Annotated in this window: 45 protein-coding genes and 1 pseudogene (1 of these 46 running past the window's edge); 26 read left to right on the forward strand and 20 right to left on the reverse strand. The window is 66.8% G+C overall.

Features of this window, described 5'->3' with window-relative positions:
* Position 1: 1 nt before the first annotated feature.
* Complete coding sequence (locus RM25_RS04390; protein ID WP_013161187.1) at positions 2–2,893, forward strand: vitamin B12-dependent ribonucleotide reductase; 2,892 nt, start codon at positions 2–4, stop codon at positions 2,891–2,893.
* A gap of 108 nt (positions 2,894–3,001) precedes the next feature.
* On the opposite strand, the gene RM25_RS04395 is transcribed toward RM25_RS04390, so the two are convergent.
* Entirely contained in the window at positions 3,002–3,925 is a 924-nt protein-coding gene (locus tag RM25_RS04395; RefSeq protein ID WP_044636103.1) for a patatin-like phospholipase family protein, read from the reverse strand.
* 209 nt (positions 3,926–4,134) lie between these two features.
* On the opposite strand from RM25_RS04395, the gene glpA reads away from it, so the two are divergent.
* Genes glpA through RM25_RS04410 form a run of 3 tightly spaced genes read left to right on the forward strand, consistent with a single transcriptional unit; the run spans position 4,135 to position 8,458 of the window.
* The gene (gene glpA, locus RM25_RS04400; protein ID WP_044636104.1) at positions 4,135–5,763 is read left to right on the forward strand and encodes an anaerobic glycerol-3-phosphate dehydrogenase subunit GlpA; all 1,629 of its coding nucleotides are present in this window, start codon (positions 4,135–4,137) and stop codon (positions 5,761–5,763) included.
* Positions 5,760–7,070, forward strand: a complete 1,311-nt coding sequence (gene glpB / locus RM25_RS04405) for a glycerol-3-phosphate dehydrogenase subunit GlpB (RefSeq protein WP_013161184.1) — start codon at positions 5,760–5,762, stop codon at positions 7,068–7,070. Before glpA ends, glpB begins: the two co-directional genes overlap by 4 nt.
* Positions 7,067–8,458, forward strand: coding sequence for an anaerobic glycerol-3-phosphate dehydrogenase subunit C (locus tag RM25_RS04410; RefSeq protein WP_013161183.1), 1,392 nt, complete (start codon positions 7,067–7,069; stop codon positions 8,456–8,458). The genes glpB and RM25_RS04410 overlap by 4 nt, the downstream gene beginning before the upstream one ends.
* Before the next feature lie 81 nt (positions 8,459–8,539).
* Here RM25_RS04410 and RM25_RS04415 read toward each other — a convergent pair whose 3' ends face one another.
* Positions 8,540–9,493: a sugar-binding transcriptional regulator gene (locus RM25_RS04415; RefSeq protein WP_044636105.1), complete on the reverse strand. Its 954-nt coding sequence runs from the start codon at positions 9,491–9,493 to the stop codon at positions 8,540–8,542.
* 202 nt (positions 9,494–9,695) lie between these two features.
* Here RM25_RS04415 and RM25_RS04420 point away from each other — a divergent pair, with 202 nt between their 5' ends.
* The 4 genes from RM25_RS04420 to RM25_RS04435 all read left to right on the forward strand — a co-directional run bounded on the left by RM25_RS04420 (position 9,696) and on the right by RM25_RS04435 (position 18,410).
* Positions 9,696–10,631 (forward strand): AEC family transporter, encoded by a 936-nt coding sequence (locus RM25_RS04420; RefSeq protein ID WP_044636106.1) that lies wholly within the window; start codon positions 9,696–9,698, stop codon positions 10,629–10,631.
* A gap of 59 nt (positions 10,632–10,690) precedes the next feature.
* A complete protein-coding gene (locus RM25_RS04425; protein ID WP_044636107.1) occupies positions 10,691–13,321 on the forward strand; it encodes a phosphoketolase family protein in 2,631 nt (876 codons plus the stop codon).
* Between the two features lie 137 nt (positions 13,322–13,458).
* Complete coding sequence (gene hrpA, locus RM25_RS04430) at positions 13,459–17,427, forward strand: ATP-dependent RNA helicase HrpA (RefSeq protein ID WP_044636108.1); 3,969 nt, start codon at positions 13,459–13,461, stop codon at positions 17,425–17,427.
* 107 nt (positions 17,428–17,534) lie between these two features.
* Positions 17,535–18,410: an acyl-CoA thioesterase gene (locus tag RM25_RS04435; protein WP_044636109.1), complete on the forward strand. Its 876-nt coding sequence runs from the start codon at positions 17,535–17,537 to the stop codon at positions 18,408–18,410.
* 14 nt (positions 18,411–18,424) lie between these two features.
* Here RM25_RS04435 and RM25_RS04440 read toward each other — a convergent pair whose 3' ends face one another.
* Positions 18,425–19,765, reverse strand: a complete 1,341-nt coding sequence (locus RM25_RS04440) for an ABC transporter substrate-binding protein (protein WP_044636690.1) — start codon at positions 19,763–19,765, stop codon at positions 18,425–18,427.
* Between the two features lie 296 nt (positions 19,766–20,061).
* On the opposite strand from RM25_RS04440, the gene RM25_RS12955 reads away from it, so the two are divergent.
* Both RM25_RS12955 and RM25_RS12960 read left to right on the forward strand, forming a co-directional pair.
* Positions 20,062–20,412, forward strand: a complete 351-nt coding sequence (locus tag RM25_RS12955; RefSeq protein WP_196488115.1) for a LacI family DNA-binding transcriptional regulator — start codon at positions 20,062–20,064, stop codon at positions 20,410–20,412.
* Positions 20,409–21,050, forward strand: a complete 642-nt coding sequence (locus tag RM25_RS12960) for a substrate-binding domain-containing protein (protein WP_218915921.1) — start codon at positions 20,409–20,411, stop codon at positions 21,048–21,050. Before RM25_RS12955 ends, RM25_RS12960 begins: the two co-directional genes overlap by 4 nt.
* Before the next feature lie 102 nt (positions 21,051–21,152).
* On the opposite strand, the gene RM25_RS04450 is transcribed toward RM25_RS12960, so the two are convergent.
* The gene (locus RM25_RS04450; protein WP_013161174.1) at positions 21,153–22,082 is read right to left on the reverse strand and encodes a sigma-70 family RNA polymerase sigma factor; all 930 of its coding nucleotides are present in this window, start codon (positions 22,080–22,082) and stop codon (positions 21,153–21,155) included.
* Positions 22,083–22,440: 358 nt separating this feature from the next.
* Between RM25_RS04450 and RM25_RS04455 the strand changes: the two genes are divergently transcribed.
* On the forward strand, positions 22,441–23,970 hold the full coding sequence (locus tag RM25_RS04455; RefSeq protein WP_013161173.1) for an RNA polymerase sigma factor: 1,530 nt from the start codon (positions 22,441–22,443) through the stop codon (positions 23,968–23,970).
* Between the two features lie 87 nt (positions 23,971–24,057).
* On the opposite strand, the gene RM25_RS04460 is transcribed toward RM25_RS04455, so the two are convergent.
* Both RM25_RS04460 and RM25_RS04465 read right to left on the reverse strand, forming a co-directional pair.
* On the reverse strand, positions 24,058–25,023 hold the full coding sequence (locus RM25_RS04460; RefSeq protein WP_044636110.1) for an L-lactate dehydrogenase: 966 nt from the start codon (positions 25,021–25,023) through the stop codon (positions 24,058–24,060).
* A 145-nt stretch (positions 25,024–25,168) separates the two neighbouring features.
* Positions 25,169–25,360, reverse strand: a complete 192-nt coding sequence (locus RM25_RS04465; protein ID WP_171035493.1) for a DUF7455 domain-containing protein — start codon at positions 25,358–25,360, stop codon at positions 25,169–25,171.
* A 162-nt stretch (positions 25,361–25,522) separates the two neighbouring features.
* Between RM25_RS04465 and RM25_RS04470 the strand changes: the two genes are divergently transcribed.
* The gene (locus tag RM25_RS04470; RefSeq protein ID WP_044636111.1) at positions 25,523–27,628 is read left to right on the forward strand and encodes a DNA gyrase/topoisomerase IV subunit B; all 2,106 of its coding nucleotides are present in this window, start codon (positions 25,523–25,525) and stop codon (positions 27,626–27,628) included.
* A 24-nt stretch (positions 27,629–27,652) separates the two neighbouring features.
* Here the strand turns inward: RM25_RS04470 and RM25_RS04475 are convergent, their stop codons facing one another.
* From RM25_RS04475 to RM25_RS04485, 3 genes are all read right to left on the reverse strand, one after another.
* Positions 27,653–28,570 (reverse strand): 2-dehydropantoate 2-reductase, encoded by a 918-nt coding sequence (locus RM25_RS04475; RefSeq protein WP_044636112.1) that lies wholly within the window; start codon positions 28,568–28,570, stop codon positions 27,653–27,655.
* A 104-nt stretch (positions 28,571–28,674) separates the two neighbouring features.
* The gene (locus tag RM25_RS04480; protein WP_044636113.1) at positions 28,675–31,137 is read right to left on the reverse strand and encodes a DNA gyrase/topoisomerase IV subunit A; all 2,463 of its coding nucleotides are present in this window, start codon (positions 31,135–31,137) and stop codon (positions 28,675–28,677) included.
* A 125-nt stretch (positions 31,138–31,262) separates the two neighbouring features.
* Complete coding sequence (locus RM25_RS04485; RefSeq protein ID WP_044636114.1) at positions 31,263–32,348, reverse strand: App1 family protein phosphatidate phosphatase; 1,086 nt, start codon at positions 32,346–32,348, stop codon at positions 31,263–31,265.
* Positions 32,349–32,403: 55 nt separating this feature from the next.
* On the opposite strand from RM25_RS04485, the gene RM25_RS04490 reads away from it, so the two are divergent.
* Together RM25_RS04490 and RM25_RS04495 are read left to right on the forward strand one after the other, a co-directional pair.
* Positions 32,404–32,997 (forward strand): DUF5998 family protein, encoded by a 594-nt coding sequence (locus RM25_RS04490; protein WP_052809109.1) that lies wholly within the window; start codon positions 32,404–32,406, stop codon positions 32,995–32,997.
* A 3-nt stretch (positions 32,998–33,000) separates the two neighbouring features.
* Positions 33,001–34,152: an alkaline phosphatase family protein gene (locus RM25_RS04495; RefSeq protein WP_044636115.1), complete on the forward strand. Its 1,152-nt coding sequence runs from the start codon at positions 33,001–33,003 to the stop codon at positions 34,150–34,152.
* Between the two features lie 102 nt (positions 34,153–34,254).
* On the opposite strand, the gene sepH is transcribed toward RM25_RS04495, so the two are convergent.
* A complete protein-coding gene (sepH, locus tag RM25_RS04500) occupies positions 34,255–35,643 on the reverse strand; it encodes a septation protein SepH (protein ID WP_331716582.1) in 1,389 nt (462 codons plus the stop codon).
* Positions 35,644–35,858: 215 nt separating this feature from the next.
* On the opposite strand from sepH, the gene RM25_RS04505 reads away from it, so the two are divergent.
* Positions 35,859–36,155 (forward strand): DUF4193 domain-containing protein, encoded by a 297-nt coding sequence (locus tag RM25_RS04505; RefSeq protein WP_036941438.1) that lies wholly within the window; start codon positions 35,859–35,861, stop codon positions 36,153–36,155.
* Between the two features lie 111 nt (positions 36,156–36,266).
* Here the strand turns inward: RM25_RS04505 and RM25_RS12710 are convergent, their stop codons facing one another.
* Positions 36,267–36,533, reverse strand: a complete 267-nt coding sequence (locus RM25_RS12710; RefSeq protein ID WP_048734889.1) for a DUF4235 domain-containing protein — start codon at positions 36,531–36,533, stop codon at positions 36,267–36,269.
* Between the two features lie 343 nt (positions 36,534–36,876).
* Between RM25_RS12710 and RM25_RS04515 the strand changes: the two genes are divergently transcribed.
* Together RM25_RS04515 and RM25_RS04520 are read left to right on the forward strand one after the other, a co-directional pair.
* Positions 36,877–37,698, forward strand: coding sequence for a DUF3710 domain-containing protein (locus RM25_RS04515; RefSeq protein WP_013161161.1), 822 nt, complete (start codon positions 36,877–36,879; stop codon positions 37,696–37,698).
* Positions 37,695–38,075, forward strand: coding sequence for an OB-fold nucleic acid binding domain-containing protein (locus RM25_RS04520; RefSeq protein WP_080774482.1), 381 nt, complete (start codon positions 37,695–37,697; stop codon positions 38,073–38,075). The genes RM25_RS04515 and RM25_RS04520 overlap by 4 nt, the downstream gene beginning before the upstream one ends.
* A 6-nt stretch (positions 38,076–38,081) precedes the next feature.
* Here the strand turns inward: RM25_RS04520 and RM25_RS04525 are convergent, their stop codons facing one another.
* Positions 38,082–38,750 carry a potassium channel family protein gene (locus tag RM25_RS04525; protein WP_013161159.1) on the reverse strand — a complete coding sequence of 223 codons (669 nt, stop codon included), beginning with the start codon at positions 38,748–38,750 and terminating at the stop codon, positions 38,082–38,084.
* 13 nt (positions 38,751–38,763) lie between these two features.
* The gene (locus tag RM25_RS04530; RefSeq protein ID WP_049770852.1) at positions 38,764–39,411 is read right to left on the reverse strand and encodes a potassium channel family protein; all 648 of its coding nucleotides are present in this window, start codon (positions 39,409–39,411) and stop codon (positions 38,764–38,766) included.
* Positions 39,412–39,598: 187 nt separating this feature from the next.
* On the opposite strand from RM25_RS04530, the gene RM25_RS04535 reads away from it, so the two are divergent.
* Genes RM25_RS04535 through RM25_RS04545 form a run of 3 tightly spaced genes read left to right on the forward strand, consistent with a single transcriptional unit; the run spans position 39,599 to position 43,025 of the window.
* Complete coding sequence (locus RM25_RS04535; protein ID WP_044636694.1) at positions 39,599–41,593, forward strand: APC family permease; 1,995 nt, start codon at positions 39,599–39,601, stop codon at positions 41,591–41,593.
* On the forward strand, positions 41,590–42,768 hold the full coding sequence (locus RM25_RS04540) for a class I SAM-dependent RNA methyltransferase (protein ID WP_044636117.1): 1,179 nt from the start codon (positions 41,590–41,592) through the stop codon (positions 42,766–42,768). The genes RM25_RS04535 and RM25_RS04540 overlap by 4 nt, the downstream gene beginning before the upstream one ends.
* The gene (locus RM25_RS04545; RefSeq protein ID WP_013161155.1) at positions 42,765–43,025 is read left to right on the forward strand and encodes a DUF6767 domain-containing protein; all 261 of its coding nucleotides are present in this window, start codon (positions 42,765–42,767) and stop codon (positions 43,023–43,025) included. Before RM25_RS04540 ends, RM25_RS04545 begins: the two co-directional genes overlap by 4 nt.
* A gap of 34 nt (positions 43,026–43,059) precedes the next feature.
* Here the strand turns inward: RM25_RS04545 and RM25_RS04550 are convergent, their stop codons facing one another.
* The 3 genes and pseudogenes from RM25_RS04550 to RM25_RS04560 all read right to left on the reverse strand — a co-directional run bounded on the left by RM25_RS04550 (position 43,060) and on the right by RM25_RS04560 (position 45,740).
* Positions 43,060–44,133, reverse strand: coding sequence for a glutathione S-transferase C-terminal domain-containing protein (locus RM25_RS04550; protein ID WP_052809110.1), 1,074 nt, complete (start codon positions 44,131–44,133; stop codon positions 43,060–43,062).
* Positions 44,130–44,708 (reverse strand): GNAT family N-acetyltransferase, encoded by a 579-nt coding sequence (locus RM25_RS11825; RefSeq protein WP_052809111.1) that lies wholly within the window; start codon positions 44,706–44,708, stop codon positions 44,130–44,132. Before RM25_RS11825 ends, RM25_RS04550 begins: the two co-directional genes overlap by 4 nt.
* Before the next feature lie 57 nt (positions 44,709–44,765).
* Positions 44,766–45,740 (reverse strand): annotated as a pseudogene (locus RM25_RS04560) (PLP-dependent cysteine synthase family protein).
* Positions 45,741–46,231: 491 nt separating this feature from the next.
* Here RM25_RS04560 and RM25_RS04565 point away from each other — a divergent pair.
* The 6 genes from RM25_RS04565 (at position 46,232) to dxs (ending at position 54,884) form a co-directional block, all read left to right on the forward strand.
* Positions 46,232–47,347, forward strand: a complete 1,116-nt coding sequence (locus RM25_RS04565; protein WP_080774483.1) for a glutathione S-transferase family protein — start codon at positions 46,232–46,234, stop codon at positions 47,345–47,347.
* 20 nt (positions 47,348–47,367) lie between these two features.
* Positions 47,368–48,798, forward strand: coding sequence for an MFS transporter (locus tag RM25_RS04570; RefSeq protein ID WP_080774484.1), 1,431 nt, complete (start codon positions 47,368–47,370; stop codon positions 48,796–48,798).
* 253 nt (positions 48,799–49,051) lie between these two features.
* Positions 49,052–51,724 carry an aconitate hydratase AcnA gene (gene acnA, locus RM25_RS04575; protein WP_013161149.1) on the forward strand — a complete coding sequence of 891 codons (2,673 nt, stop codon included), beginning with the start codon at positions 49,052–49,054 and terminating at the stop codon, positions 51,722–51,724.
* A 111-nt stretch (positions 51,725–51,835) separates the two neighbouring features.
* Entirely contained in the window at positions 51,836–52,138 is a 303-nt protein-coding gene (locus RM25_RS04580; RefSeq protein WP_013161148.1) for a DUF2316 family protein, read from the forward strand.
* Positions 52,139–52,305: 167 nt separating this feature from the next.
* Positions 52,306–52,818, forward strand: coding sequence for a hypothetical protein (locus tag RM25_RS04585; protein WP_157764604.1), 513 nt, complete (start codon positions 52,306–52,308; stop codon positions 52,816–52,818).
* An 86-nt stretch (positions 52,819–52,904) separates the two neighbouring features.
* Positions 52,905–54,884 carry a 1-deoxy-D-xylulose-5-phosphate synthase gene (dxs, locus tag RM25_RS04590; RefSeq protein ID WP_013161146.1) on the forward strand — a complete coding sequence of 660 codons (1,980 nt, stop codon included), beginning with the start codon at positions 52,905–52,907 and terminating at the stop codon, positions 54,882–54,884.
* 51 nt (positions 54,885–54,935) lie between these two features.
* Here the strand turns inward: dxs and RM25_RS04595 are convergent, their stop codons facing one another.
* From RM25_RS04595 to msrB, 4 genes are all read right to left on the reverse strand, one after another.
* The gene (locus tag RM25_RS04595) at positions 54,936–56,273 is read right to left on the reverse strand and encodes an HRDC domain-containing protein (protein ID WP_013161145.1); all 1,338 of its coding nucleotides are present in this window, start codon (positions 56,271–56,273) and stop codon (positions 54,936–54,938) included.
* On the reverse strand, positions 56,270–56,869 hold the full coding sequence (locus RM25_RS04600) for a DUF3000 domain-containing protein (protein WP_044636118.1): 600 nt from the start codon (positions 56,867–56,869) through the stop codon (positions 56,270–56,272). Before RM25_RS04600 ends, RM25_RS04595 begins: the two co-directional genes overlap by 4 nt.
* A gap of 85 nt (positions 56,870–56,954) precedes the next feature.
* Positions 56,955–57,479, reverse strand: a complete 525-nt coding sequence (locus RM25_RS04605; RefSeq protein ID WP_013161143.1) for a YbaK/EbsC family protein — start codon at positions 57,477–57,479, stop codon at positions 56,955–56,957.
* 23 nt (positions 57,480–57,502) lie between these two features.
* A protein-coding gene (gene msrB, locus RM25_RS04610) for a peptide-methionine (R)-S-oxide reductase MsrB (RefSeq protein ID WP_013161142.1) crosses the window boundary here: on the reverse strand, positions 57,503–57,671 show its final stretch. It continues 284 nt past the right edge of the window; the window shows 169 of its 453 coding nt (coding positions 285–453); the start codon falls outside the window, past its right edge; its stop codon occupies positions 57,503–57,505.

A 57,671-nucleotide genomic window follows, 5' to 3' on the forward strand; every position in this document is an offset into this window, starting at 1 on the left:
GATGACACAGACCACGAGCACGGCCGGGCAGACCGGGCAGAAGCCGGGAGGCCTGCGCGTCTCCCGCGTTTTCAGCCGGCCCGATGTGCATCCCTATGACGAGGTCACCTGGGAGCGTCGAGATGTGGTGCAGACCAACTGGAAGACCGGTGAGGTCGTCTTCGAGCAGAAGGACGTCGAGTTTCCTGATTTCTGGAGCGTCAACGCCTCCACGATCGTCACGACGAAGTACTTCCGCGGTGCCCTGGGAACCGATCAGCGCGAGTCGAGCCTCAAGCAGCTGATCGACCGCGTGGTCAAGAAGTATTCGGCCACGGGCCTGGCGGAGGGCTATTTCGCCTCCCCGGAGGACGCCGAGGTGTTCGAGCAGGAGCTGACCTGGATGCTCGTGCACCAGTACTTCAGCTTCAACTCGCCGGTGTGGTTCAACGTGGGCACCGCGAGCCCGCAACAGGTCAGTGCCTGCTTCATCCTGTCGGTTGATGACTCCATGGAGTCGATCCTCAACTGGTACAAGGAGGAGGGCATGATCTTCAAGGGGGGATCGGGCGCCGGCCTCAACCTCTCCCGGATCCGTTCCTCCAAGGAGTTGCTGCGCTCCAGCGGCGGCACCGCGTCCGGACCGGTCAGCTTCATGCGGGGCGCCGACGCCTCCGCCGGGACGATCAAGTCCGGTGGGGCCACCCGTCGTGCCGCCAAGATGGTCGTCCTCGACGTGGATCACCCCGACATCGAGGAATTCGTGGAGACGAAGGCGCGCGAGGAGGACAAGATCCGCGCCCTGCGCGATGCCGGCTTCGACATGGACCTGGGCGGACGCGACATCACCTCGGTGCAGTACCAGAACGCCAACAACTCGGTGCGTGTCTCCGACGAGTTCATGCAGGCGGTGCAGGACGGCACCCCGTTCGGCCTCAAGGCCCGCACCACCGGTGAGGTGATCGAGGAGGTCGACGCGAAGGACCTGTGGGGGAAGATCGCCAAGGCCGCCTGGGAGTGCGCCGATCCCGGCATGCAGTATGACGGCACGATCAACTCGTGGCACACTACGCCGGAGTCGGGACGCATCAATGCCTCGAACCCCTGCAGTGAGTACATGAGCCTGGACAACAGCTCCTGCAACCTGGCCAGCCTCAACCTGCTGAAGTTCCTGCGTGACGATGACAGCTTCGACACCGAGTTGTTCACCAAGGCGGTCGAACTCATCATCACGGCCATGGACATCTCGATCTGCTTCGCGGATTTCCCGACCGAGGCCATCGGGGACACCACGCGTGACTACCGCCAGCTCGGCATCGGCTATGCGAACCTCGGTGCGCTGCTGATGGCGCTCGGGAAGGGCTATGACTCCGAGGGCGGTCGTGCCCTGGCGGCGGCCATCACCTCGTTGATGACCGGTACCGCCTACCGTCGCAGCGCAGAAATGGCCGGCGTCGTGGGGCCCTACAAGGGCTACGCGCGCAACGCCGAGAGCCACCAGCGGGTCATCCGCAAGCACGGCGCAGCCAACGAGGCGCTCGACAATGTGGCCGCGATCGACACCGAGGTGCGCCGGGCTGCCCAGCATGAGTGGGACAAGGCCGACGTCATGGGGCAGGCCAATGGCTTCCGCAATGCGCAGGCCTCGGTGCTGGCCCCCACCGGCACCATCGGTTTCATGATGGATTGCGACACCACGGGTATCGAGCCGGACTTCTCGCTGGTCAAGTTCAAGAAGCTCGTCGGTGGTGGGTCCATGCAGATGGTGAACCACACCGTGGAGCGGGCCCTGACGAATCTGGGCTATGACGCCACCACCCGTCAGTCGATCGTCGACTACGTGGCTGAGAAGGGCAATGTCGTGGGTGCCCCCGGCCTGCGGGAGGCCGACTACGAGGTCTTCGACACCGCCATGGGCGTGCGGGCCATTGCCCCGATGGGCCATGTGCGCATGATGGCTGCGGTGCAGCCCTTCCTGTCGGGCGCCATCTCCAAGACCGTGAACCTTCCGGAGAGCGCCACCGTCGAGGAAATCGCCGACGTCTACATGCAGGGTTGGAAGCTCGGCCTCAAGGCCCTGGCCGTCTACCGCGACAACTGCAAGGTCGGCCAGCCCCTGAGCAGTGGCAATCAGGGCAAGGACGACAACAAGTCGACGACCGATCAGGCCAAGCCCGAGGTGCGCGTCGAATATCGCCCGCGTCGTCGCCGCCTGCCCAAGAGCCGCGCCGGTCGCACGACGAGCTTCTCCGTGGCCGGTGCCGAGGGCTATATGACCACCGGCGCCTACTCCGAGGGCCAACTCGGTGAGATCTTCCTCAAGCTCGGCAAGCAGGGCTCCACGTTGTCGGGTGTGATGGATGCCTTCTCGATCGCCGTGTCCATCGGCCTGCAATACGGTGTGCCGTTGGAGAGCTTCGTGCAGAAGTTCACCAACCTGAAGTTCGAGCCTGCCGGCATGACCGACGACCCCGACATCCGCATCGCCCAGTCGATCCTCGACTATGTCTTCCGCCGCCTGGCGCTGGACTACCTCGACTTCGACGAGCGCGGCGAGCTGGGCATCTACACCGCCGACGAGCGTGCCCACTACGTGGAGACGGGTTCCTATCTGTCGGAGGAGGACGAGGCATCATTGCCCGAGAGCGAACAGCTGAAGAACGACGCCGGGGATGACCTGAAGGTCGACCAGGCCGGCGCGCACCAGCCGAGCCTGATCGATGCGGCAGATGTGCGCCCGGTGGAGGTCGAATCCTCTGACGGCCATGCACCGCACACCACCACCGAGATGATGGAGGACATCATCGGGCAGGCCTTCGATGCACCGCTGTGCATGACCTGCGGTTCCAAGATGCGTCCGAGCGGATCCTGCTACGTCTGCGAGAGCTGCGGCTCGACCAGCGGCTGCAGCTGATCCGCCGGCAGCGCCGGTTGCCGACCGGGTAGCCCAGTGCACGACATGGCAGGGCCCCGACCACTTCACGTGGTCGGGGCCCTGCCATGTCCCTGCGGGGGTCGGTGCTCAGCGGTCCGCCTCGGCCAGTGGCGCAGGCTCCACGCCGAGGAATTCTGCGATGTCCGGCAGCTCGTGGGCCGCCTGGCGCAATCCGGCGCGGTAGGACTCCCTGAGGCGGCCGACGTCACGCTCCACATTGCTCACCGGCATCGTCTGCGGCACGAACAGGTACGCATGGCCATCTGCTTGCAGGTCAAACAGTTCCTCGCGTGTGGCGTTGTACCCCAGATGCCGGTGGACCAGCGCATCGATGACGGCAGGATGACGGTGGAACATGGCCCGGTAGATCGCCAGCTGGGCCCGGTCCGGGGGAGTCTTGACGTAGTCGCGTTCCCGGGTCAGCACCACCAGGAATTTGTCGAAGCCGGCGTCCTGCGCCCGGTCCAGCGCGATCCCACCGTTCGGCCCCAACGCCCCGTCCACATAGTCGGTACCCCCGATCGTCACCGGCGGCATGAGGCCCGGCATCGTCGAGGAGACCCGGACCCGACGCATCAGATCGGGCATGGTGGGCATGTCCGCCTTGGTGAACCAGACCTGCTCGCCGGTGTCCATCCGTACGGCAGCGACATTGGCCCGGGCCGGATTGTCCACGAAGGTGGCCCAGTCGAAGGGAAGCGCCTGATCGGGGCCGCCGGTCTGCTCATAGATGTACTTCGCATCGAACCAGCCGCGGCCATGCACCAGACTGCCCAGGCCCCCGAACCGCCGATCTCCCACGAAATCGACGAAGGAGCGCCGCGCGCGCAGGGGATCGCGCGAGATGTAGTTCGCCGTATTCGACGCGCCCGCCGAGATCCCCGCCACCCAGTCGATGTGGATGCCTGCCTCCAGCAGTGCGACGGCCACGGCTGCGGTGTAACTGGCGCGCATGCCACCCCCTTCGAAGATCAGGGCGGTATGCAGGACATTGCTGTGGAGGTGGGGCATGCACCAAGTCTCGCCCACGGGCCCTCCCCGGGTGCAAACGCGCTCGGATGGTGTTCGGTGGGACCATCGCATTCGACTGCGGGTATTGGTCCAACCAATCCACCACATAGTGCACATCCGGGCAGCTGCATGGCCCTGTGCGTGCGATCCCCATAGTGTGGCAACACGGGCCATTGCGTCGGTGCGATGGCCAATGCAGGGAGGTTGTCATGGCGGACATGTCTGTGGACGTCGTCGTAATCGGCGGCGGTGCCACGGGGACTGGGGTGGCACGCGATGTCGCGATGCGAGGGTTCAGCGTGGTGCTTGTCGACCGCGCCGACCTGGCGCAGGGCACGACGGGGCGTTACCACGGCCTACTTCACTCGGGCGGGCGATATGTGATCTCCGATCCCGAATCAGCGCGCGAGTGCGCTGAGGAGAATGCGATCATCACGCGGATCCACGCCAATGCGGTGGAGCAGACCGGCGGCCTGTTCGTGGTGACCCCCGAGGACTCCGAGGAATACTCCGATGGGTTCATGGCGGGGGCCGAGAAGGCCGACATGCCCGCCGAGGAGATCAGCGTGGCCCAGGCACTGGCGCGTGAGCCCCGCCTGAACAAGGGCATCAAGCGGGCCTTCGCCGTGTGCGACGGCACCGTCGACGGTTGGGCCATGGTGTGGGGCGCCGCAGAGTCCGCCAAGGAACACGGCGCCACGATCCTCACCTACCACCAGGTGGACAAGATCCATCGCGTCGGTGACCAGATCACCGGTGTGGAATGCGTCGACCGCAAGGCGGGCGGGCGCTTGTCGATCGACTGCCGCTTCGTGATCAACGCCGGGGGCCCTTGGGCGGGTCACATCGCCGAGATGGCCGGCTGCCACGACGTGGAGGTCGTGCCCGGTCGCGGCATCATGATCGCCATGAACCATCGCCTGGTGAACACGGTGGTCAACCGCTGCATCAAGCCCGCCGATGGCGACATCATCGTTCCGGTGCACACCGTGGCCATCGTCGGGACCACCGACGTGAAGGCCGACGATCCCGATCGACTTCCCATCCCGCGCAACGAGGTCCAGCAGATGTTGGACTCCGGCGAGGCGCTGGTCCCCGGATTCCGCCAGGCCCGGGCGGTGCATGCCTGGGCCGGCGCACGCCCGCTGGTCAAGGACAACCGGGTTTCCGCCGGCGACACCCGCCACATGAGCCGCGGCATGGCCGTGTTGGACCATCAGGAACGCGATGGGGTCAATGGCCTGCTCACCATCAGCGGCGGCAAGCTCACGACCTACCGCCTGATGGCCAAGCGCATCGTCGACATCATGTGCGAGGAGCTCGGGGAGGACCGCCGCTGCACCACCGACCAGGAGGTCGTGCCGACGGCCCGCCACCAGCACACCTACCGGGTGACCCACCGACTGGAGGAGCGTGACCACGGCTTCCAGAAGGACCAGATCATCTGCGAGTGCGAGCTGATGAGCCGCGAGATGTTCGTGGACCTGGCAGAAGAGAACCCGCACGCCACGCTGGACGACCTGCGTCGCCGGCTGCGGTTGGGCATGGGTCCCTGTCAGGGCGGCTTCTGTTCCTCGCGGGCCGCCGGACTGTTGTGCTCCTCCGGCATCCAGGATTCCGCCGAGGCCACCGAGGAACTGCGCGAATTCCTCAAGCACCGCTGGATCGGCCTGTGGCCCATCGTGGCCGGCGCCCAGGTGCGCCAGACAGCGCTCGATGAGTGGATTGCCCGCGGCACCCTCGACATCGACCACGCCCCGGGTACGCAGAATCCGCCGGAACGCTATCCGGTGGGCGCAGGGGCCAACGGCACTGAGAACGCGGAGGTTGCACGATGAGGGACGTCGTAGTCATCGGGGCAGGCCTGTCGGGCCTGCTGGCCGCGATCCGGCTGCGCCGGGCCGGCCTGGCCGTCACCATGGTTCACAAGGGCAGGGGCGGCCTCCAACTGGGCCAGGGCACCATCGACCTGTTGGGATACCGACCCGACCGGGTCGCCCGTCCGCTCGACGAGTTGGACGACTTCCTGGCCGTCCAGCATCGCGACAATGACATCACCCATCCCTACGCGCACATCGGCGTCGATGCCATCCGCGAGGGTGCGGAGTACCTGGCCGAACTACTCGGCGAGGGATTCCTGATGGGCGATCCTGCGGTCAACGTGGCACTGCCGACGGCCATCGGGGCCCTGCGTCCCACGGCGCTGTACCAGCCGTCGATGGCAGAGGGCGTCATCAGCCTCGATCCCGCCACGCCCGGTGCGCTGCATGATGGTTCGAAGCTGGTCGTGGTCGGCATCCGGGAGTTCAAGGACTTCACCCCCGAACTGATCGCCGGCAACCTGGAACGCACCGAGCTCCCCGCAGGGGGCCATCTGCAGGCCCGCGCAGCGTGGGTGAGCTTCCCGGCCCGCAAGGGCGAGGTCGACTCGACCGGGCTCAACATCGCCCGCGCGCTGGACGACCCCAACCGTCGCGGTGCACTGGTGCGCCAGCTCAAGAAGCTCGTGGAGCACGGCGAGACCATCGCCCTGCCCGCCGTGCTCGGCGACGAGGACCCGGGCGCGTTCGCCGACATCCGCCGACAGGTGGGCAGCCCCCTCTTCGAGATCCCGGTGCCCCCGCCCAGCGTGCCGGGGATGCGCCTCAATGATGAACTGATCCGCCATGCGAAGCGTGAGCGGGTGGAGATCATCCTGGGCAGCAAGGTCACGGGGGCCGACGCCACCGACGGCCACCTTGATGCGGCCGTGGTGGGTACCTCGGGCCATGACACGCACCTGAAGGCCAGGACCTTCCTCCTGGCGGCCGGAGGCTTCGAGTCGGGGACCCTGGAACTGGATTCCTACCAGAAGCTGTCGGAAACGATCCTCGGACTTCCGCTGGCGGTGCCGGCCGGAGAACTGATCAATGACACCTGGGCCGGCCAGCAGCCGCTGTTCCGTGCAGGTGTCGCCACCAACGACGACATGGTCGTGGTCGATCCGGCAACGGGTCAGCCCGTCCATGACAATCTCTGGGCCGCTGGCGGCGTGCTGGCCGGTGCCCAACGGTGGGACGAGAAGACCGGTGACGGCATTGCCGTGGCCAGCGCAGTACGCGCCGCTGATGCGATCATCAGCAATCTTGCGGGAGGACAGCGATGACCGAGCTGAAGAACACCGAAGCATCCGTCGAGGCCGACGAGGAGTCGCGCGTGCAGGACCGACCCGGGAGCCTCGGCCCGGGGGCCACGGTCTGGGAGCACCTGGCCCAGGTCAGTCCCCGGATCAAGAACAATCCGAACACCTATGAGGCGCAGCAGCTCAATCGGGCCTCGCTGGACCAGTGCGTCAAGTGCACGATCTGTGAGACGCAGTGTCCGGTGGCCAAGGCCACCCCGCTGTTCAGCGGACCCAAGTTCGTCGGCCCGCAGGCGGAGCGGTTCCGCAATGGCGAGTCGGTGGATCACACGCTCGACTACTGCTCCAGCTGCGGCATCTGCACGCTGGACTGCCCCCAGGGCGTGCGCATCGCCGAACTCAACTCGATGGCGCGCGCCGTGATGAAGCAGGGCCACATGCCCCTGCGCGACCGCATCATCACCCAGACCGAGCTCGAGGGCAAGCTGCTCACCCCGTTCGCCCCCGTGGCCAACTGGGCACTCAAGCAGAAGCCGATCCGGGTGGCCGTCGAGAAGGTCGTCGGCGTGCACCGCAATGCCCCCATGCCCGTGGCCCAGAGCCAGAGCGTCCAGGGCTGGCTGAAGAAGCGCAAGGGACCCGCGGCCCGCCGGCCCGGACAGCCCGACCGCGGTCCGGTGGTCTTCTTCACCGGATGCGCCGGCAGCTACTTCGAGGTGGAGACCTCCAAGAAGACGATCGAGGTGCTCGAGCACCTGGGCTTCGAGGTCCTGGTACCCAAGCAGGGCTGCTGCGGATTGGCCGAACAGTCGAACGGCCTGTTCAACGGCGCCCGCGCCCATGTGCGCAAGCTGTGCGCCCAGCTCAACGCCGCCGGCAAGGACCTCACGATCATCTCCAGCTCGGGTTCCTGCGCGGGAATGATCAAGCACGAGGCCCACGAGATCATGGGCGTCGATGACCCCGAGGTGATGAGCGTCGGCACGAGGATGCGTGAGACGAGCGAGTTCCTGCTGGAGATGTACGACGAGGGTCAGCTGCCCACCGATTTCGTGCGGATCGACATGAAGCTTCCCTACCATGCGCCGTGCCAGGTGAAGAGCCAGGGCATGGGCATGCCGGCGATCCGGCTGATGGAGCTGGTGCCCGGCATCGAGGTCGTCGAGTCCGGGGAGAACTGCTGCGGCATCGCCGGCACCTACGGCTTGAAGAAGGAGAAGTACGACGTGGCCCAGGAAGTGGGCAAGAACCTCTTCCGGAAGGTGAAGGAGACCAACGACAAGTTGGCGGTCTGCGACACCGAGACCTGCCGCTGGCAGATCCGCAACTCAACCGGCGTGCCCACCGTGCATCCCATCCACGTGATCCACGCCGCCTATGGACTGTCGAGCATCCACAGCCCCCAGGTCTGAGTTCAACCTGTTGGACATGGGAAGGGTCCGGCCCCCGCAAGGGGAGCCGGACCCTTCCCATCTGTCGATGCGGCAGACCGGTTACTGCGACAGGTCCAGGGCGACCCGGGCCGTCTTCTCGTCCACCACCAGGTCGGTCATCACCTGGGCGCGCAGCGCGGCCACCAGGGCACGGGCCTTGCCGACCCCGGCAACCACGCCCAGGCGGCGGGGGATCCTTCGTAGCTGTAGGGGAGTGGGACCCGAGGCCCGCGTGTTCAACGCGATATCGGCCCAGCTCCCGTCCTGGCGCAGCAGGACCGTGCAGACATCTCCCACGACGTGATCGCGGCTGAGTTCCGCGCGGGCCTCATCATCCAGGTACCCGGAGGAATACACATGGCTGGGCAGTCCGCCGGCCACCGATCCGACACCGAAGACCGCCAGGCCGCACTGCAATTGCATCTCGCGCACCCGGGCGATCGAGCGTTCGCGCCACAGGGCCTCGCGCGTCTCCGCATAATCGAAGAAGGCCGGCACCGGGAACAACAGCGATTCGGCGTCATAGGCCTGGGCGAAACGGGACATGATGTTCGACACATAGTCGATGCCGGTGGTGCGGTCATTGGCGGCTCCGTTGAGCTGCACCAGGGTGACGCCGTTGACCGGCTTCGACTGCAGGTGGGCGGTCACCGCGGCAATCGTGGTGCCCCAGGCGATACCGAGCATGGTGCCGTCCTGGACGGCCTCGCCCAGGACGCTCGCCGCGACCCTGGCCACCCGGTCGAGGCGACCGACATCCGACACCGCATCCTTCATCGTCACCACGTGGGCATTGACGCCGAAACGACGTTGCAGCATGTCCTCCAGTGCCGAATGCGCGCCACGTGGATGGGTCAGGGTGATGCGAACCACACCGGTATCGCGGGCCAGCTTTATGTGCCGGGAAACCGTGGAGCGTGAGACACCGAGCTGGTGGGCGATCGCATCCATGGACTCCCCCTGCACGTAATACAACAATGCCGTGCGATACAGATCGTCCTCGCGTTCAGCCATCGTCCCCACTTTCATTCGTCGTGACCCGGTGAGTCATTCTCGGTGACCCGGTGAGTCATTCTCGCAAGTCTAGCCCCGACGCCCCACGGGCCGACCGGCGGGCGGAGCACCGCGCCGCGGGCCCCACGGCCCGCTTTCACCGGCCGGGTGCACCGGGCGACACCCCGACATTGCGGTCGGCGCCCCGCGTACGCTCTTGCCCGTGATCGATGTGCTGAGCGGTTTCGCCACCATCTGGGTGGTGATCGGTATCGGCGCATTCCTGGGACACCTCGGAATCCTGGGCGACCAGGCAGCCACGATCCTGAGCCGGCTGTCCTTCTTCGTCGGCCTGCCCCCGCTCATGTTCCGGGCCCTGTCACATGCCGACCTGGGCCGTATCTTCAACCTGAACGTGGTGGTGTCGGTGTTGGCGATCATCGTCGCCGCCGGCCTCTACCTGTTGGTCGGCGTCCTGCGCTGGCACGCCGGCCTGTCGCATCGGGTGATCGGCGTCTTCTGCTCCTGCTACGTCAATGCCAATAACATGGGCCTGCCGATCGCCGCCTATGTGATGAAGGACACCAGCTGGGTTGCCCCCATCCTGCTGATCCAGTCCGCGCTGCTGCAGCCCATCGGCCTGACCCTGTTGGACGTGGTGCACTCCCATTCCCGGGGCGTGCACAGTTCCTGGCTCCACAATGTGACGATCCCGGTCCGCAACCCCATGACCATCGGGGTGCTGGCGGGGCTGGTGGCGAACCTCATCGGGTGGCAACCGCCTGCCCTGGTGGGAAACACCCTCGATCTGCTGGCGGGTATCGCCGTCCCCTGCATGTTGATCGCCTTCGGGATCTCCCTGCTGAAGGGGCCCCTGCCGGGGCGCGTCGACACCGCGGAAACGGTGTTCCTGTCGGTGATCAAGACCCTGGTCCAACCCGTGGTCGCCCTGGCCCTCGCACGCCTGTTCGGCCTCGACTTGGTGGCGACCCTGGCGGTGGTGGTGATGGCGGGATTGCCCACCGCCCAGAATGTCTTCGTCTTTGCGTCCCGCTATGACACCAATGTGCGTCTGGCACGCGATGTGATCTTCATCACCACTTTCGCCTCGATACCGGTGATCATGGCGCTCACCGCGGCTGTGCACATGCTGGCCTGAGCCCATCAATTCCCACCCCGGCGTCGTGAAATGGGCCCCGCGGCGGTTAGCGTGGTGACATGAGTTCTGTTCCGAGCCTGAGTATCGACGAGATGCACCAGGTGGATGCCTGGTGGCGCGCGTGCAACTATCTGGTCGCCGGCCAGATCTACTTGCAGGAAAACCCGCTGCTGAAGCGTCCACTGACCCCCGAGGACATCAAGCCACGGCTGCTGGGGCACTGGGGCACCAGCGCTGGCCTGGGCTTCATCTATGCCCACCTCAACCGACTGATCCGCCATACGGGTCAGGACATGATCTATATCGCCGGCCCTGGGCACGGCGGACCGGCACTCGTTGCGGCCGGCTACCTGGAGGGCACCTACACCGAGATCTATCCGCGGGTCACCCGCGATGAGGAGGGTATGCGGCGGCTGTTCCGGCAGTTCTCCACGCCGGGCGGGATCCCCTCCCACGCCTCGGTCACCACCCCGGGGTCGATCCACGAGGGCGGCGAACTCGGCTACGCCCTGTCACACGGCTTCGGTGCTGTCTTCGACAACCCCGACCTCATCGCGGCCACCGTCGTGGGCGACGGGGAGGCCGAGACGGGCCCGGCGGAGGGCGGCTGGAAGGGCATCAGCTTCCTCAACCCGGTCACCGACGGGGCTGTGCTGCCGATCCTCCACCTCAATGGCGCCAAGATCTCCGGACCCACCGTGCAGGCCCGCAAGGAGCCGGTGGAGCTGCAGGAGCTCTACGAGGGCCACGGCTACGAGGTGGTGTGGGTGGAGGGCAGCGACCTGCCCTGGATGCACGCTCGCTTTGCCGACGCCCTGACCTATTGCTACGACCGGATCAAGGAGATCCAGGCCGAGGCACGCGGCGGGAGCTGGGACGGCGAAATGCCGGCATGGCCGATGATCATCCTGCGCAGCCCCAAGGGCTGGACCGGACCCCGGATCGTCGACGGCAACCAGGTGGAGGGCACCTGGCGTGCCCACCAGGTACCGCTCGCGGGCGTCAAGACCAACGCGGCCCATCGTGAGCAGCTCGAGGACTGGATGCGGTCCTACCGCATCGACGAGTTGTTCGGTCCCGATGGCACCCCGACCGAGCTCGTGCGCGCCAACAACCCCGAGGGCACCAAGCGCATGAGCGCCTCTCCCTATGCGAATGGGGGAGTGCTCTCCCAGGAGCTCGACCTGCCCGATTTCCACGACTACGCCGTGGACGTCACGCCGGGAACACGCGCGACTGAGCGGCTCGAATCGACCCGCAAGCTCGGCGAGTACATGCGCGACATCTACACGAAGAATCCGACGAACTTCCGGCTCTTCTGCCCCGACGAGACCAACTCCAACCGACTCGGCGCGGTCTTCGAGGTCAGCGACCGCACCTTCATGGAGCCCACCGACATGCTCGACGTCAAGCTGTCGAACACCGGACGCGTCATGGAGGTGCTCTCAGAGCACAACTGCCATGGTTGGCTCGACGGGTACACCCTCACCGGGCGCCACGGCATGTTCGCCACCTACGAGGCCTTCGCGATGGTCTCGGCGTCCATGACGATGCAGCAGGCCAAGTGGCTGGAGGGGGCCTACAACCTGGAATGGCGGGCCAAGGTGCCCAGCACCAACATCCTGCTGAGCTCGACCTGCTGGCGCAATGACCACAATGGGTTCAGCCACCAGAGTCCCGAGTTGCTGTCGCTGGTGCTGAACATGCGCGGCACGGTCAGCCGCATCTACCTGCCACCGGACGCCAACTGCCTGCTCGACATTGCCGACCACTGCTTCAAGTCGCGCAGCTATGTGAACCTGATCGTGCAGGACAAGCAGCCCCAACCCCAGTGGCTGTCAATGCCCGAGGCCGTCGAGCACTGCACCCGTGGATACGGCATCTGGGACTGGGCGGGCACCGACGGGCTGGGCGACACCAAGCCTGACATCGTGATCGCCTGTGCCGGCGACGTGGTGACCATGGAGGCCATCGCGGCCGCTGAGATCCTCAAGGTGGCCCTGCCCGAACTCAAGGTGCGGGTGGTGAACGTGGTGGACCTCATGAGCCTCTACCGGCCCAAGGACCATCCGCACGGCATGAGCGTGAAGGACTTCTCCGACACCTTCACCGACGACGTGGACGTGATCTTCGCCTTCCACGGCTATCCCGGAGCGATCCACCAGCTCGTGCACGGACGCCCCGATGCCGACCGCTTCCGGGCACGCGGCTTCCGCGAGCAGGGCACCACCACGACCCCCTTCGACATGGTGGTGCGCAACAAGGTGGACCGCTATCACCTGGTGATGGATGCGATCAACAACGCCCATTACCGTCCCGAGGGCAGCCACGAGCTGTACCAGTGGTGCGAATCCCAGCTGGTGCGCCACAGCGAGTACATCGTGGAGAACCTGCAGGACATGCCGGAGATCCGTGACTGGCAACTGGGTGATGACGCCTCCGGCGCGGTCACCCAGTTCGGTGGCAAGCAGGTCGCGCCACGTCCCGGTGCCGGGACGGTGGCCCGGCGCGCCGGGGGCAAGGGCACCGTGGCCAAGGCACAGGCCGCCGACACGCCCGCAGCCCGCGGTGCCGATGTCGGGGACACCGGTAAGCAGGCCCAGCCCGGAGCGGACGCCCCGTCGAAGAAGGACGCGGATGTGAAGAAGGGCACTGATTTGAAGAAGGACACAGGGCCGAAGAAGAAGTAGCCCGACGGTGGGGCGGCCAGCCTCCCGGCCGGGGGCATCCACCCCGACCATGGCCGCCCCACCCGTTCGCGGCCCGCGGGCGCCTCGGCCGCGGGGCGCCCGGACGCTGTGGGACGGGTGGCTAGGCTTGTGGGGTTATGTCCCAGCCCTCCAGCACTGCCGTTGAGCCACAGCTGTCCTACGATCCCGCCCTGCCCATCAGTGCCCACGTCGACCAGATCGCCGGGCTGATCCGCGATCACCAGGTGGTGATCGTGGCGGGGGAGACGGGCTCGGGCAAGACCACCCAGCTCCCGAAGATCTGCCTCGGGATCGGTCGTCGCCACATCGGGCACACGCAGCCGAGGAGGATCGCCGCACGTACGGTCGCGGAGCGGCTGGCCGAGGAGATGCACGTTCCCCTGGGCGACACCGTGGGCTATCAGGTGCGCTTCACCAAGCAGGTGGGGCGCAATACGGCCGTGAAGGTGATGACCGATGGCGTGCTGTTGGCCGAGATCAACCACGACCGCACCCTGCGGCGCTATGACACCCTCATCATCGATGAGGCCCATGAACGCAGCCTGAACATTGACTTCCTGCTGGGCTATCTCAAGCAGCTGTTGCCGCGACGTCGTGACCTGAAGGTGATCATCACCTCGGCCACCATCGACACCCAACGATTTGCCGAGCACTTCTCGGATGCGCACGGAAGGCCTGCCCCCATCGTGGAGGTCTCGGGCCGCAGCTATCCGGTGGAGATGCGCTACCGTCCGCTGGGTCCCGAGGGCACCGACGAGGGCGACGAGGACATCTCGGGTGGCATCGTGCAGGCCGTGCGGGAGCTTGGCCCCACCGGCGATGTGCTGGTCTTCCTGTCGGGCGAGCGCGAGATCAAGGATGCCGACAAGGCCCTGCGCGACGCCCGCCTGGCCAACACCGAGATAATGCCCCTGTTCGCCCGGCTCTCGGCCGCCGAACAGCACCGCGTCTTCCAGGCCCACACCGGCCGGCGTGTCATCCTTGCCACGAACATCGCCGAGACCTCCCTGACGGTGCCCGGGATCATGTTCGTGGTCGATACCGGCCTGGCCCGCATCTCGCGCTATTCGGCGCGCACGAAGGTGCAACGGCTTCCCATCGAGGAGATCAGCCGGGCCAGCGCCGACCAGCGCGCGGGGCGGTGCGGGCGCATCGCCCCGGGTATTTGCATCCGGCTGTACTCGGAGGAGGACTACCTCGCCCGTCCCGAATTCACCGAACCGGAGATCCTGCGAACCAACCTTGCCTCGGTCATCCTCAAGATGGCCCAGGCCGACCTCGGCAACATCGAGACCTTCCCCTTCCTGGAGGCACCTGACCGCGCACAGATCCGCGACGGCCTGCGCCTGCTCGAGGAACTCGGGGCCCTGGCGGCGCCCGGGGCGGGCGGCGAGGCGACGGGGGGACGCGGGCAGGCGGCGCCGTCCGGCAAGAGGGCCAGGGGACACAAGCAGCTGCGACTGACCCGCACGGGCCATCGACTGGCCGAGCTGCCGATCGACCCCCGACTGGGGCGCATGCTCATCGAGGGTGCCAAGCGTGGCTGCCTGCGCGAGGTGGAGGTCATCGTGTCGGCGCTGGCGATCCAGGACGTGCGCGAGCGTCCCGTGGAGAAGCGCGAACAGGCCGATCAACTCCACCGTCGCTTCTTCTCCGACGACATCCTCAAGCCCGGCGGCCATGCGCAGCCGGCGGGCGAGTCGGGGAGCCCCAGGCGTTACACGGCGCACACCGGACGGGCCGGGGAGTTCGACAAGGCACCCATCGGCCCTAGCGGCGACATCATCGCCATCACGAGGCTGTGGCGCTACCTGAAGATGCAGCGCAAGGAACTGTCCGGAAACCAATTCCGACGCCGATGCCGCGCAGAATTCATCAACTTCCTCAGGGTCCGCGAATGGCAGGACCTGCGCACCCAACTGCGCCAGATCGACAAGGAACTCAAGCTCAACCGCAATGAGCGGGCCGGTGACGTGGACCAGGTGCTCATCTCGGTGCTGTCGGGCCTGCTGTCCCATATTGGCCTGCTCGAGCAGAAGACCACCCGCAAGGACACCCGCCGTCGTGGCACCAAGCAGCGGCGCGCCTCGAACGAATACCTGGGGGCACGCGGCTCGCGCTTCGCGATCCAGCCCGGATCGGCCCTGTCGAAGCAGCCACCAGAGCTGTTGATGGCCGTCGAGCTCGTGGAGACCAGCCGGCTGTGGGCCCGCACGGTGGCCGAGGTGCAGGCCGAATGGATCGAACAGGTGGGCGCCCACCAGCTGCGCCACAACTATTCCGAGCCCCACTGGTCGTCCAGCGCGGCAGGAGTCCTGGCCTACGAGCGGGTGACCCTGTACGGGGTGCCGATCATCGCCGACCGCCTGGCCGACTATGCCCGGGTCGACCCGCAGGTGGCCCGCGACATCTTCATCCGCTCGGGACTCGTCGAGGATGGCTGGGTCCCCGACGACACCCATGCCCCGCATGATTTCCTGGAGCACAACCGGCAGGTGCGCGCCCAGGTGGAGGAACTCGAGGAACGCACCCGGCGCCACGATCTGCTCGTGGACGACCAGACGATCTTCGACTTCTATGACGAGCGCATCCCGGCCGATGTGCACTCGGCAGCAAGCTTTGACGCGTGGTGGTCACGGCAGGCCGACCACCACCTGCTCGACCTCGACGTCGAGGCGATGATGCGCCCCGACGCGGACGGCGTGGACGGGTCCTCGTTCCCCGACCACTGGCAGGTCGGCGAGCTGAAGTTCCCGGTGAGCTATGTCTTCGACCCCGGCTCCGGATCCGATGGCGTCACGGTGACCATCCCGCTGGCACAGCTCAACCAGGTGAGCGCCCAGCCGTTCAGCTGGCAGGTTCCGGGCCTTCGTGGTGAGCTGGCCACCGAGCTGATCCGCTCCCTGCCCAAGTCGGTGCGCACGAATTTCGTGCCGGCGCCGGATCGTGCCCGCGAGGCCCTGCGTTGGTTGCGCGCCCACGAGCCGGATCGCAATGCCTGGTTCCATGACGAGCTCGGCCGTGCCCTGCGGGCGATCACGTCGGTGCCGGTGGCATCGACGGACTGGAATCCGCGGGCCGTGTCGGGACACCTGCAGGTGAGCTTCCAGGTCACCGACGCTGGTCGCGTCGTGCGCACCGGCAAGGACCTCACGGCGATCCGTGACGAGCTGGCCGCCACGGTGACCAGGACACTCACGGCCGCCACCAACAGGGCGAGCACCCCCACTGGCACCACCTGGGTGTTCGGCGCCATCGATCCCGTGCGGCAGATCACGCGCCAGGGGCTCACCGTGAAGGGCTATCCGGCGCTGCGCGACGACGGCAACTCGGTCTCGCTGGTCACCACGCAGACGCCCGCTGACCAGGCGCGCAGCCACCGGGCCGGGGTGCGGCGCCTCCTGCTGCTCGCCGGACCTGATCCCACCAAGTGGGTGGTCGCCCGGATCGGCCGCGACCAGATGCTGTGGTTGAGCTCCAGCCCCTATGAATCGATGTCGGTGCTGCTTGCCGACGCCCGCCTCAAGGCGGTCGGACAGTCGGCTGAGCGCTTCACCGACCCGGCCGGGGTGCGCGACGAGGCCGATTTCGACAAGCTGCTGGTCGAGGTGCGGCAGGTACAGGCCGATCAGATGCGCTCCGTGGTGGACACCACTGCCCGGGCCCTGTCCTGGGCGCGGCAGGTGCGGGCCGACCTGGCGAATGCGCCGCGTCCCACCGCCGACGACGTGGGCGCCCAGGTGGACAACCTGGTGTTTCCCGGCTTCATCTCCTTCACGCGCGACCCGTGGTTCGCCCACCTGCCCCGCTACCTACAGGGGGCCTCCCTGCGCCTGGATGCGGCCGCCGCGAATCCGGCACGCGATGCGCAGTCGCAGGAGATCATCGATGAGCTGTTGGCCGAATACGACGAGTTGTGCGATGCGCAGCCCTCGGGGCCCCTTCCCGATGCGGTGGACGACATCGGCTTCGCGATCGAGGAGCTTCGGGTGCAATTGTTCGCCCAGCGACTGGGCACCAGCCAGCCGGTGTCACCCAAGCGCATCCGCAAGATGATCGCCCGGGTGCGAGGGGCCGACGCCTGATCGGTGGCACCGGGCCCCTCGCCGCCCGGTCGCATCGGCGGGGCGACATCACGACCATCCCGGGTGGTTGGCGTGCCAGCGCCGACAGGTCGTGGCAGAGTGAACCCATGCCAGCAACTACGGACGAACTCGTTGATCTCCTGCGCCTGGAACCGGCGCCCGACAACGTCTTCGTCGGTCGCCATCCGCGCACGATGATGCAACGAACCTATGGCGGACAGGTGCTGGCGCAGGCCCTCATCGCCGCCTACGGCACCGTCCCGACGGGGCGCGTCGCCCATTCCCTGGATGCCTATTTCATTCGGCCGGGCATGGCCAGCGCGGACATCGAATACGCCGTCGAGCCCTTGCGCGACGGCCGCAGCTTCTCGTCGCGGCGGGTCACCGCCCTGCAGGATGGTCGCGCCATCTTCACCATGTCGAGTTCCTTCCACGAGCTGGAACCGGGCTTCGACCATTCCGATCCCGAACCGCTCGACGTGCCCCCGCCCCAGGAATGTCCCTCCTTCATCGAGACGATCGAGGAACGTTACGGCGATGCGGCGATCTGGCACGAATGGGACGCCCTCGACGTGCGCTATGTGGGGGACGGCACCCCGGGTGGTGGCATGCCGGACGATCCCACGCGCCGGGCGCGCATGCGGGTGTGGGTCAAGACCACGGCGGCCCTGCCCGATGAGATCTCCATCCACCAGGCGATCCTTGCCTATCTGTCAGACCTGACGTTGCTGTCGGTGGCGACGCTGCCACACGGCGTGGCGTTCATGTCGAACCAGCTGCAGATCGCCAGCATCGACCACGTCATGTGGTTCCACCGCGCATCCAGGGCCGACGAGTGGCTGCTCTACGACATGGAGTCGCCCTCCGCCAGCCATTCACTGGGCCTGTCCATGGGCCGGTTGTTCCAGAACGGCCAGATCACCGCCAACTGCGCCCAGGAGGGCCTGATTCGCGTCGTGGCGGACCGGCCGCCACTCAGCTGAGCGGCGGTGTCTCCTCAACTGACCTGATAGCCCTGCTGCTTTGCGTAGGCGATCAACTCGTCCTGCCACGAGCGCACGCCGTTGACCAGGGTTGTCTCGCGACGGAAGGCGGCGCCGGCGGTGCTGCCGAAGGCGCTGCGCGCATGGATCTCATAGGGCAGGAACTGATGGTTGGGCAGCACATTCCTTGCGGCCTGTGACAACACCTGGTTGAACTTCTGACCGCCGAAGTACTCGCTGACGCCGCCGTCCGGTGTGGTCAGGGTCGTCTGGTCCAGGAACTCGGCGCTGCCCAGGGTGTCGTTGTCGGCCGGAAAGGCCCCGTCCAGCACGCGTCCCCTGATCCCCTCGGAATCATGGGTGGCGTAGTCCATGAACTTGTAGGCCGCGGCGGCCTTCTCGTCGGAGGTGGTGCGCATGATGGACAGGGTCGAGCCGCCATTCTCGGAATTCTGTGTACCGCCGGGCTCCCAGGTGGGGGTCTGCGCCACCCGGAACCTGCCCGCGCCCTGCGGCACATCGGAGAGCAGGCTGTGCGGCAGCCAGCCGCCCGCCAGCACCGAGGCGATCGTGCCGTCGGACAATCCCCGGTCCCAGTCGTTCGACCATTCCACGGTCCTGGTGTCGATGAGGTCCTCGTCGATCATGCGTTGCCAGTAGGCGGTCCACCGTTGGGTTCCGGCATCGTCAGTGAGGTTGATGGCGACCTTCTTGCGATGCGTCGAGAAGGGCTGCCCACCGGCCTGCCACACCATGGAATCGAAGAACCCGGGGTCGCCTGCATCGGAGGTGATGTACTTGCCGATCGCGCGGATCTTCCGGGCGGCCTGGTAGTACTCCTCCCAGGTGGCAGGGGCCCGGTCGACGCCGGCGGCGTCGAAGACCTCCTTGTTGTAGAACAACGCCATCGGGCCGGAGTCCAGGGGCAGGGCATAGACCTTGTTGTCCAGGTTGACCGAATTCCAGGTGCCGGGCGTGTAGAAGTCCTTGTAGCCCTTCGCCCCGTAGTCCGACAGGTCCTTCACGGCGTCCCTGCTCGCGAATTCAGGGAGGGCGTAGTACTCGATCTGGGCGGCATCGGGCACACCCTTCCCCGTCTGCAGGGCCCGGTTGAGGGCCTGGTACTGGTCCGTCGTCGTGCCGGCATTGGTCACCGTGACCGACACATTGGGATTGGCCTTGTTGAACCGCTGCGCCGCGCGCTCGATGGTGGAGTCCCAGGCCCACACGGTGACCCGCACCTTCTTGTTCGGGTCCAGGCTGGGCGCCGAGCGTGCCGCACCTGCGCAGGACGTCACGGTCAACGCCAACACCGAAGCCAGCAACACTGCCGCCACCCTGCGGGCGAGCCTCATCGATCCACTCCTGTTGTCCTGTGCGCCGTCGCGACGCGTTGAGCTGTCCGCCACGTGGGGCAGGGCCATCATCTGCTGGCCCGCGCCCAGCGGCGCACTTCCGGCGGGCCCCCACGGCGGTTCACGATGACGGTCCCCAGTGATCCTGTCACGATCATGTGTGGGACGCATATGGCCGATCGGGGGCACCCGTGCAGTGGGCCCGCCCAGCGGGTCGCCGGTGGCCGGCGGGGCACCGGGCGATGCACAATGGCGGGGGGTGATGCCGGATGGATGACCAGCGCAGGAATGTGTCGATGCAGGACATCGCGAGGGAAGCGGGAGTGTCATCGCAGACCGTCTCGCGGGTGTCCAACGGGAGCGATTCCGTACGTCCCGCGACCCGCGACATGGTGCTGGCCGTCATGGATCGGCTGGGATATCGGCCGAACTTCGCGGCGAGGGCGCTCAAGCGGGGGCGCTTCAAGGCCATCGGGGTGGCGATGTTCGACATCGTCGCCACCGGGAACCTGTTGACGCTGGAGGGCATCACCAAGGCCGCCAGCGACCTGGACTATGCGGTCACGATCACCATGATGGGCAAGGGCCAGCAACGCTCCCTGGCGGCCGTGGTGGAACGGATGAAGAACCTCCCCGTCGACGGGTGATCGTGATCCTCGAACAGATGCTGCCCGATGTGGGCACCTTCGTTCCCCCGGCGGGAATGGAGGTGCTGCTGGTCACCAGTGCGCAGTCGACGACGATGAGCACCATCGACGAGGACGAGTACGGGTGCTCGACCATGGTGACCAACTACTTCCTTGACCGGGGACACCGGACCGTCCACTTCGTGTCGGGCCCCGAGGAGTCCCTGGACAGCCATTTCCGTGAGCAGGGCTGGATCGACGCGTTGGCGCGCCGCGGCGTGGTCGCCCCGCCGGTGATCCGGGGTGATTGGTCGGCGGACAGTGGATTCAACGCCGGACTGGAGCTGGCGCACGTCAAGGATTGCACCGCGATCTACGCCGCGAATGACAATGAGGCCTATGGGGTGATGCAGGGGCTGGCCGCGGCGGGGAAGAGGGTTCCCGACGATGTCAGCGTCATCGGGGTCGACGATGTTCTGCGCAACCTCATCCCTCGGCTCACCCTGACCAGCGTGAAGATGAACTTCGGGGCGGTGGGGCGCCGGGCGTTCCGGATGGTGGCCCGGGCCATCGAGGATCCCCAACGCTCCCGGCCCACCCGGGAGCTCATTCCCGGCGTACTGGTTGAGCGTTCCTCGGTGCGTGACCTGACGCGCTGACATGTCGCCGGACGCGATATGGCCGGCCACCCGTGGGGGTGACCGGCCATATCTTCAGCAACGATCGGATGGCGTGGCGGCCGGGGAGGCCGTCGCGGCAACTCAGGCGGCTGCAGCGGAGGTGCGCAGCTGGTTGAGCGCTGCGCGCTCGATCTGGCGCACGCGCTCAGCGGTGATGCCCCACACCTTGCCGATGTCGGACAGCTTGGCCTGATGTCCGTCGAGCAGCCCGTAGCGGCGACGCATGACGTCGGCGGAGCGGTCATCGAGGTTGGCCAACAGCGCCTCGAGGCGGCTGCGGTCCTCCAGGTCGAGCACCAGCTCGTCGGGTCCCGGCGCGGTTTCGCGGGCGATCAGATCGCCCAGCGAGGTGTCGCCGTCGTCCTCGACCGGGGCGTCGAGGCTGACATGCTCACGCGAGTACCTGATGAGGTCGATGACCTTGTTCTCCTCGAGGCCGAGCTCGTTGGCGATCTCGGAGACCTCGGGCTCGCGACCGAGCTGGCGCTCCAGGTTGCGGCGTACCGCGGAGATCTGGTTCACCTGTTCGGCCACGTGCACCGGCAGGCGCACGATGCGTCCCTGCTGGGCGATGCCGCGGCTGATCGCCTGGCGTACCCACCACGTGGCGTAGGTGGAGAACTTGAAGCCCTTCGCGTAGTCGAACTTCTCGACCGCGCGGATCAGGCCCGTGTTCCCCTCCTGCACGAGGTCGAGCAGGGGCATCTGGCTGCGTCCGTACTTGCGGGCCACCGACACGACGAGGCGCAGGTTGGCGCGCACGAAGTGCTGCATGGCGCGCTCACCCTCCTCGGCGATGCCGAGCAGTTCTTCCTCAGTGGCCTTGGTCTTTGTCTTGACCTCACCACGAAGGACGGCCTGGGCATATTGACCAACCTCGATGAGGCGGGCAAGCTCCACCTCTTCAGCGGCTGTGAGCAGGGGGGTCTTGGCAATCGACTCGAGGTAGAGGCCAACCGAGTCCTTGCCGTCGATACCGTCGTTGCTGCGCACGCGAGTCTTTGAATCCATGGGGTTCCCTTCCGTGTCCTCGTAAGTGTGTAACGCTCAACTGTGCGGAATCCATGCCAAAGCTGGCAGATCCATTGAAAAGAGCTCGGGTTGCGGGTATACGTACGACCACGGTCGCACCCGCAAGGTGATCGTCAACGTCCCCGGGTGCAGGCGCGGTCTCGTCGTGCTTCGGGCCTCGTGGGGGTGGGATGTCCCGCCAACAGGGCGCGGCTCCCGGACGCTGACGGCGTCTCGGACTTGGGTCGGCGCCTATCGCGTGACAGACTAGGGGACGGTGCGCCCTTGACAGTAGCAGGCTTTCGCGCACCCTGAATCGCGGTTCAGCCATCATCTTGGGTAGTTTGAAAGGTCGCTTGTGACGGCTCGCACGAAGGAAAAGACCTCCACCACTGCCGAATCGGCAACTCGGGAAGACAGTGGGAAGATCACCAAACCGAGGGCAAAGAAGACCCTTGCGGCCGCCAGCGCGGTGAAGACCGGCACGGTCAAGGCAGACGCGAAGTCGGCCAAGGCCACCTCCGCGGCCAAGGAACCCGCCACGAAGTCCGCGGGAACGAAGACCAGGTCGAGCGCGGCCAGGAAGGCCGCCCCGACCAAGTCGAAGGCGGCTGCCAAGGGCGAGTCGACGGCCAAGAAGGCCGCGCCGAAGAAGGCCGCTGCGAAGACCCGCACCCACAAGGCCACGAAGGCCACCACCAGCAAGGCCGCACTGACCGAGGCCATGGCCGGCAAGAAGTCGGGCAAGGCCCAGGCCGAGGGCATCGAGGTCACCTTCGAACGCGATGGTGACGACATCGTGGTGCGCGCCGGGGGCAAGAAGCGCACCCTGGACGACGTCGATGACTCCAAGTTCGAGAAGGACAAGAAGGAAGCCGAGAAGGACGAGGCGAAGATCAACGCCGACTCCCAGGGCTTCAGTCTGTCGGACAATGATGAGGACGACGAGCCCGAGCAGCAGGTCATGGTCGCCGGCGCCACGGCCGATCCGGTGAAGGACTACCTCAAGCAGATCGGCAAGGTGGCATTGCTCAATGCCGCCCAGGAGGTCGACCTCGCCAAGCGCATCGAAGCGGGGTTGTTCGCTGGCGAGCAGCTCACCAAGAATGGCGACAAGATCGCGCGGGCGGACCGCGGTGACTATGAGTGGATCACCGAGGACGGCCATCGGGCCAAGAACCACCTGCTCGAAGCCAACCTCCGCCTGGTGGTGAGCCTGGCCAAGCGCTACACCGGCCGCGGCATGTTGTTCCTCGACCTCATCCAGGAGGGGAACCTCGGCCTGATTCGCGCCGTCGAGAAGTTCGACTACACGAAGGGCTACAAGTTCTCGACCTATGCGACGTGGTGGATCAAGCAGGCCATCACGCGCGCCATGGCCGATCAGGCCCGCACCATCCGCATCCCGGTGCACATGGTGGAGGTCATCAACAAGCTCGCCCGCGTGCAGCGCCAGATGCTGCAGGACCTTGGCCGCGAACCCACGCCGGAGGAGCTGGCCAAGGAACTGGACATGACTCCCGAGAAGGTCGTGGAGGTGCAGAAGTACGGGCGCGAGCCGATCAGCCTGCACACCCCCCTCGGGGAGGATGGTGACTCCGAGTTCGGTGACCTGATCGAGGACTCCGAAGCCGTCGTTCCTGCCGATGCGGTGAACTTCACACTGCTCCAGGAGCAGCTGCACGATGTGCTCGACACGCTCAGTGAGCGCGAGGCGGGCGTGGTGTCCATGCGCTTCGGCCTGACCGATGGCCAGCCCAAGACCCTGGACGAGATCGGCAAGGTCTATGGGGTGACCCGTGAGCGCATCCGCCAGATCGAATCGAAGACGATGAGCAAGCTGCGCCATCCGAGCCGGTCACAGGTGCTGCGCGACTACCTGGACTGAGCGACCACGTGAGCGCTGAAGCGCTGAACAGCAGGGGCCCCGGAGAATTCTCCTGGGCCCCTGCTGTTCGATGTGGGACGTAGTGGCTCAGTAGCCGATGGACTTGATGGTGTCCTTCAACACATTGGCCGACGCCGTCAGTTCCTGGTGTTCCCGATCGGTCATCGGTACCTCGATGGGCCGCACGATGCCCTGGTTGCTGATCAGGGTCGGCACCGACAGTGCGACATCGGAAATGCCGTAGTAGTCATCGAGGATGCTCGACACCGGCAGCATCGAGGGGGTCGCCGACAGCAGCTGGTCCAGCAGGAATGACCCCGACAGGCCGATCGCATAGTTCGTGGAGCCCTTGCCGGCAATCACCTGGTAGGCGGCGTCTGCCACGTCCTTGGCGATCTCATTGGTGGCGGCATCGGTGAACGGGCGGTTTCCCTGCTCGTCGGTCCACTCGAGGATGGGGGTCACGCCGATGCGCGCGCTCGACCACAGTGCGAACTCGGTGTCGCCGTGCTCACCGGCCATGACGGCCTCGACGTTGCGTTCACGCACATGCGCCCGGCGCGCAATCAGGTGGCGCAACCGTGCGGTGTCCAGTCCCGTGCCGGTCGCGAACACCCTGTTGGTGGGAAGCCCGGACACCTTCTGCGCCACCACGGCCAGCACATCGCAGGGGTTGGCGACGATCACGTACAGGGCGCCGGGGGAGACCTCAAGCATCTTGGGCATGACGTCGGCGATGATCTTGGCGTTGATGCCGGCCAGGTCCAGCCGTGACTGGCCCGGCTTCTGCGGTGCGCCGGAGGTGATCACGATCACATCGCAGTCGCGCATCGAGGACACATCGGCGCCGCCGATCACCTCGGGCTCGGCGAAGATGGATCCGTGGGCAAGGTCTGCCACCTGGGCATCCACGCGCAACTTGTCGATGTCATAGAGGCTGATGATCGGTGCGGTGTCGCGGATCAGGCAGGCATAGGCGAGGGCCGAGCCGACCTGGCCGGCCCCCACGATCCCAACTTTCGGAAGGTCTCTGCGCAGCGGCGCATTGGACATGGTTGTCTCCTTAGAGAGAGTCGGGCCGTGCCCGGTCGCGAACGACCCATGGCATCAGCGACCCGATGAATATGTCTGTGGACATCTCCAACGTCGCCGGCTCTCAGGGGACAGCGGTTACTCGTGACCGCTTCAGGGCATCTGGTCAGTTGACCAGGCTCACATCGCCTTCGAGCTTCACCGCAACCTGCTTGATCTTCTCGGCATGGGCGCGGGCGTGGTGGGCGCAGAAGAGGAGCACGCCACCGTTGGCCAAGCGGACCCGAAGGTGTGCCTGGGCGCCACAGCGGTCGCAACGATCGGCCGCGGTCAACTGGGTGTTGTCCATCACTGTCATGCTCACATCTCCCACCCTACGCGGCTGGGCCAAGCCGGGGCGTTCGGGGGACCAACCGGCGTGGCCGGACGGTGCGCCGGCCGCGCGGTCGCGGATGCGCAGCGCTGGTGGCGGTGATGTGCCCGGATGAGTTCTGTGGGCGGGGCCGACTAGGCTCACCACGTGCCAGATTCCCAGTCCACCGCAAAGAAGTCAGCCCCGGGCAAGGCCGCGCAGGCCGGGCGTGAATACGAGGCCAAGAACCTGCTCGTGCTGGAGGGGCTCGAGGCCGTCCGCAAGCGTCCCGCGATGTACATCGGTTCGACCGACACCCGGGGGCTGATGCATTGCCTGTGGGAGATCATCGACAATGCGGTCGATGAGGCGCTGGCAGGCTTTGGGCGCCACATCGATGTGCGGCTCAACGCCGATGGCTCGATCCACGTGGCTGACGCGGGGCGCGGCATCCCGGTGGACATCGAGCCACGCACCCACCTCACCGGGGTCGAGGTGGTCTTCACCAAGCTGCACGCCGGTGGCAAGTTCGGTGCGGGCAGCTACACGGCCACCGGTGGCCTGCATGGCGTGGGAGCGTCGGTGGTCAATGCCCTGAGCTCCCGCCTGGACGTGGAGGTCGATCGCAACGGCCACACCTGGGCGATGAGCTTCCAACGGGGCAAGCCGGGTGTCTTCGACGGGCCCGGGCCCTCGGCGGGGTTCACCCCCGGGTCCGGCCTGCGCAAGACGGGTAGGACTGCCAAGGGCGTGACGGGCACGCGGGTGACCTACTGGCCCGACCGCCAGATCTTCCTGAAGCAGGCCCAGCTGTCGGCCGAGCAGTTGCTCGATCGGGCCCGGCAGACCAGCTTCCTCGTGCCGGGGCTGCGCATCACGGTGAACGACGACCGCGGCGAGGAGCCCGTGGAGACCACCTTCCAGCATGAGGGCGGAATCAGCGAGTTCGTGGACTTCCTGTCCGTCGGCGAACCCATCACCGACGTCCTGCGGTTGCAGGGCAGCGACCACTTCGTGGAGACCGTCCCGGAGCTCGACGAGAACGGCGCGATGACCCCCACCGATGTCGACCGTCGCCTCGACGTGGATGTTGCCGTGCGCTGGTCGAACAACTTCGACACCGTCGAACGCTCCTTCGTGAACATCATCGCGACGCCCAAGGGCGGCACCCACGTCCAGGGCTTCGAGCGAGGCCTGGTGCGGGCCTTCGCCGCCGGACTGGAGGGAACCCGGCTGCTCAAGAGCGGCGAGGAGGTCATCAAGGATGACGTACTCGAGGGGATGACCGCGGTGGTCACCGTGCGACTGCCCGAGCCCCAGTTCGAGGGCCAGACCAAGGAGGTGCTCGGCACCCCGCCGGTCACCCGATTGGTGGCCAGGATCGTCGAGTCCGAACTCACCGAGTTCCTGAAGTCCACCAAGGCCGCCACCCGGGCGCAGGCCCGGTTGGTGATGGAGAAGGCCGTCAACGCCTCGCGGACGCGTCTGGCCGCCAGGGCCCATCGGGAGAACCAGCGCCGCAAGAACGCGCTGGAATCATCGTCGATGCCCCCCAAGCTGAAGGATTGCCGCAATGCCGATGGGGAGCGCTCCGAGCTGTTCATCGTCGAGGGTGATTCCGCCCTGGGCACCGCGCTGCGGGCCCGCAATTCGGAGTTCCAGGCGCTGCTGCCGATCCGCGGCAAGATCCTCAACGTGCAGAAGGCCTCGGTTGGCGACATGCTCAAGAACGCCGAGTGTGCCTCGATCATCCAGGTGGTGGGGGCGGGGTCGGGCAAGACCTTCGACGTGGATCAGGCCCGCTACGGCAAGATCATCTTCATGGCCGACGCCGACTCCGACGGGGCCCATATCCGGTGCCTGCTGGCGACCTTGTTCTTCCGCTACATGCGGCCGATGGTGGAGGCGGGGAGGATATTCAGTGCCGTCCCGCCGCTGCACCGCTTCGAGCTGACGAACCCGAAGAAGGGGATGGAGAAGTACATCTACACCTACTCCGATCCCGAATACCAGCGCAAGGCCGCCGAGCTGACCAAGAAGGGCATCCACTTCAAGGAGCCCCAGCGCTACAAGGGCCTCGGTGAGATGGATGCCGACCAGCTGGCCGACACCACCATGAATCCCCGCCACCGCCTGCTGCGGCGCATCACCGTGGACGACGCGGCCGGTGCCGCCGATGTCTTCGAATTGCTCATGGGCAACAATGTCGCGCCCCGCAAGGAGTTCATCGTCGAGGGTGCCTATCAGCTCGACGAGGACCGCATCGACGTGTGAGCCGCCCGTGGTGGGCGCATCGGCCTATTGGGCGTCGTTACGCCGCAGCTTGAGCACCTCGTACATCAACTCGTGCAGGGGAGTGGGAACCCCGGCCTCGCGGCCGTAGCGCACGATGGCCCCGAGCTGGGGATCCAGCTCGCTGGGGCGTCCCGACATGATGTCGCGCTGCATCGAGGTGGTCGATGACGGCGGCTGGGCCTCGTCGAAGGCAACGGTGTCGGCGACGATCCCATAGGGCATGTCGACGCCTCGCGCCACGGCCACGTCACGGATCTCGGTGGTGGCGTCGATCAACACCCGACGCAGCCCCTGGCGGGACAACAACTCGCCCAGGGGGAGGCCCGTGATGGCCCCCAGACCTCCCGGCGGCACCACGAACATGGACTTTGCCCACAACAGCTCCCAGACGTCGCGGGGCACGGGGGAGGCGATCCCGGCATCCTCGAAGGCCTTGCGCAGGGCGGTCACGCGTTCGGAGGGCTCATTGGTCCACTCGGCCACTTCGAGCGACCCGGGGCCGCCGCGGAATTCGGTGACGCCGGGCTCGCGGGCAGCCACATAGGCCTTCACGACCCCGGGGATGGTGTGTTCGCGGCCGACGACACTGGCGGTCAGGCGCGGCCCGTCCACGCCGTTCTGGGTGGTGATCACCGCGGTGTCGGAGCCAATCAGGGCCCCGGCGGGTTCCAGTGCGTCGATCACCTGGGTGGCCTTCACCGCCGAGATCACGTAGTCGACATTGCCGATATTGGCGGCGTCGTCGGTGGCCTGCACCGTCACCGTGTCGCGACGCCCCTCGGTGATGATGCTCAGGCCCTTGTCGCGCAACGCCTGCAGGGTGGCACCCCGGGCGACGAAGGAAACGTCCTGGCCGGCGTCGATGAGCCGTGCCCCGAAATAGCTGCCGACTGCGCCGGCGCCGATCACCGCGAATCTCATGGCCTCAGCCTCTCACAGCGGCCACCGTCCCGGGCGCCGCCGGCCCCGGCAGGCCGTGGGCCGGCGGCAGTGCCCCACGCGCTGGCCCGTCGCCGCGGGGGTCCTCAGTGCGGCATGGTGCGGGAGCTCACCGCGGTGATCGGCCAGGTCGCCGGGGTTCCGGAACCATCACGCTTGCCGGTCGCGGGCGGGAGGTCCACCGGCGAACCGTCAGCACCGGCGGCGATCACCGGCTGTGGTCCGACCCAGGCCAACAGGAGCCCGTCCTCGCCCTTCAGGAAGCGGTGGCAGCGCACCCCGCCGGTGGCCCGGCCCTTGGGTGGGTACTCCTCGAACGGCGTCACCTTGACGCTTCCGGTCTGGGCTCCGGGCAGCATGCTCGACGCCCCCGACAGGGTCACCACCACGGCATCGGTGGCGGGGCTCACGCCGAACCACACCACGGAGGAACCCCCGGTGAGGCGCACGCCGGCCACGCCCCCGCCGCTGCGGCCCTGGGGACGCACCACATCTGCGGCGAAGTGCAGCAGCTGGGCATCACTGGTGACGAAGACGAGCTCATCGGACGGGTCAGTCAATTCGACGCCACCCACGACCTCGTCGTTGTCCTCAAGGCGGATGACATCCCACTCGTCCTTGCTGAGGACCTCCGGGTTGACCCGCTTGACGACCCCGCGACGCGTGCCCAGGGCCAGGCCCGCGGAATCCTCGGCCAGGGTGGTCAGCCCCACGGCCCGCTCCGCGTCGGTGAGCACCAGCAGGTCCTCGACGCGTGATCCGCCCCGCAGGCTCGGTGCGTTCGCGGTGCCCACGACCTCCGGCAGGTCGATCGCCTCGGCCTTCACCAGCCGTCCGTGGGAGGTGAGCACACCGAACTGGGCGTGCGCGGTCACGGCAATCGCCGCAACGACCACATCATGGCGGCCCCGGGGACCGCTTGTGGGCAGGTGCCCGGGATCGTCCCCGTCCGCGGGGCGCGTCATGCGGGCCATCAATCCGGTGGAGCTCATCATCACCCAACAGGGGTCGTCGGGGATCTCCAGGGGCTGGGCGGGCAGGGCCGCCGCGGCCCCGGACCCCTCGAGCAGCACGGTGCGTCGTGGGCTGCCGTAGGTGGCGGCCATCTCACTGAGCTGGGAGGCGACGGTGTCACGCTGCAGGTCGGGATCGTCGATCAGCTCGGTGAGCTCGGTGATGCGCCGGCGCAGCTCGTCGCGTTCGGTCTCGAGCTCGATGCGGGACAGCTTCGTCAGGCGTCGCAGCTGCATGTCAAGGATGTAGTTGGCCTGGATCTCGTCCAGCTCAAAGGTCTCCATGAGGCGCTGGCGGGCCTCGGGGACATCGTCGGATGACCGGATGATCGCGATCACGTCGTCAATGTCGATCATGGCCAGCAGGAGGCCCTCGACCAGGTGCAGGCGGTCCTGGGCCTTGCCGAGCTGGAACTTGGCGCGCCTCAGGATCACCTCCAGGCGGTGGTCCAGGTAGACCTGCAGCATTTCCTTGAGCGTCATCGTGCGCGGCTGGCCATCCACCAGGGCCACCGCATTGATACCGAAGGAGTCCTCGAGCTTGGTGTGCTTGTACAGCTGGGCAAGCAGGGCCTCGGGATTGATGCCGTTCTTCACCTCGATCACCAGGCGGAGGCCATGGGTGAGGTCCGTGAGGTCCTTGACGTCGGAGATGCCGGTGATCTTCTTCGAACGCACCAGCACCTTGATCTGGTCGATGATCTTCTCGGGGCCCACCGCGAAGGGCAGCTCGGTGATCACGATGCCCCGACGTCGGGGGCTCACCTGTTCGATCCGGGCCGTCGCGCGGGTGCGGAAGATGCCGCGCCCGGTCGCATAGGCGGCGCGGATGCCGTCCAGCCCGACGATCTTGCCACCGGTCGGCAGGTCGGGCCCCGGCACATAGCGCATCAGCTCATCGACCTCGGCGTCCGGGTTCTTGAGCAGGTACTTCAATGCCGCCACGACCTCGCCCAGGTTGTGCGAGGGAATATTGGTGGCCATGCCGACGGCGATGCCGGTGGCGCCGTTGACCAGGAGGTTCGGGAAGGCCGCCGGCAGCACCGCGGGCTCGAGTTGCTTGCCGTCATAGTTGGGGCGGAAGTCGACGGTGTCCTCGTGCAGGCCGTCGAGCATCGGCATGGCCGCGGGGGCCAACCGGCATTCGGTGTAGCGCATGGCCGCGGGGCCGGCATCGAGGGATCCGAAGTTGCCATGCCCATCGACCAGCTTCAGCCGCATCGACCAGTCCTGGCCCATGCGCACCAGGGCGTCATAGATCGCCGAATCGCCGTGGGGGTGCAGCTTTCCCATCACATCGCCCACCACGCGTGCGCACTTGACGAACGGATGGTCGGGGGACAGGCGCTGCTCGCTCATGCCGTAGAGGATGCGACGCTGCACCGGCTTGAGGCCGTCGCGCGCATCGGGTAGTGCCCGGGCATAGATCACCGAATAGGCGTACTCGAGATACGACGTCTGCATCTCCGACGAGACGTCGACGTCGACGATGCGCTCCTCGAAGTCGTCGGCGGGCGGCGTCTTTGTGCGTGCCATCTGTGCAAGAACTCCTGACTACTGACCGCTGGGAAGTCCGCGGCCTGGGCGTGCCCCGCGAGAATAGTCCACGTCACGGACATGGCCCGGCGTCGGCGTCGCGGTGGATGTCGATCCCGGGTGGGTCAGTGTCCGGGATCGGTTGGCTGGTCGGGGCCGGTGGCGCGGTGCTGCTGCTCACGCAGCACCGCGAGCAGCACCGGGGCAAGGGCCTGGCCATCGGCTCCGAGGACCTCGGGGACGCGGCGCCGACCGCGTCGCGACGAGCGCGTGTCGAGCCCTCCCACGGTGCCGTGCGCCAGCACCTGCTCGGTGGGCGACAGGGTGCGGATCGCGATGGCCCGCACGCGGGACCCACGCACTGCGGCGAACTCGCGGTACAGGGCCTGATCGTGTTGGCCGTTGTCGCCGACCAGGACCCATCGGATGTGCGGGAAGGCGTGGGCGAGCTGGACGAGGGCGGCGCGCTTGTGGGCACAACCCGAGCGCAACCACCGGGTGGTGGTCGGGCCGAGGTCGGTCAGCAGCATCGGGCCCGGGGGGAATCCGTGGCGGTCCATGAAACGCGTCAGGAAGGGCAGGGCGGTCCACGGCCCGGTGGACACGTAGACCACCGGTGCGTCCGGGCGACCAGCAAGCAGCTGTCGGTACATACGGGCCATGCCCGGCACGGCCTGGCGATTGACCTCAGGTTGGATGAAGCTGTTCCAGGCCGCGACCAGTGGACGCGGCAGGGACGTGGAGATGATGGTGTCGTCGATGTCGGAGATGATGCCGAAGTCCTGGTCGTCGCCGATGACCTGCACCGGCGCCCCGACCTGTTCCGCGCCCGGGCTGTCCAGGCGCACCTGGTGCCAGCCCGCCGCGAGCCCGGACGTGTTAATGGTCGTGTCCAGGTGGCCACGACGATCCGTGGTGAAGCGGTGGGCCCTGCCCGAGATGGTGACGCTGATGACGCCATTCGGCACCGGAACGGTGAAGAAATTGCGCCAACCCCGTCGGTTCAGCCACAGCGGGGAACCGATGGGCCACGCCCGATGGCGTCGCGCCGGCCCCAGGACGAGTTGGCCCAGGACCCGGACGCGCGACGGCGTGCCAAGGCCGGTGAACGGCACGATCCGTGGTCGCCAACCGGCACGCCTCAACGCCGAGCCCAGGTGACGCGTGACGAAATCGTCCAGTCGCGCACCGAAAAAGGGACGACGCTTCATACGCCCAACACTAGTGGGCGTGCCCCGACGGGCCCGTTGGTGGCAGGATGAGCGGGTGATCACCGGCTCCGCCCATACCCTTCCGACGGCCCTGCGCGCCCAGATCGCCGATTGCGGGTTCTTCCCCCAGTTCGTCAGCGATTCCGTGTCCATGGCGCTGGGTGACGAGCCCCTCGTCGACCACCTCGTGCAGCAGGAGGCCACCGTCGGACCGGAGGGAATCATCCGCCACCTGACCGTGCTCGTCCTGACGGCGGCACGCCTCGTGGTGGCCCACACCGACGAGAACTCCGATGAGCATGATCGACCCACGGCGGTGACCACCACGGAGTCCGTGCCACTGTGGCGCATGGGGGCCGTCTCCCTGTCGCGCGTCGTGAGCCACCCGGAGGACTACGGCGAGGCGAACTCGCAGGTCGTGGAGACCTGGCTGTCGCTGTCCTGGGACACCATGCATCGCCTGGAAGTGGTTCCGGTCCACTGTGTCGACCCGGAATGCCGGGCCGATCACGGTTTCAACGGCGAAATGGTGTCGGAGGACATCACCCTGCGCATGAGCCCGGCCGCCGATGGGCAGGCCAACGTGGATCACCTCGTGAACTTTGCGACCCGCCTGCAGCGCATGGTCGCGGCCGCCGGGCGGGGCTGAGCCGTGAGTGGCTATCCGCTTCCCGAGCCGCCCTCGTACGGTCGTGCGACCCTGGCCGAGCTCCTACCGGCCGTGGCCCATCACCTCGCGGGGGACAGGCTGGAGGCCAGCGACCCCTTCGGCCTTCCGCCAGCGCGCGCCTATGTGCTCCTGCTCGTCGACGGCCTGGGCTGGCGCCAGCTCAATCGCCATCTGTCGTCGCTCGCCTATTTCCCCTATCTGATCGGCGACGGCCGACCGATCAGCGCTGCGGTTCCGTCCACGACCGCTGTCTCCCTGACGACGCTGGGCACCGGACTCCCGCCGGGGGAGCACGGCATCGTCGGGTACTCATTCCGCTCCGCGCCCGGGCAGGGGGTGCTCAACGCATTGCAGTGGGGTTCCGATGATCCGGTGCCCGAGGAATTCCAGCCCCATCCGACGTGGTTCGAGCGGCTCAACGACGTGGGGGTGCGGGCGAGCAGCGTGGGACGCGCCCTGTTCGCCGACAGCGGCCTGACCCGTGCCGGATTGCGCGGCGCCCACTATGTCGCGATCCCCGACCATGCGGGGGCTCGTGAGCGCATCGATCGGGTGCTGGCGGCCACGAGCGGGCCGGGCCCGGCGTTCGTCTACCTGTATGAGGGCGACCTTGACCACACGGGCCACGGCCATGGGGTGGATTCACCCGCCTGGCGGGGAGTGCTGGAGCGCATCGACGCAGACCTGTCCGCGCTGCGCGACGCCCTGCCCGCCGACACCTGCGTGCTGGTGACCGGTGACCACGGGATGGTGGATGTGCCGGCGCGCGACCACATCATCATCGAGGACGACGAGCGGCTCGCGACAGGCATCGACATGATCGCCGGTGAGGGACGCTTCCGACAGCTCTACAGCGCCGAGCCCGCGGCGGTGGTCGAGCGTTGGCGTGCGGTGTTGGGCGAGCGCGCCTGGGTCTGCACCCGCGAGGAGGGCATCGCGGCCGGTTGGTTCGGTCCCGAGGTGACCGAACGCGTGCGGGGTCGCCTGGGCGATGTCCTGGTGGCCATGCGGGCCGGCGGTGCCGTGATGACGCGCACGCACCCGGGGGAACTTGGCCTGGTGGGCCAGCACGGCTCGCTGACATCCGAGGAGATGCAGGTGCCACTGCTCATCGATGAGGGCTGGGACAGCTGACCTGACGGGTCGGCCGGAGGGCGCGACCTGCAGCCGACCGCCCCGGCACTTGCGCGGCCGGTGGGCTGCAAGGACTGGGGACCAGGACTGGCGATGGTGCGGTCAGTCCTTGTCGGGGCGGCGCTCCCCGAACATGATCTCGTCCCAGCTCGGAACGGTGGCGCGGTGGCTCTTGCGTCGCTTGGTGGGCTTCTTGGCCGGCTGCGTCGCCGACCCATCGCCGGCGACCAGGGGTTCCTGCCCGCTGGCGGAGTCCTGATGCGCAGCAGCCGGGCGGGGCTTGGCCGGGGCCTTGTCGGGCTCCTTGGCCTTGTCTGCCGATGACCTGCCCCCGGGCCCCTTGGAGGGTGCCTGATCGGCTGACGACGGGTGTGACGCCGGCTTGGCTGCCGACGTGGACGTGGCCGCAGAGGAACGGTCGGCGCCGGAGGCGGTACGGCGCTTGCGCGTCGCCCGGGGCTTCGTCGGCGCGGAGGCGGGGGTGGCGGCCCGGGGCTCATCGGGTGATTCGCGGTGCTGCAGCGCCGCATCGAGGGCGGGCGTCGAGTCGTCGCCCGCGGCGTCCGCCGCGTCGGAGGGCCGGCCGCCCCTCGAGGCCTCCTCACCGGTGTGCACGGCCTCATCGGTGTCCGCGGCGCCGTCACCCAGGCTCACCGGTCGACCCAAGCCCTCATAGACGTGTACGGAATCCTCGTCGAAGCCCGCGAGCATGTCATAGAGGACGTCCATGTCGGAGGTGGGATTCGGCACGATGTCGTAGACGCCGTCCACCTCGCGCAGGCCGTCCTGATCGGTGCCGCTACCCGTTGAGGTGGCGTCGTTGGAGGCGGCCGCTGCGTAGAGCTCCTGGAGGGCACTGCCGTCGCCGATCACCGGCGTCTCGTCGTCCTGGACGGCCCGCACGATGGCCAGTTCGTCATTCAGGTCGATGGTCGGTTCGGCATCAGGGTTCTGGGTGCGGGTGACGGGACTCTCCCCGCGATGCGGGGGCTGGTCGTCGATGAGCCATCGCGCGTCGGCGTTCTCGGCAGTCACGAAGCGACCGCGCGGATCGAAGTCGAACAGCGCCTGGTGGTCGGTCTCGTCCAGGCGGTAGGAGATCCGGATCGTCCAGTGGCGGTCGGCCTGGTCCTCCCGGCGGAAGGCGCCCCACAGGATGGATCCGTCAGGGACCCCCTCGCGGCGCAGCTTGGTGTTGATGAACTGCTCGAGTGGCTGGGGGGTGGGGCCGGAATCGCGACGGGCCTGGGCCACGCGTGCCAGCTCGCTCATGTGATCGCGCTCGGCCAGCACCGGCTCGGCAAAGCCGTCGAGTTCGTCGACACTCACCCCGGCAGCACGGGCCACATCCTCCACAGATTCCCCTGCGCGAATGCGGGACTGGATCTCCCGCGGCGTCAAGGCGCTGTTCATATGGTGTCTCCTGCGTGGTGCTGCGGAAATGCGGCCGTCGGCACGTTCATGTGGTCGTCGATTTGCGTGGCGACGAATACTGGACCAAACCTACCGCGAGCAGGCTGTTCGGGGTCGCGGCACCTGAACCACTGGTATAGGGTCCGGGACCCGCCCGCGGGCGGCGAAGGACCCTCACGTATGCTGCGATTGCGTTTCAGGGAATATCAGGTAGCATGCCGACGTTTGCCGGGCGTGTGCACCTGCTGCGCACCGGCAAGACCGTTAACACGGCACAGATTCGAGAGGCCACGATGGCGACTGATTATGATGCACCCCGCAAGTCCGACGATGAGGCTCGCGAGGACTCACTCGAGGAGCTGAAGAGCCGGCGCAACGACAAGAATTCAGGGAAGGTTGATGAGGATGAAGCTGAGGTCGCCGAGACCTTCGAGCTTCCCGGCGCAGACCTTTCCCACGAAGAACTGACGGTTCGAGTACTTCCCCGTCAGGCTGACGAGTTCACCTGCGCCGGTTGCTTCCTGGTGAAGTCCCGGAGCCAGCTCGCGGAGACCCGCGGCGGCAAGATGTATTGCGTCGACTGCGTCTGAGCGATGAGCCCGCGCGCAGCCTGACCGCCGATTCCCCCTGACGTCCATCCCGCAAGGGAACAGTGGGCGCACGAACCTTGGTTCGTGCGCCCACTGTCATGTCCGGACGGGTTACCCGGCCCCGAGCTCGTCGGCCGCGGCCTCCGAGCGCGTGGCGACGAAGCGCTGCACCAGCAGGGCGAGCGTCCCCAGCAGCAGGGTGCTGCCGATCGACCACGCATAGGCCTTGACGGGCGACACCGTGGGATCTGACGGGTCCGGCGGCTCCTCCCCGGTGACGGTGTGCCATCCGGCGGTGGCCACGCGCTGACCGGCGAAGGCAGCAGCCGCGCCGAGTACTGCACCGAGCACCCTGAACTGCATCTTGGGCTTGGACATATCTCTCCGTTTCATCCAGTCAGACGCCGTGATCGCACCGAATCGGGCGGGCATCTGGTCGCCTCTCCATCCTAGGGAGCCCGCAGCGACCCCGTGGCACCAGCCCGCGCCCGCTCCGGCGCCCTGATGCCGCGCGCGCCCCGCCACCCTGATGCCGCACCCGCGGCATGGCATCGCCGCGATGCGGTGGAGCATGGCCCCCGGACGGCTTCCGGCACGTTAGTCTGGGGCGGGCGCGTGGCGTGATCGGTGCCCGCCACGGTTGCGCGCCGCTGATCGTGGTGCCACGACGCAGCGCAACAGGGCACGACAACTAATTCAAGAGACAAATGGTGGAGCACTCGTGATCTTTGGCAGAAGGAAGCATCGCAAGGCCGACGACGCGGATGAGGTGGAACAGGCCGCCGAGTCCGATGTCGTCGAGGATGCGCAGGCCGTGGCCGCAGGCGACGGGGCCGATGAGTCGGAGCCGATCGACGACGACGAGTCGCTCGATGATGACGAGGCCAGCGACTCCGAGGCCTCCGAGCCCGACGAGTGGGAACAACTGGACGAGTCGCGCGACTGGCGCGCCGATGGCCCCTTCGACATCAGCGAGGTCGACCTGGACGCCGACGATGTGCAGCGCCTCGACTTCGACTCACTGGTGCTCACCCCCTTCGAGGGCATGAACATGCAGCTGCAGGTCAACCAGGAGACCCAGGATGTCCAGGCACTGCTCATCTCGCAGGGGCAGTCAGTACTGGAATTGTCGCTGTTCGCCGCGCCCTCCGACCGCAGCATGCTGCCGCGGGTGCGCCAGGACATGATCGCCAATGTGGAGAGCGCCGGAGGTTCGGCGACGCTCGCCGAGGGTCCCTTCGGCACGGAGATCCGTCGCGTCGTGCCGATCACGGCCGAGAACGGCCAGCACGGCTATCACGTGTCCCGTACCTGGTTCGCCCAGGGCCCCAGGTGGCTGCTGCGTGGCGTTCTGATGGGCGAGGCCGGCATGTCGGAGGGCACCGGCGGCCCGGCCGAGGTGCTCTACGAGTTCTTCGCCAACACGGTGGTACGCCGCGGCGACAAGCCGATGGTCCCCGGAGATCCGATCGCCATGGCGCTGCCGGATGCGATGCGGGCACAGCTGGATGGCCAGGCGGGTGCTCCCCAGGGGCAACAGTGAGCCTTGGCAGCGCCCTGGCGGAATCCGCCGTGGGGCGCTGGCTGCGCCGCCTCCTGCGGTCGAACGAGGAACTCGTCTCCGAGGAGCTCGTGACCCAGGCAGTGAAGTCGGGTGCGACTCCGATCGCCGAGGCACGCGATCGCACCCGCGTCACCGTGCAGGGCACCGTCGCGATCCTGACCATCAATCCCCAGAAGCGCCATTCCTGGCTGGAGGCCGACCTCGTCGACGGTTCCGGCACGCTGGTGCTGCTGTGGATGGGACGCGGGACGATCCCCGGCATCACGGCCGGACGCCGACTGCGCGTCCATGGCCTCATCAGCTCACGCGACGAACGTCGGGTGATGTACAACCCCTCCTATGAACTGCTGGGCTGACCAGCCCTAGCCCTTCGTCACCGGCACCAGGTAATGCGACAGCTCACGCTCGTGTTCCTCGGAAATGGTGAACAACAGCTCGTCACCCACCTCCACCGCGGCATCCTGCTCGGGGGCACGGGAGCGTCCATCCCGCACGATGGCGACCAGCACACCATCGCCGGGGAAGCTGAGGTCGCGCACCCTCTTGCCCACGGCGGGGGAGTCCTCGGGCAGGGTGAGCTCCACCAGGTTCGCCGAGCCCTTCTTGAAGGTCATCAGGCGCACGACGGCACCGACGCTGACGGCCTCCTCGACCAGGGCCGACATGATGCGGGGTGTTGAGACGGCCACGTCCACCCCCCACTGCTCGTCGAACATCCACTCGTTGCTCGGATGGTTGACACGGGCAACGGTGCGTGGCACCCCGAACTCCGTCTTCGCCAACAGGGTGTGCACCAGGTTGGCCTTGTCGTCACCGGTGGTGGCGATCGAGACATCGCAGGTCTGCAGGTCGGCCTCGGCCAGCGAGTCCATCTCGCAGGCATCTGCCAGCAGCCATTCGGCCTCCGGCACGGTGTCGGACTTGATGGCGTGCGGCTCCTTCTCGATGAGCAACACCTCGTGTCCGTTGGCAATCAGCTCACGGGCAATGGAACGACCGACATTGCCGGCCCCGACAATCGAAATACGCATCGTGGATTCCTTCTCAGTTCTGCTCGGGCGCCGCGGCGAGCGTGCGCAGCACCATCTGGGCACGGTCATTGCTCGTTGCCACGTAGATCACATCGCCCTCCTGCAACAGCAGGTCGGCCGAGGGCACCTCGCCGGTGCCGATCCTGGTGAGGAAGGGCACCCGTACCCGGAGCCTCTCCTCGAGCTGGCCCACCGATGTTCCCGCCCACGCATTGTCGAAGGGCACCTGGAACAGGGCGGTCATGCCGGAGGGATCGCGCCACACCGGGGTGACGGAGTCGGACAACAGTCGGTTCATCACCTGGCCGGCGGCCCAACGCACCGTGGCCACCGTGGGGATACCGAGCTTCTCGTAGACCTCGGCCCGTCCCTGGTCGTAGATGCGGGCGACCACGTTCTGGACGCCGAACTCCTCGCGTACCACCCGGGCCGACAGGATGTTGGAGTTGTCGCCGCTGGCGACGGCGGCGAAGCCATCGGCCTCGCGGATGCCGGCACGCACCAGCACATCGCGATCGAACCCGACGCCCTTGACGGTCTTGCCCGCGAAATCGGGCCCAAGCCTGCGGAAGGCCTCCACGTTGACGTCGATGACGGCCAGCGAGTGGCCGCGCTTCTCGAGCGCGCGGGCCAGGCTTGAGCCCACCCGGCCGCAGCCCATGATGATGATGTGCACTGATACCTCCACTGGCCCCACCGGTCGGTGGACAGCCGTGCCGACATGGTCCTGGGAATCGGGGTCAATCGGCCTGTCACCCCGAGGAAAAGGATAGCTGCGTGGTGCAACGAGGGTCCGCTCCATCGCCATGCAACCAAGCGGTACACGGCAGGCGTTAGGGTTGTCGCTCGTGAGCGTCACTGATGCCTTCAAACGTGTGCTCGTCGGCCGCAAGCTGGCCAGCACGCAACTGGGGGAAACTCTCCTCCCGAAGAGGGTCGCACTTCCGATCTTCGCCTCCGATGCACTGAGCTCGGTGGCCTACGCACCCGACGAGGTGCTGATCACCCTCTCGTTGGCCGGCATGGCCGGCTTTGCCTTCTCGTTGCCGATCGGCATCGCGGTGGGCGCGGTGCTGTTGGTGGTGGTCATGAGCTACCGCCAGACCGTGCACGCCTATCCCTCGGGTGGCGGCGACTACGAGGTGGTCACCACGAATCTGGGGCCCACCAGCGGACTGGTGGTGGCCAGCGCACTGTTGGTCGACTATGTGCTCACCGTGGCCGTTTCGGTCAGCTCCGGAGTGCAGAACGCCAAGGCGATGATGCCCTTCATCCAGGGCCACGAGGGGCTGATCGCGGCCGTGGTGATCATCGTGCTGATGGTGATCAACCTGCGCGGCGTGCGCGATTCGGGTGGCATCTTCGCCGTCCCGACCTATCTGTTCATGTTCGGCATCGGGGTGATGGTCATCTGGGGACTGCTCCAGATCTTCGTCTTCGGACATCCCCTCAGGGCCGCAACCGCCGACTACACCGTGGTTGGTGTGAGCCGCTACGAGCCCCTGGTGGGGCTGGGCATGGTCACACTGCTGGCGCGCACCTTCTCGTCGGGCTGCGCCGCCCTGACGGGGGTCGAGGCCATCAGCAACGGCGTTCCCAATTTCCGCAAGCCGAAGAGCAAGAACGCCGCCACCACGCTGCTGCTGCTGGGCTGCATCGCCGTGAGCATGCTGCTCGGCATCCTGGCCCTAGCCAACCTCACCGGCGTGAAGATGTCCGACGTCAATTCCGGGAGCTATTTCGTCACCCCCGGCGGTGAGGAGATCCATTCCGATCCGGTGACCGTGATCGGCCAGCTGGCACGGGCCGTGTTCTACCCGGGTTTCCCGATCGGCTTCTTCTTCGTGATCACGATGACGATGATCATCCTGTTCCTGGCCGCCAACACGGCCTTCAACGGCTTTCCGACCCTGGGTTCGATCCTGTCGCGCGACGGGTGGATGCCCCGCCAGCTGCACAGTCGCGGCGATCGCCTGGCCTTCTCCAACGGCATCATGACCCTGGCCGGGGGAGCCGTCCTGCTGGTCCTGATCTTCAATGCATCGGTGACGGCGCTCATCCAGATGTACGTCATCGGAGTGTTCATCTCATTCACGCTCAGCCAGCTGGGCATGCTGCGGCACTGGACCCGCCACCTCAGGAGCGAGACCGATCCGTCGGCACGCCGCGTGATGCAGCGCAGCCGGGTGATCAATGCCGTGGGCATGGTCATGACCGGCCTCGTGCTGGCCATCGTGCTGGTCTCCAAGTTCATCTACGGGGCCTGGATGGCCCTGCTGGCGATGGCCGTGGTGTTCATCCTGATGCGCGCCATCCACAGCCACTACGCAGAGGTCGCGGCCGAGACCACCATCACCGATCCGGCGGAGTGGGTGCTGCCCAGTCGCGTGCACGCCGTGGTGATGGTGAACGCGGTGAACAAGCCCACCGTCAAGGCCATCCAGTTCGCGCGGGCCACCCAGCCCGGTGAACTCGAGGCGGTCACCGTCGACGTCGACCCGGACGCGACGGCCCGCCTGGTGAAGCAGTGGGATGACGACGACCTGTCGGTGCCCCTGAAGGTGATCGACTCGCCGTACCGCCAGATCACCGGCCCGTTCATCGACTATGTGCGGGCCCTGGTCAGCGAGAACCCGCGTGACATCGTGTGCATCTACATCCCCGAGTACGTGGTGGGGCACTGGTGGGAGCATGTCCTGCACAACCAGACCGCGCTGGTGATCCGCGCCCGGCTGCATTTCATGCGGGGGGTTATGGTCACTTCCGTGCCCTATCAACTCGAATCCAGCGCGCGGCTCGCCACGCGTTACCGTCGCCGTGAGCTCAGGCGTCCCCGCCGGTGACGACTGTGGCAACGGCGGTCGGTGAGATCATCGGGCCGCTCTCGGTGGGGCCCATTGCCCATGGTGGCCACTGCATCGCCCGCCATGAGGGACGCGTCATCTTCGTGCGGCATACGATTCCCGGCGAGACCGTGATGGTCAGGATCACCGACGACAGCCATGAGCGCTACTGGCGCGGCGACGCGGTGGAGGTGCTCGACGCCGCGCCGGGCCGCGTGGAGCCGCCGTGTCCGATCGCGGGCCTGTGTGGTGGCTGCGATTTCCAGCACATCGCGCCGGCGGTGCAACGCGAGCTCAAGACCACCGTGGTGCGCGAACTGCTGCACCAATTCGCCCACCTCGACTCCGATGTCACCGTGGAACGCGTCGGCACCGACGACAGCGGCCAGGACTGGCGCACCCGCATGCGCTATGGCGTGCACGATGGGAAGGTGGGCCTGCATGTCCACCGGAGTGCCGACCTGGTGGGCCTGGCGCCGCAGGGCTGCCTCATCGCCGAGAAGGCCGGCCGTGATCCGAAGATCCTCGACTCCCTGGCCGGACAGGTGCACGGTGATGAGCTGATTGTCGCCACCGCCGCCAGCGGCGTCTGCGTGATCGACTCCGGCAGGACGCTGATGGGTGAGGCGGTCGTCACCGAACAGGTGGGCACCCATTCCTTCAGGGCGCGCGCCGACGGCTTCTGGCAACCGCATCGTCTCGCGCCCGGGCTGCTCACCTCGCAGATGCTGCTGGCCCTTGATCCCCGGCCCGGTGAGCACGCCCTCGACCTCTATTGCGGCGTGGGCGTCTTCGCCGCCGCACTCGACGATGCGGGGTGTCGGGTGCGGGGGATCGAGATGGATGGGCCCGCCATCCGTCTGGCACGGACCAATGTGCCCCGGGCCCAATTCGTGGCCGGGCGTGTGGATCGGGTGCTGTCGCGCGGTCGCCACCGCGCCGACCTGGTGGTCCTGGACCCGCCGCGGGCCGGGGCCGGCAAGCGGGCGGTCGACCAGATCGCCGGGCTGCGTCCGCGTCGGATCGCCTATGTGGCCTGTGATCCGGCAGCGCTGGCCCGTGATCTTGCCTCATTCGCGAGGCATGATTATTCGGTGACCAATATCAAGGGCTTCGACCTGTTCCCGATGACCCATCATGTCGAGTGCGTGGCCACCCTGGAGCCCACCCGATGAGCGCGCCAGGGGCGTCACCGGTCAATCCGGTGGACGCCGGGCCAGCCACACGACGCCCGCGCGGACACAAGCCACCCGGGACCGTCACGCCACGCTGCCCGCTGCGTCCCGACGAGCCCTGCACCCAATGTCAGGCCTATGCGACCGGCCCCGATGATTGTGGCCTGGTCTACCTGGTGATGAGCGATCCCGATCTGCTGGAGATCTACCGCGAGAAGCGCCGGGAAGCGCATCGGGCCGACCACCCCGAAGGATGATCGGCCCGACGACTCAGGTGGTTCTGCGCACGGCTCAGTAGGCGAAGTTCCACAGGGTCCAGCTGCCGGCTCCACCGGGACCACTGGTCTCGGACGATCCGTGCAGTCCCTCGCGTCCCGCGGGTGCCTGCCAGCGGGCGAGGCGGTCGGGGTCGTCACTGGCCAGTACCGGGTCGCCGAAGCCGCCCAGGTAGCTGCCGTCGGGGCGCGGCGTGATGCCCAGTGCCTCGGTGTCGCGCTCGTCGACGAAGCCCGGCGTCGTGAACAGGTCGCGCATATAGGCCCACAGGTTCGGCAGGTCGTGCACGCGTAGGGCCTTGTCCCGCAGGTCGATCGGGAAGCCGGTGACATAGGTCTGGTCAAAGCTGGCGAGCGTGCAGAACAGCCGCACATCGGAGTCGGTCAGCTGGTCGCCGAACAGATAGCGACGGGTCGCCAGACGGTGGTCGTAATCACGCAGGCGCGCCTCGTAGACGCCGAGGGCCGCGCGGGCGGCGTCCTCGGTGGTGGCGAACAGGACCTTGTAGGGGCCGTTGTTCACATCGTCGAACAGCTGCTGGTTGAGCACATCGATCTGGCCGCGCAGCGCCTCCGGGTAGAGGTCCGGCGCGCCCGCCTTGTGGAACTGCGACCAGGCGGTCTCCAGCTCAAGGCTCATCACGTGGTAGTCGTTCATGACGACCTTGCCGGTCTTGGTGTCCACCAACGCGGGCACCGTGCCGCGGCCGGTGTAGGAGGGATCGCCGGCGTGATAGGCCTCGTTGAGGCCCTTCAGGCCCAGTACCGCGTCCTTGCCGCCGGGCTGGTCGGCGAACACCCAGCCGCCATCGTCGCCACGGCCCGACACATAGGCAATGGAGATCGCATTCTCAAGGCCCAACAGGCGGCGCACGATGATCTGGCGGCGAGACCATCCGCACTCGGCCGAGATCACGAGGCGGTAGCGACCCGCCTCCACGGGAAGCTCGCCCGAGGTGAAGCGGGCGGTGAAGTGGTTCGGCTGGCGCTTGAAGGCGCCGTCGTCGGTCTGCTCCTTGCGGAAGATGGAATCGCCCACCTCACCACGCGGGCGCGTGTTGACGGATGCTGATTCGGGAAGTGCGGTCATCGTATTTCTCCTTGGTCCTGGTGGATCGCGTTGTCGTGGGATGGCGCTTCATTGACTGCTAACGCCGGGGAGGGCCCATCTGATTCCAGCGGGGGTCGATCGCTGTCGGGGATGTCATAGGTGAACACCAGCAGGCGCTGTCCGCCGTCGACGACGAGGGTCTCGCGCTCGGGGCGGCGCACGAAGCCGAGCCTTCGGTACATGGCGTGGGCACCGGTCATCTGGGGTCCGGAATGGATGCCGATCCGGCTGATGCCGCGCTCGCGGGCCACCTGGATGGTCTTGGCGACCAACAGGGCGGCGATGCCGCGTCCCCGTGCCGCGGGATCGACTCCGATCATGTGGAATTCGAGCTCATCGGGGTGCGCCGGCTGCGTCTGCCCGTCCTCGCCGACGTCGGGTTCGGCGACGAAGCCGGGGGACGGCGTGAGCACCGCACCGAGGATCTTGCCCCGTTCTGCTGCCACCCAGATCTGGTAGTCGGGTACCCACGAGGCGATGCCACGCAGCCGCTCGATGTACTGGTCGGTGTTGTGGAAGGAGCTGGTGTAGGCCCGCACCAGGAGGTCGGCCACCTCGGGAAACTCACTCGGCTCGGCAAGGCGCGTCGCGGTGGTGGCCCTGTGCTGCGGTCATTGTGCCGTTCCCTCCGGGGTCGCTGCGGTGTGATGGTCGAACAGATCGGTGGAGTAATAGCGTTCGGCCGTGTCGGCGATGATCGTGACAATCACCTGGCCGGCCGTCTCCGGGCGCGCGGCAAGGATGCGCGCGGCGGCGACCGCGGCACCGGAACTGATGCCGACGGCGAGCCCCGCGTGACGCATCAGTTCGCGGGTGGTGTCCAGGGCCTCGGCCTGGGGGATGTCGAGGGTCTGGTCGATCAGCGCCAGATCGGTGACCGGCGCGGCGGCCGGGCCCCCCGAGATGCCCTGGATCTTGTGGGGATGCCACTGTCCGCCGTTGAGGACTGCTGACTCAGCGGGCTCCACGGCGACGATGCGCAGGCCCGGGTTGCGTTCGCGCAGGAAGCGACCCGCTCCGCTGATGGTGCCACCGGTACCCACTGCCGAGACGAACCAGTCGACGTGTCCGTCGGTCTGTTCCCAGATCTCCGGACCGGTGGTGGCGTAGTGCGCGGCCGGATTGGCGGGGTTGCCGCCCTGACCGGCCAGCCAGGCCCCCGGGGTGGACGCCACGATCTCGGCTGCGCGCGCCCCGGCCGCCGGCATGCCGCCCTTTCCGGGGGTGAGGACGATCTCGGCACCCAGGGCCTCGATGAGCGCGCGGCGCTCAATGGACTGGTCGTCAGGCACCACGATGATCACGCGGTAGCCGAGCACCCCGCCCAGCCAGGCCAGCGAGATGCCGGTATTTCCGCTGGTCGCCTCGACGATCGTGCCGCCCTTGGCCAACCGGGCATCGCGTTCGGCGGCACGCACCATGGACAGGGCGGTGCGGTCCTTCACCGACGATGAGGGGTTGAAGAACTACAGCTTCGCCAGGACTGTCCCGTATCCCGATTCGAACTGGGGCAGATGCAGTAGCGGCGTATCACCCACCAACTCGGTGAGATCTTCGGTGATGCCGGGATACACGTGACCTGCCATGGATTTCCTATCGCTTGATCGATGATCCCCTGCGGGAGGACATGCAGGGAGAAGAGCTTGTGGCAACCCCTCAATGGGTTGCGTGACCGATCAACGACAGCAGGGCGCAACGGCCGACATCACAACGGCCGACATGAGGTCGGCACGGGGGCCGGCCTTCATGGCAAGGACCATCAACTGCTGCATGGCGCTCACGATAACACCGCAGGGAAAGGGCTTGTCGCAGCGCCATCTGGCAGGATTTCGCTGCTGGAGGATGGTGTTGGACAGCTTGCCCGGGGCGGGGTGCGAGCGCCTATGCTCTGGTTCGTGAGCCTTCAACTAGTCGTGCGCCCGCACATCGACCTGGTGCGCACTGACAGTTGTCTGTGTTGTTGAGCGCCTGAGGCCGCCGTCCGGATGGCATCAGGCAGAGCCGGTGGACGCAACGCGTCCGACCGAAGGCCCCCGGGCCCCACCGGTGGGTAACCACACACCCCGAAGAGAAGCTCATGTCAACCAAGTCCACGACCGTCGGCTTCCAGCTCGCAGCGCCGGAAGCCTCACATATCGCCACGTCCGAGAACGCACACGAGATCGGCGCCCACGGGGAATTCTCCCGTCAGGACAATGCCTTCACCACGCCCTTCGGGGACGGCCCCGGGCAATTGCCGGTGGAGGCGGGGCGCTACCGACTGATCGTCGCCAGGATCTGCCCCTGGGCGCATCGCCAGCTGATCACCCGGGAAGTGCTCGGGCTCACCGACGCCATCAGCGTGGGGGTGACGGCACCTGTCCGCACCGACAACGGCTGGCGCTTCAGCCTCGACCCCGGCGACAAGGACCCCGTGCTGGGCATCGAGTACCTCAACGAGGCCTATCTGGCCGCCGATCCCGGCTATGACCGTCGCGGCACCGTGCCGGCAGTGGTCGATGTCACCACCGGCAAGGTCGTGCAGAACGACTACCACCGACTGTCCAACTACTGGGAAGTGGCGTGGCGCCGGCTGCAGCCGGACGATGCCCCCGACCTGTACCCCAGCTCCCTGCGCCCGGCGATCGACGAGATGAGTCGCCTCAACTTCCACGCCGTGAACAACGGCGTCTACAAGGCCGGCTTCGCCCACACCCAGGAGGCCTATGAGCAGGCCTTCGATGCACTGTTCGCCCGGCTGGACGCGCTCGAGCAATTGCTGGGCCAGCAGCGTTTTCTGCTCGGGGAGCACATCACCGACTCCGACGTGAGGCTCTTCCCCACCTTGGTGCGCTTCGACACCGCCTACTACGTGGCCTTCAGGACCAATCGCAATCGGCTGATCGACTTCCCGAACCTGTGGAACTACGCACGCGAGCTCTACGCGCTGCCCGGGTGGGGATCCACCACCGACTTCCAGGCGATCAAGCTGGGCTATTTCGGCTCGACGAATGTCACCGGGGCCGCCAGGGTCATCATCCCCAAGGGCCCCGACCTGTCGGGCTGGGACCAGGCCAGTACGCGGGCCGAGCAGTTCGGCGATGGCGACGTCTACCTGCGCCACGGAGGCCGTCCCCGCAACCCGCTGGCCCGTGTCACCGTGATGTCGCGTCGCGGTGAGGCCACCGGAACCTCCATGCCCCTGAATTCCTGACGAACCCACCAAGGACCACCATGACCGCCACCACCCGCATCACTCCCGAACCGGATTCCCAACCCGGGGACATCAACAGGCAGGGCCAGTTCACCGATGGCCCCAGTCACCATCGACGCAGCCTGGCCGGGGCCGTGACCGGCAGCACATTGGAAGTCTTCGACTTCACGATCTACAACACCTTCGCCCCCTTCTTCGCGGCGTCCTTCTTCGCAGCCGGAAATGCAACCACTGCCTTCCTGCAGTCGCTCATCGTGCTCGCGGTCGGCTTCATCGCCCGGCCCCTCGGCTCGCTGTTCTTCGGGCACCTTTCCGACACCCGGGGACGCCGCATCTCGCTGTATGCGACCAGCGCGACGGCCCTGACCGGCACCCTGCTGATCGCCATTTCCCCCGGGCACAACCTGTTGGGCATCGGTGCCGCCATCGTGCTGATCGTGGCGCGTGTCCTCCAGGGCTTCGCCCACGGTGGTGAACAGCCCGCAGCCGGCGCCTATGTCTCAGAGGTCGCCAAGCCCTCGAATCGCGGTCGCTGGTCCTCGGTGGTCTACATGTCCATCCTGGGCGGTGGCGTCTTGGGCTCACTGCTGGGCGCCGTGCTGTCCAGCTGGCTCGGCGTGCCCACCCTCAAGGCCTGGGCCTGGCGCCTGCCCTTCTTCGTGGGTGCGATCGGTTCCATCTCGGCCCTGGTGATGATCCACCGGATGCCGGAGACCAGGGTCTTCACCCGGGAGAAGGAGAAGGTCAGGGCGCAGCACTCAGGGCCGGGCCTGGCCGCCCAGATGTGGGCCGCCCGCCGATCAGCCCTCCAGATCATCGGCCTGACCCTCGGGCTCACCATCGCCTTCCAGAACTGGGCAGCGATCGGAAGCTACCACATCGCGATCCTCAAGGCGAACGCCTCACATGTGCTGTGGATCGCGGTCGCGGTGCAACTGGTCGCCATTCCCGTGGTCGGATTGTGGGGCCGCATCTCCGACCGCATCGGCCGCAAGCCGGTGGTGCTCATCGGTTTCATCGGCCTGGCCGTCACCACCTATCCGTTCATGCGCTTCCTGGACGGCTCCGCCGCGCGAATGGCACTCACGATGGGCGTCTCGTACTTCTTCCTCGCCGCGCCGCTGTCGGTGACCCCCGCGTTGATGGCCGAATTGGTTCCCACCCGCATTCGCACCCTGGGTGTCGGCTTCCCCTACGCACTGGCCACGGCCATCTTCGGTGGCACGGTGCCCATGCTCCAGAGCTGGATCTACACGGCCTTCAGCCATACGGCATTCGGAATCTACGTGACGGCGGCGTTGGTGGTGTCGATCGTGGTCACCCTGACGATTCCCGAGACCCGTGGCCTGGACCTGGGCGACGATGAGGCGGTGGAGCGGCTCAACCGGATCACCCCGTCCGCGACGGGAGCAGGCGCTCCCGTCGCGGGAGGCCCGCGCACCCTCGACTGACCGCCGTTGGACCACCACGATGTCCCGGTCGGGGAACGTTTCCCGGCCGGGACATCGTGTGCGTCAGGGTGTTGCCATATTGGGCGCCGGGCACTACGCCCTTGGCGTGACCGGCGCCCATTGGTGGTGGGCCGGCGATACGATCGCGACGTCAAGGGAGTGCTCGTGACGCAGCGAAGCCGTCGTCCTCCAACGTCGGTGGCCACCCGGCTCGGTTCGCGCAAGCGCAGCACGAATGATCAGGAGGAACTGGATGAGCGTGAACAGCTTCGGTGCCCGCTCCGATCTGGCGGTCGGTGATCGCCATTACGAGATCTATCGGTTGGATGCGGTGCCCGGTGCCCGGGAACTGCCCTACAGCCTGAAGATCCTGTTGGAGAATCTGCTGCGCCACGAGGATGACCTGCACGTCACCGCTGATGACATCCGCACACTTGCCGCGTGGAAGCCCAGCGATGAGCCCCATCATGAGATCGCCTATGCACCGGCGCGGGTGATCATGCAGGACTTCACCGGCGTGCCCTGCATCGTCGACCTGGCCACCATGCGCGAGGCGATGGCATCCCTGGGCGGCGACCCCGAGAAGATCAACCCGCTCAGCCCCGCGCAGATGGTGATCGACCACTCTGTGATCGCGGAGAAGTTCGGTACTCCCGACGCGCTGCGCGAGAACACCGATATCGAGTACGGGCGCAATCGTGAGCGCTACCAGTTCCTGCGATGGGGACAGAAGACCTTTGACGACTTCAAGGTGGTGCCGCCGGGCACCGGCATCGTGCACCAGGTGAACATCGAGCACCTTGCCCAGGTGGTCTACTCGCGCACCGTCGGGGGAGTGCTCCAGGCGTTCCCCGACACCTGTGTGGGAACCGACTCCCACACCACGATGGTCAACGGGCTGGGTGTCGTTGGTTGGGGCGTGGGTGGCATCGAGGCCGAGTGCGCCATGCTCGGCCAGCCCGTCAGCATGCTCATTCCCCGCGTGGTGGGCTTCAAGTTGTCGGGCCAGCTCGACTCCGGCGTAACGGCCACCGACCTGGTGCTCACCATCACGCAGATGCTGCGCGAGCACGGGGTGGTCGGGAAGTTCGTGGAGTTCTTCGGTTCCGGGGTTGCCGAGGTGCCCCTGGCCAACCGGGCCACCATCGGGAACATGAGCCCGGAGTACGGCTCGACCATCGCCGTCTTCCCCGTCGACCAGAAGACCATCGACTACCTGAGGCTGACCGGACGCAGCGAGGAGCAGATCGAACTCGTTGAGGGATATGCCCGGGCCCAGGGGCTGTGGCATGACCCCGACCACGAGGCCAGCTATTCGGAATACCTGGAACTCGACCTGGCGACCGTGCGGGCCTCGATCGCGGGACCCAAGCGTCCCCAGGACCGCATCCTGCTCGATCAGGCCAAGGACGTCTTCCAGCAGGAGGTGCCCGCCTACGTCAGCGACGAGACGGCACCCATGAGCACGACCATCGATGGTCACGAGGTGACCCTCGACAACGGTGCGGTCGGCATCGCCGCCATCACCAGTTGCACCAACACCTCGAATCCCAGCGTCATGGTGGCGGCCGGACTGGTGGCCAAGCGCGCCGTCGAGAAGGGCCTGGACCGCAAGCCATGGGTGAAGACCACCCTGGCGCCCGGATCCCAGGTCGTGACCGATTACCTTGACAAGGCCGGCCTCATCGAGCCCTTGGCGGCCCTGGACTTCGACATCGTCGGTTACGGCTGCACCACCTGCATCGGCAACTCGGGACCGTTGATCCCCGAGGTCAGCAAGGCCGCCCAGGACAACGACCTGGCGATCACCTCGGTGCTGTCGGGCAACCGCAACTTCGAGGGGCGCATCAACCCGGACGTGAAGATGAACTACCTGGCCTCCCCGCCGTTGGTCGTCGCCTATGCGCTCGCCGGCTCGATGAACTTCGACCTCGCCCACGATTCCCTGGGTACCGACCGCGACGGCAAGGAGGTCTACCTCGCTGATCTGTGGCCGACCCCGGCCGAGGTGGACGAGGTGATTGCGAACTCCATCGATCCCCAGATGTACCGGGACTCGTATGCCGATGTCTTCACCGGCGACGCACGCTGGCAGAGCCTCGACACCCCCTCGGGCAAGCTCTTCGATTGGAATGCGGAGTCGACCTATGTGCGTCGGCCACCGTATTTCGAGGGCATGACCATGACGCCCGATCCGGTGCAGGACATCGCTGGTGCCCGCGTGTTGCTGCGGCTCGGCGATTCGGTGACCACCGACCACATCAGCCCGGCGGGGGCCATCAAGGCGGATTCGCCGGCGGGTCGCTATCTCACCGAGCACGGGGTGCGCCCACTGGCCTTCAACTCCTATGGCTCCAGGCGTGGGAACCATGAGGTGATGGTGCGGGGGACGTTCGCCAATGTGCGCCTGCGTAATCAACTCGCCCCGGGCACCGAGGGTGGCTTCACCCGTGATTTCACGAAGTCCGATGCCCCCGTGGAGACCGTCTACGACGCCTCGCTGAACTACCGGGCCGCCGGCACGCCGCTGGTCGTCCTGGCGGGCAAGGAATACGGGTCGGGAAGCTCGCGCGACTGGGCCGCCAAGGGCACCATGTTGTTGGGAATCCGCGCGGTGATCGCCGAGAGCTTCGAACGGATCCATCGCTCGAACCTGATCGGAATGGGTGTGCTGCCGTTGCAGTTCCCCCAGGGCCACAGTGCCGACACGCTGGGACTCAGCGGGGCTGAGAGCTTCGATATCACCGGGCTTGACGCGCTCAACCATGGTGAGATCCCCGACACCGTGCATGTCACGGCCACCTCTGCGGACGGGAAGGTGACCCAGTTCGATGCCGATGTGCGCATCGATACCCAGGGGGAGAGCCACTACTACATCAACGGCGGAATCATGCAATACGTGCTGCGTAATCTGGCGCGTGCCTGATCCACCGTCAGCACTGGTCCACAGCGCCCTGCAGATCGGCCCCATGGGTCGTCGCAGGGCGCTGTGTCCTCTTGTGCCGGCCATTATCAACAACCATCAGATGGGGAACCCATGTCCTTGAACAGGGATGAGACTGCCGCAACCCGTGCCGAGCTGCAGGCGAACTTCAGGCTCTCGGGAGTCACATTGGAGGAGGCGGCGCATGACCTGGGCACCACGCCCGCACACGTGCAGGAGGTGCTGGACCTTGAGCCGGTGCGGATCGAGGAGCCGTGGGTCCTGCGTGACTACCTGGTGCGCGTCCTGCGGGCCGGCAATCGCGAACCGCAGCCCTTCAGCAAATTGGTGGGGGATCCGCGACAGCACTGGTTCCTGGATGCCGGCTTCATCGAGGCCGGCAGGCTCGTCGCCTGAGCGCGTCTGCCGGGTCATCGCTGGCTGAAGGGTCATTTTTGTCAGTGCCGACATCCATACTGGATGAATCGAACAAAAGTTCGATCGGTATCCGGTTGTGCCGCCTCATGGATCCCCTCCCGGGGGAGTCGGGGCGGTCGGACGAAGGAATGGTGAGAGCGATGTCGGTGGCGTTCAAGCAGTATCGCGGGGCGGACAGGCGCGCATGGGGAATCTCCGATTCCGCGCATGCGGGTGGATCGGTGCGTGCCCTGCCCGGTACCCATGCGCAGGGCGATGCGGATCCCGATGGTCGGCCACATCGTGACGGGACGGCGTTGTGCGTGCCCTCGGGATGGCCCGAATCGGTGTCCGCACCCGGGACGCAGCGCATGGAATCCGACGCGGTGGGTTTCCTGCTGGACTGCTGCCCGCCGGACTACCGGGCATATCCCCTCCTGCGCAGGGAGCCCGTGGTGCTGGCCCGGTTCGCCGCTGACCAGGTCGAGGGACAGCTTCGTTCCACGCGAAAGGCCCTGTCTCAGGCACGAGTGGGGCTGGGCGAGGTCGTGGGCCCCGAAGTGCTCGACGGGGCAGTGAGCATGCTCGAGTCGGAGGAATCGCGGCTGATCCGGCTGCGCCGGGCGGTTGCGCTCGTGGAGGAAGCCCTGCGGGGGAAGGTCTTCATGCGCAAGCTGTAGGCCATGGACCCAAGGATGATCATGACCCTGCCCGCCGGGCCCGTGGCGTGATGGACGCCGCGTCGCCCAGCCCTAGAATGGCCGGCATGGGACTGTTGGACGGGATAAGTGAGCCCGCGGATCTTCGCAAGCTCTCGCACAAGGAATTGGTGCAGTTGGCCAAGGAGATCCGGCAGTTCCTGATCACCAACGTCGCCCGCACCGGTGGGCACCTGGGGCCGAACCTGGGGGTGGTCGAACTCACCATGGCCATTCACCTGGTCTTCGATTCCCCCCGCGATCCCATCGTGTTCGATACCGGGCACCAGAGCTATGTGCACAAGATCCTCACCGGGCGTGCCGGTGGGTTCCCGGGCCTGCGACAGCGCGGTGGGCTGTCCGGCTACCCGAGTCGTGCCGAATCCGAGCACGACTGGATGGAGAACTCCCATGCGTCCACCGGGCTGAGCTGGGGCGAGGGCATGGCCAAGGCATTCCGGCTCCGGGGTGAGACCGATCGCACCGTGGTCACCATCGTGGGTGATGGGGCCCTCACCGGGGGAATGACCTGGGAGGCGCTGAACAACATTGCCGTGGAGTCAGACCTCCCGATGGTGATCGTGGTCAACGACAATGGGCGCTCCTATGCGCCGACGGTGGGTGGCCTGTCGAAGCAGTTGTCCGGGCTGCGCACCGATCCGCGTTACGAGAAGACACTGGATGTCATCAAGCTCGCGGTCAACAAGGCCCCCTTGTTCGGCAAGCAGGCCTATGAGCTGCTGCACGGGCTGAAGATCGGGTTGAAGGATGTGCTCGCCCCACAGGGGCTCTTCAGCGACCTGGGGCTGAAGTACATTGGCCCGGTCGATGGCCACGACCTCCAGGCACTGACGACGGCGCTGCGGCAGGCGAAGGGCTTCGGCGGCCCGGTCATCGTCCACGCGATCACCGTCAAGGGCAAGGGCTTCCCCTTTGCGGAGCACCACGAGCGGGATCGCTTCCATGCGATCGGACGCATCAATGAGTTCACCGGTGAACCACTGACCCCCTCGGTGCAGGCCACCTGGACCGACGCCTTCGGCCAGGAGATGGTGGACCTCGGTGAGACCCACCCGGAGGTGGTGGCCATCACGGCCGCCATGCTGCATCCGGTGGGCCTGGGGCGCTTCGCGGCCGCCTATCCCGATCGCGTCTTCGACGTCGGTATTGCCGAGCAGCATGCGGTCGCCTCCGCGGCGGGCATGGCCAGGGCTGGACTGCACCCCGTGTTCGCCGTCTATTCGACGTTCCTGAACCGGGCCTTCGATCAGCTGTTGCTCGATGTGGGCATGCACCACATGGGGGTCACCTTCGTCCTCGACCGTGCCGGGGTGACCGGTCCGGACGGCCCCAGCCACGATGGCGTCTGGGACACCTCGCTGACGGGCATCGTCCCGGGCCTGCGCTTGGCTGCGCCCCGTGATGCGGAACGCTTGCATGACGCCCTGCACGAGGCGCTGGAGGTCAACGACGCCCCGACCGTCATCCGCTATTCCAAGGACAAGTTGCCCGACCCGATCCCGGCCGAACGTCATGTGGGGGGCGTGGACGTCCTGCGCCATGCGGAACGCCATGATGTGCTGGTCATCGGCTACGGGCAGATGGCCGGAACCGCCCTCCAGGTGGCTGATCGCCTGACCAAGCAGGGGTTGGGCGTCAGTGTCATTGACCCGTTGTGGGCCCTGCCGGTGCCACCTGCCCTGGTGCGGCTGGCGGCGGACTATTCGCTCGTGGTCACGATCGAGGACGGCATGGTGGTCGGGGGACTGGGCTCACGGGTCGAGCTGGCGCTCGATGCCGAGGGCGTCGACGTGCCGGTGCGCGAGTTCGGCATCCCGCAGGAGTTCCTGCCCATGGCGACGCGAGCCGAATTGATGGAGCAGCTCGGGCTGACCCCGCGCCAGATCGCCCGCGATGTCACGGAGTTGGCCATGTCGGTGATGCCGCATGTTGAGTTCGACCTCGATGACCTTGATGACCTCGGGACCCAGGACGCGGATCCGGCGGGCCATGCCCGCCCGGGCAAGCCGGTGCGCCGCCGCTCCTGAGCGCACAGCGCTGGCCGGCAGCCACGGACAAGCCGGACCCCGGCCGCGGGGCTATGCGCTGCTGCCGTCACCCGGGCCGGGTACCGCGGCCAGCAGCTCGGCGAACCGCGCTGCCAACAGGTCCTGCTGCCAATGCCGCACGCCGTGCTCGGAGAGCCGCGCGCGGACGGCCTGCTCGTTGATCTGCGGCAGTGGCTTCCAGACCAGCCAGCGCAGCGCTTCGGGCTGGATCAGGTTCTCCGGTGGCATTCCGATCTGCTCGGCGATTTCATTCGCCGCGGGACGCACCACCTGCCAACGGGCCCAGGCCTCCGGGTGGGTCCGCTGCCATGAATGCGCCTGGTGGGGCGGCCCCTCATGGGGCACCCGCATGGGCGGCAGTTGCTTGGCGGACAGCTGGCCGACCTGCTGTGACGCCGCGACCCACCGGTCGCGGTAGCGCTTTGCATAGGTGCGTCGAAAGCCCATGATCTTGTTCATGTCGCGGGCCGTCGGCATCTTCTCCGAGTCCTTGGTCACCTCGGAGGCGAGTTCGCTGATGGCCTTGTCGGGCACGATCTTTCCCGGTGCCTTGTCCAGTTCGCGGGCAATCTCATCGCGCTGCTCCCACAGGGCGCGCACCAATGCCAGTCCGCGACGTGAGCGGACATGATGACTGCCGCTGGTGTGCCGCCAGGGATCGCCGGGACGCTGCTGGGGGTGCCGGTAGACATCCACCAGGTGGGCGAACTCCTCGTCGGCCCATTCCTTCTTCCCGGCCGCCACGAGCTCATCGGCCACGAGGTTGCGCAACTCGATGAGCAGCTCCACGTCCAGTGCCGCATAGGCAATCCAGTCGGGGGGCAGCGGACGCCGCGACCAGTCGGCGGCGGAATGCTCCTTGAGGAGGTGCACCCCGAAATGCTGTTCGATCATGGTGCCCAGGCTCACGCGCGGGAAACCGAGGAGCCGCCCGGCCAGCTCGGTGTCGAACAGCCGGCTGGGATACAGCCCGATCTCCACCAGGCAGGGGAGGTCCTGGGTGGCGGCATGGATGATCCATTCGGCCGATGCGATCGCCTCCCTGAGCGCAGAGAAATCGGCGAGGCTCCCGTCGGAGGGCTGGAAGGCCTGCGGATCGATCAGCCAGGTGCCCGAGTCGGTGCGACGGAATTGCAGGAGATAGGCCCGGGCCGTGTACCGGAAGCTCTGGGCGCGTTCCGTGTCGATGGCCACCGGACCGGTACCGGAGGCGAGCGCCTCGATGCAGCGCGTCAGTGCCTCGGGGGAGTCAACCAACTCGGGGAGTCCCTCATGGGGCATGGCAAGGATGGGCATGCCGGTGTCCTGATCGATTTGTCCTGAACGGGCAATATCGGGCGTGGTCGAGCCTGAATCCTGGTGGCTCATCTGCTGTGTACTCGTCCCATCTGGTTGGTCAACGGGATCACGCCCTCCGGCAGGGGTGGCATACCCGCTGCCTGGCACATCAACTGTTGCCAGGCGGCAAGATGTGGCGTGATATCGCTGGAATTGTCGATCAGTGGAGTCCAGCTGGCGCGGATCTCCACCTCAGCCTGATCGGGCTGGTTGTCCATATTGCCGAACGACCTGCTTGATACGGTTGTCACCGTACCTGCGGGTGCTGTGTACGCAGCAGCGTGCTGGTCCAGTGCCTCACGCAGCCAGCTCCACCCGACCTCGCCGATCAGGGGATCGGTGACAATCTCAAGGTCAGTATCGGCCCGCACATAGCTGACGAGCCGGAAGAAACCGTTCCAGGCGTCATTGAAATCGGGATCGTGCAACAACACGAGTCGGCCCGCGCCGAGCTGATTCGTCTCGGATCCCAGGTCAGCCTCAATGGCGAGGCTGAATGGGGCAAGCCCCCGTGGAGACCCGATTTCCTCGATGAGCACGTCGGGACGCCATCGAAAAGCTCTCATGTCGTCGACGATGCGGGCAAAGAATTCCGCAGCAGGACTGCCTGGAAGCTCTGGCGCCATGGCTTGAGCCTAGGGGGAGCTCCATCGGCGGCTGCGGTGCCACGCCGTGGCGTCACCAGCTGATATCCGTGATCGCCCCGGGCGCTCAATTCCGCGGTAAGGCGATATCCAGCACAGTTGCACCGGGAAGCCCCCCGAGTTCCTGCCCGGAAACCAGGAGCTTGGAGGAGCGCAGCCCACTGCCGATGATCACCGGACCGGCGGAGGCCACGCGCGAATCAATGAGGATCGGCCAGTCGGCGGGAAGCCCGATCGGGGTGATGCCGCCATGGCGCATGCCGGACGCCGCTTCGGCCTGCGACTCGGGTGCAAAGCTCATCTTCCGGGCACCCAGGTGCTTGCGCACGGTCTTGTTGATATCGGCCCTGTCGACGGCCAGGACGAGCACGGCAGCCAATGTCTCGACGCCGGCACGGTGACCCGAGACGATGACGCAGTTGGCGCTTTCCTCCATCGGCGTCCCATAGGCCTCGCTGAATTCGGCGGTATCGGCCAGGGACTCGTCGATGGCGGCCACCTTCACATCGGGGATCCCGGCGGCCGCTGCGGCAACCACCGGAGCCACCAGATCGGGATGTTCGGACAGCGGCAACCACGTCAGTTCACTCATGGCTCACCATTGTCCCCGAAGGCTCAGGCGCTTTCCCCGGGTTCCAAAGTGAGGCTGATGGAGTTGATGCAATACCTCAGGTCGGTGGGGGTGTCGAAGCCCTCCCCCTCAAAGACATGTCCCAGGTGTGAACCGCAGGTGGCGCAGCGCACCTCCGTGCGGGGGCGTCCGGGTAGCGAGTCGTCAGTGATA

Origin of the sequence: Propionibacterium freudenreichii subsp. freudenreichii (assembly GCF_000940845.1) — a bacterium.
Classification (GTDB): domain Bacteria; phylum Actinomycetota; class Actinomycetes; order Propionibacteriales; family Propionibacteriaceae; genus Propionibacterium; species Propionibacterium freudenreichii.

Excerpts from the sequence above, each read along its gene's own strand:
- RM25_RS04505 (WP_036941438.1), top strand. The coding sequence starts at position 35,859 with ATGGCGACTGATTATGATGCACCCCGCAAGTCCGACGATGAGGCTCGC.
- RM25_RS04565 (WP_080774483.1), top strand. The coding sequence starts at position 46,232 with ATGTCAACCAAGTCCACGACCGTCGGCTTCCAGCTCGCAGCGCCGGAA.
- acnA (WP_013161149.1), top strand. The coding sequence starts at position 49,052 with ATGAGCGTGAACAGCTTCGGTGCCCGCTCCGATCTGGCGGTCGGTGAT.
- RM25_RS04465 (WP_171035493.1), bottom strand. The coding sequence starts at position 25,360 with ATGACAGTGATGGACAACACCCAGTTGACCGCGGCCGATCGTTGCGAC.
- RM25_RS04450 (WP_013161174.1), bottom strand. The coding sequence starts at position 22,082 with ATGGATTCAAAGACTCGCGTGCGCAGCAACGACGGTATCGACGGCAAG.
- RM25_RS04530 (WP_049770852.1), bottom strand. The coding sequence starts at position 39,411 with ATGGGCTGCGGCCGGGTGGGCTCAAGCCTGGCCCGCGCGCTCGAGAAG.
- glpB (WP_013161184.1), top strand. The coding sequence starts at position 5,760 with ATGAGGGACGTCGTAGTCATCGGGGCAGGCCTGTCGGGCCTGCTGGCC.
- RM25_RS04480 (WP_044636113.1), bottom strand. The coding sequence starts at position 31,137 with ATGGCACGCACAAAGACGCCGCCCGCCGACGACTTCGAGGAGCGCATC.
- RM25_RS12710 (WP_048734889.1), bottom strand. The coding sequence starts at position 36,533 with ATGTCCAAGCCCAAGATGCAGTTCAGGGTGCTCGGTGCAGTACTCGGC.
- RM25_RS04605 (WP_013161143.1), bottom strand. The coding sequence starts at position 57,479 with ATGAGTGAACTGACGTGGTTGCCGCTGTCCGAACATCCCGATCTGGTG.
- RM25_RS04410 (WP_013161183.1), top strand. The coding sequence starts at position 7,067 with ATGACCGAGCTGAAGAACACCGAAGCATCCGTCGAGGCCGACGAGGAG.
- RM25_RS04525 (WP_013161159.1), bottom strand. The coding sequence starts at position 38,750 with ATGCGTATTTCGATTGTCGGGGCCGGCAATGTCGGTCGTTCCATTGCC.
- RM25_RS04485 (WP_044636114.1), bottom strand. The coding sequence starts at position 32,348 with ATGAAGCGTCGTCCCTTTTTCGGTGCGCGACTGGACGATTTCGTCACG.
- RM25_RS04440 (WP_044636690.1), bottom strand. The coding sequence starts at position 19,765 with ATGAGGCTCGCCCGCAGGGTGGCGGCAGTGTTGCTGGCTTCGGTGTTG.
- RM25_RS04460 (WP_044636110.1), bottom strand. The coding sequence starts at position 25,023 with ATGTCCAATGCGCCGCTGCGCAGAGACCTTCCGAAAGTTGGGATCGTG.
- RM25_RS04550 (WP_052809110.1), bottom strand. The coding sequence starts at position 44,133 with ATGACCGCACTTCCCGAATCAGCATCCGTCAACACGCGCCCGCGTGGT.
- RM25_RS04580 (WP_013161148.1), top strand. The coding sequence starts at position 51,836 with ATGTCCTTGAACAGGGATGAGACTGCCGCAACCCGTGCCGAGCTGCAG.
- RM25_RS04570 (WP_080774484.1), top strand. The coding sequence starts at position 47,368 with ATGACCGCCACCACCCGCATCACTCCCGAACCGGATTCCCAACCCGGG.
- RM25_RS04600 (WP_044636118.1), bottom strand. The coding sequence starts at position 56,869 with ATGGCGCCAGAGCTTCCAGGCAGTCCTGCTGCGGAATTCTTTGCCCGC.
- RM25_RS04435 (WP_044636109.1), top strand. The coding sequence starts at position 17,535 with ATGCCAGCAACTACGGACGAACTCGTTGATCTCCTGCGCCTGGAACCG.
- RM25_RS04425 (WP_044636107.1), top strand. The coding sequence starts at position 10,691 with ATGAGTTCTGTTCCGAGCCTGAGTATCGACGAGATGCACCAGGTGGAT.
- hrpA (WP_044636108.1), top strand. The coding sequence starts at position 13,459 with ATGTCCCAGCCCTCCAGCACTGCCGTTGAGCCACAGCTGTCCTACGAT.
- RM25_RS04415 (WP_044636105.1), bottom strand. The coding sequence starts at position 9,493 with ATGGCTGAACGCGAGGACGATCTGTATCGCACGGCATTGTTGTATTAC.
- RM25_RS04595 (WP_013161145.1), bottom strand. The coding sequence starts at position 56,273 with ATGAGCCACCAGGATTCAGGCTCGACCACGCCCGATATTGCCCGTTCA.
- RM25_RS12955 (WP_196488115.1), top strand. The coding sequence starts at position 20,062 with ATGCAGGACATCGCGAGGGAAGCGGGAGTGTCATCGCAGACCGTCTCG.
- RM25_RS04475 (WP_044636112.1), bottom strand. The coding sequence starts at position 28,570 with ATGAGATTCGCGGTGATCGGCGCCGGCGCAGTCGGCAGCTATTTCGGG.
- RM25_RS04545 (WP_013161155.1), top strand. The coding sequence starts at position 42,765 with ATGAGCGCGCCAGGGGCGTCACCGGTCAATCCGGTGGACGCCGGGCCA.
- dxs (WP_013161146.1), top strand. The coding sequence starts at position 52,905 with ATGGGACTGTTGGACGGGATAAGTGAGCCCGCGGATCTTCGCAAGCTC.
- RM25_RS04395 (WP_044636103.1), bottom strand. The coding sequence starts at position 3,925 with ATGCCCCACCTCCACAGCAATGTCCTGCATACCGCCCTGATCTTCGAA.
- RM25_RS04390 (WP_013161187.1), top strand. The coding sequence starts at position 2 with ATGACACAGACCACGAGCACGGCCGGGCAGACCGGGCAGAAGCCGGGA.
- glpA (WP_044636104.1), top strand. The coding sequence starts at position 4,135 with ATGGCGGACATGTCTGTGGACGTCGTCGTAATCGGCGGCGGTGCCACG.